At 65.8% G+C, this 57,143-nt stretch carries 57 protein-coding genes and 1 riboswitch (2 of these 58 only partly in view); of the genes, 24 read left to right on the top strand and 33 right to left on the bottom strand.

Annotated features, from left to right (window positions below; genetic code table 11):
* The 15 genes from pks13 to cobM form a co-directional block, all read right to left on the bottom strand.
* Positions 1-2,277: the 5' end (the start) of a polyketide synthase Pks13 gene (pks13, locus tag AB0O58_RS18745; RefSeq protein ID WP_032374173.1), read on the bottom strand. Its footprint begins 2,763 nt before the window's first position; 2,277 of the gene's 5,040 nt are visible here — the first part of the coding sequence; the start codon lies at positions 2,275-2,277; its stop codon lies beyond the left edge, outside the window.
* Between the two features lie 42 nt (positions 2,278-2,319).
* Complete coding sequence (gene fadD32 / locus AB0O58_RS18740) at positions 2,320-4,218, bottom strand: long-chain-fatty-acid--AMP ligase FadD32 (RefSeq protein ID WP_032382997.1); 1,899 nt, start codon at positions 4,216-4,218, stop codon at positions 2,320-2,322.
* Between the two features lie 179 nt (positions 4,219-4,397).
* Positions 4,398-5,396, bottom strand: coding sequence for an LLM class F420-dependent oxidoreductase (locus AB0O58_RS18735; RefSeq protein WP_027494807.1), 999 nt, complete (start codon positions 5,394-5,396; stop codon positions 4,398-4,400).
* Positions 5,397-5,684: 288 nt separating this feature from the next.
* The gene (locus tag AB0O58_RS18730) at positions 5,685-6,638 is read right to left on the bottom strand and encodes a cutinase family protein (RefSeq protein ID WP_027494808.1); all 954 of its coding nucleotides are present in this window, start codon (positions 6,636-6,638) and stop codon (positions 5,685-5,687) included.
* Positions 6,639-6,647: 9 nt separating this feature from the next.
* The gene (locus tag AB0O58_RS18725) at positions 6,648-7,199 is read right to left on the bottom strand and encodes a DUF732 domain-containing protein (protein ID WP_032366756.1); all 552 of its coding nucleotides are present in this window, start codon (positions 7,197-7,199) and stop codon (positions 6,648-6,650) included.
* A gap of 83 nt (positions 7,200-7,282) precedes the next feature.
* The gene (locus AB0O58_RS18720; protein ID WP_366238588.1) at positions 7,283-9,184 is read right to left on the bottom strand and encodes an alpha/beta hydrolase-fold protein; all 1,902 of its coding nucleotides are present in this window, start codon (positions 9,182-9,184) and stop codon (positions 7,283-7,285) included.
* Positions 9,185-9,403: 219 nt separating this feature from the next.
* Positions 9,404-10,417, bottom strand: a complete 1,014-nt coding sequence (locus tag AB0O58_RS18715) for an alpha/beta hydrolase family protein (RefSeq protein ID WP_027494811.1) — start codon at positions 10,415-10,417, stop codon at positions 9,404-9,406.
* 331 nt (positions 10,418-10,748) lie between these two features.
* A complete protein-coding gene (locus AB0O58_RS18710; protein WP_174557192.1) occupies positions 10,749-11,759 on the bottom strand; it encodes an alpha/beta hydrolase family protein in 1,011 nt (336 codons plus the stop codon).
* 213 nt (positions 11,760-11,972) lie between these two features.
* Positions 11,973-13,838, bottom strand: coding sequence for a flagellar motor control protein ZomB (gene zomB, locus AB0O58_RS18705; protein ID WP_366238587.1), 1,866 nt, complete (start codon positions 13,836-13,838; stop codon positions 11,973-11,975).
* The gene (locus AB0O58_RS18700; RefSeq protein WP_027494814.1) at positions 13,816-14,721 is read right to left on the bottom strand and encodes a decaprenyl-phosphate phosphoribosyltransferase; all 906 of its coding nucleotides are present in this window, start codon (positions 14,719-14,721) and stop codon (positions 13,816-13,818) included. Before AB0O58_RS18700 ends, zomB begins: the two co-directional genes overlap by 23 nt.
* On the bottom strand, positions 14,718-15,254 hold the full coding sequence (locus AB0O58_RS18695; RefSeq protein ID WP_174557191.1) for a phosphatase PAP2 family protein: 537 nt from the start codon (positions 15,252-15,254) through the stop codon (positions 14,718-14,720). The genes AB0O58_RS18700 and AB0O58_RS18695 overlap by 4 nt, the downstream gene beginning before the upstream one ends.
* Positions 15,232-17,139: a glycosyltransferase gene (locus AB0O58_RS18690; RefSeq protein WP_366238586.1), complete on the bottom strand. Its 1,908-nt coding sequence runs from the start codon at positions 17,137-17,139 to the stop codon at positions 15,232-15,234. The genes AB0O58_RS18695 and AB0O58_RS18690 overlap by 23 nt, the downstream gene beginning before the upstream one ends.
* On the bottom strand, positions 17,136-18,365 hold the full coding sequence (gene glf / locus AB0O58_RS18685; protein ID WP_027494817.1) for a UDP-galactopyranose mutase: 1,230 nt from the start codon (positions 18,363-18,365) through the stop codon (positions 17,136-17,138). Before glf ends, AB0O58_RS18690 begins: the two co-directional genes overlap by 4 nt.
* Positions 18,366-18,432: 67 nt before the next feature.
* Positions 18,433-19,182, bottom strand: coding sequence for a precorrin-6A synthase (deacetylating) (gene cobF, locus AB0O58_RS18680; RefSeq protein WP_176457102.1), 750 nt, complete (start codon positions 19,180-19,182; stop codon positions 18,433-18,435).
* On the bottom strand, positions 19,179-19,922 hold the full coding sequence (gene cobM / locus AB0O58_RS18675; RefSeq protein WP_032401109.1) for a precorrin-4 C(11)-methyltransferase: 744 nt from the start codon (positions 19,920-19,922) through the stop codon (positions 19,179-19,181). The genes cobF and cobM overlap by 4 nt, the downstream gene beginning before the upstream one ends.
* Before the next feature lie 249 nt (positions 19,923-20,171).
* Between cobM and AB0O58_RS18670 the strand changes: the two genes are divergently transcribed.
* Positions 20,172-22,346, top strand: a complete 2,175-nt coding sequence (locus AB0O58_RS18670; RefSeq protein ID WP_366238595.1) for an N-acetylmuramoyl-L-alanine amidase — start codon at positions 20,172-20,174, stop codon at positions 22,344-22,346.
* Between the two features lie 78 nt (positions 22,347-22,424).
* Here the strand turns inward: AB0O58_RS18670 and AB0O58_RS18665 are convergent, their stop codons facing one another.
* Positions 22,425-23,261, bottom strand: coding sequence for a Cof-type HAD-IIB family hydrolase (locus tag AB0O58_RS18665; protein ID WP_027494821.1), 837 nt, complete (start codon positions 23,259-23,261; stop codon positions 22,425-22,427).
* Between the two features lie 75 nt (positions 23,262-23,336).
* On the opposite strand from AB0O58_RS18665, the gene AB0O58_RS18660 reads away from it, so the two are divergent.
* The 7 genes from AB0O58_RS18660 (at position 23,337) to AB0O58_RS18630 (ending at position 29,491) form a co-directional block, all read left to right on the top strand.
* On the top strand, positions 23,337-24,368 hold the full coding sequence (locus AB0O58_RS18660) for an NADP-dependent oxidoreductase (RefSeq protein WP_032374181.1): 1,032 nt from the start codon (positions 23,337-23,339) through the stop codon (positions 24,366-24,368).
* Between the two features lie 55 nt (positions 24,369-24,423).
* A complete protein-coding gene (gene msrA, locus AB0O58_RS18655) occupies positions 24,424-24,936 on the top strand; it encodes a peptide-methionine (S)-S-oxide reductase MsrA (RefSeq protein ID WP_032374182.1) in 513 nt (170 codons plus the stop codon).
* 174 nt (positions 24,937-25,110) lie between these two features.
* Positions 25,111-26,382 carry a DUF3533 domain-containing protein gene (locus tag AB0O58_RS18650; protein ID WP_363797336.1) on the top strand — a complete coding sequence of 424 codons (1,272 nt, stop codon included), beginning with the start codon at positions 25,111-25,113 and terminating at the stop codon, positions 26,380-26,382.
* Positions 26,383-26,401: 19 nt separating this feature from the next.
* Entirely contained in the window at positions 26,402-27,145 is a 744-nt protein-coding gene (locus tag AB0O58_RS18645) for a CPBP family intramembrane glutamic endopeptidase (RefSeq protein WP_027494825.1), read from the top strand.
* On the top strand, positions 27,142-27,744 hold the full coding sequence (locus AB0O58_RS18640; protein ID WP_366238594.1) for a DinB family protein: 603 nt from the start codon (positions 27,142-27,144) through the stop codon (positions 27,742-27,744). The genes AB0O58_RS18645 and AB0O58_RS18640 overlap by 4 nt, the downstream gene beginning before the upstream one ends.
* Before the next feature lie 393 nt (positions 27,745-28,137).
* Positions 28,138-28,596 (top strand): nitroreductase family deazaflavin-dependent oxidoreductase, encoded by a 459-nt coding sequence (locus tag AB0O58_RS18635; RefSeq protein ID WP_052061658.1) that lies wholly within the window; start codon positions 28,138-28,140, stop codon positions 28,594-28,596.
* A 61-nt stretch (positions 28,597-28,657) separates the two neighbouring features.
* Positions 28,658-29,491, top strand: coding sequence for an LLM class F420-dependent oxidoreductase (locus AB0O58_RS18630; protein ID WP_032366743.1), 834 nt, complete (start codon positions 28,658-28,660; stop codon positions 29,489-29,491).
* A gap of 83 nt (positions 29,492-29,574) precedes the next feature.
* Here AB0O58_RS18630 and AB0O58_RS18625 read toward each other — a convergent pair whose 3' ends face one another.
* On the bottom strand, positions 29,575-30,213 hold the full coding sequence (locus AB0O58_RS18625) for a hypothetical protein (protein ID WP_366238585.1): 639 nt from the start codon (positions 30,211-30,213) through the stop codon (positions 29,575-29,577).
* Positions 30,214-30,340: 127 nt separating this feature from the next.
* On the opposite strand from AB0O58_RS18625, the gene AB0O58_RS18620 reads away from it, so the two are divergent.
* Positions 30,341-31,024, top strand: a complete 684-nt coding sequence (locus AB0O58_RS18620; protein ID WP_080731811.1) for a response regulator transcription factor — start codon at positions 30,341-30,343, stop codon at positions 31,022-31,024.
* On the top strand, positions 31,021-32,436 hold the full coding sequence (locus AB0O58_RS18615; protein WP_230593542.1) for a HAMP domain-containing sensor histidine kinase: 1,416 nt from the start codon (positions 31,021-31,023) through the stop codon (positions 32,434-32,436). Before AB0O58_RS18620 ends, AB0O58_RS18615 begins: the two co-directional genes overlap by 4 nt.
* Positions 32,437-32,493: 57 nt before the next feature.
* Here AB0O58_RS18615 and AB0O58_RS18610 read toward each other — a convergent pair whose 3' ends face one another.
* Positions 32,494-32,979 (bottom strand): GNAT family protein, encoded by a 486-nt coding sequence (locus AB0O58_RS18610; RefSeq protein WP_032401107.1) that lies wholly within the window; start codon positions 32,977-32,979, stop codon positions 32,494-32,496.
* A 9-nt stretch (positions 32,980-32,988) separates the two neighbouring features.
* Positions 32,989-33,729, bottom strand: coding sequence for a lysophospholipid acyltransferase family protein (locus AB0O58_RS18605; RefSeq protein ID WP_027494833.1), 741 nt, complete (start codon positions 33,727-33,729; stop codon positions 32,989-32,991).
* A 100-nt stretch (positions 33,730-33,829) separates the two neighbouring features.
* Between AB0O58_RS18605 and AB0O58_RS18600 the strand changes: the two genes are divergently transcribed.
* Complete coding sequence (locus tag AB0O58_RS18600) at positions 33,830-34,714, top strand: hypothetical protein (RefSeq protein ID WP_032401106.1); 885 nt, start codon at positions 33,830-33,832, stop codon at positions 34,712-34,714.
* A gap of 7 nt (positions 34,715-34,721) precedes the next feature.
* Here the strand turns inward: AB0O58_RS18600 and serS are convergent, their stop codons facing one another.
* Positions 34,722-35,975, bottom strand: a complete 1,254-nt coding sequence (gene serS, locus AB0O58_RS18595; RefSeq protein ID WP_032371704.1) for a serine--tRNA ligase — start codon at positions 35,973-35,975, stop codon at positions 34,722-34,724.
* Between the two features lie 11 nt (positions 35,976-35,986).
* Positions 35,987-36,379, bottom strand: a complete 393-nt coding sequence (locus AB0O58_RS18590; RefSeq protein WP_032366735.1) for an ankyrin repeat domain-containing protein — start codon at positions 36,377-36,379, stop codon at positions 35,987-35,989.
* A gap of 34 nt (positions 36,380-36,413) precedes the next feature.
* Between AB0O58_RS18590 and AB0O58_RS18585 the strand changes: the two genes are divergently transcribed.
* Complete coding sequence (locus AB0O58_RS18585) at positions 36,414-37,496, top strand: septum formation family protein (RefSeq protein WP_032366734.1); 1,083 nt, start codon at positions 36,414-36,416, stop codon at positions 37,494-37,496.
* A gap of 13 nt (positions 37,497-37,509) precedes the next feature.
* Positions 37,510-37,842: a metallopeptidase family protein gene (locus AB0O58_RS18580; protein WP_027494838.1), complete on the top strand. Its 333-nt coding sequence runs from the start codon at positions 37,510-37,512 to the stop codon at positions 37,840-37,842.
* Positions 37,843-37,971: 129 nt separating this feature from the next.
* Here the strand turns inward: AB0O58_RS18580 and AB0O58_RS18575 are convergent, their stop codons facing one another.
* Both AB0O58_RS18575 and AB0O58_RS18570 read right to left on the bottom strand, forming a co-directional pair.
* Entirely contained in the window at positions 37,972-38,742 is a 771-nt protein-coding gene (locus AB0O58_RS18575) for a CbtA family protein (RefSeq protein WP_032366733.1), read from the bottom strand.
* Complete coding sequence (locus AB0O58_RS18570) at positions 38,733-38,927, bottom strand: CbtB domain-containing protein (protein WP_027494840.1); 195 nt, start codon at positions 38,925-38,927, stop codon at positions 38,733-38,735. The genes AB0O58_RS18575 and AB0O58_RS18570 overlap by 10 nt, the downstream gene beginning before the upstream one ends.
* Positions 38,928-38,977: 50 nt before the next feature.
* Positions 38,978-39,112: riboswitch (cobalamin riboswitch) on the bottom strand.
* 64 nt (positions 39,113-39,176) lie between these two features.
* On the opposite strand from AB0O58_RS18570, the gene AB0O58_RS18565 reads away from it, so the two are divergent.
* The 4 genes from AB0O58_RS18565 (at position 39,177) to AB0O58_RS18550 (ending at position 42,245) form a co-directional block, all read left to right on the top strand.
* Positions 39,177-39,743, top strand: coding sequence for a histidine phosphatase family protein (locus AB0O58_RS18565; RefSeq protein ID WP_032366732.1), 567 nt, complete (start codon positions 39,177-39,179; stop codon positions 39,741-39,743).
* 88 nt (positions 39,744-39,831) lie between these two features.
* Positions 39,832-40,143: a PE family protein gene (locus AB0O58_RS18560; RefSeq protein ID WP_027494842.1), complete on the top strand. Its 312-nt coding sequence runs from the start codon at positions 39,832-39,834 to the stop codon at positions 40,141-40,143.
* A 66-nt stretch (positions 40,144-40,209) separates the two neighbouring features.
* Positions 40,210-41,400, top strand: a complete 1,191-nt coding sequence (locus tag AB0O58_RS18555; protein WP_045841513.1) for a PPE domain-containing protein — start codon at positions 40,210-40,212, stop codon at positions 41,398-41,400.
* A complete protein-coding gene (locus tag AB0O58_RS18550; RefSeq protein ID WP_052061654.1) occupies positions 41,397-42,245 on the top strand; it encodes an ESX secretion-associated protein EspG in 849 nt (282 codons plus the stop codon). The genes AB0O58_RS18555 and AB0O58_RS18550 overlap by 4 nt, the downstream gene beginning before the upstream one ends.
* Here AB0O58_RS18550 and AB0O58_RS18545 read toward each other — a convergent pair.
* The 3 genes from AB0O58_RS18545 to AB0O58_RS18535 are packed head-to-tail and all read right to left on the bottom strand — an operon-like array spanning position 42,238 to position 44,564.
* Entirely contained in the window at positions 42,238-42,903 is a 666-nt protein-coding gene (locus AB0O58_RS18545; RefSeq protein WP_032374193.1) for a histidine phosphatase family protein, read from the bottom strand. The genes AB0O58_RS18550 and AB0O58_RS18545 overlap by 8 nt on opposite strands.
* On the bottom strand, positions 42,900-43,832 hold the full coding sequence (gene pheA, locus AB0O58_RS18540; RefSeq protein ID WP_032374194.1) for a prephenate dehydratase: 933 nt from the start codon (positions 43,830-43,832) through the stop codon (positions 42,900-42,902). Before pheA ends, AB0O58_RS18545 begins: the two co-directional genes overlap by 4 nt.
* A 9-nt stretch (positions 43,833-43,841) precedes the next feature.
* Entirely contained in the window at positions 43,842-44,564 is a 723-nt protein-coding gene (locus AB0O58_RS18535) for a hypothetical protein (protein WP_032401104.1), read from the bottom strand.
* A gap of 124 nt (positions 44,565-44,688) precedes the next feature.
* Here AB0O58_RS18535 and AB0O58_RS18530 point away from each other — a divergent pair, with 124 nt between their 5' ends.
* The 5 genes from AB0O58_RS18530 to AB0O58_RS18510 all read left to right on the top strand — a co-directional run bounded on the left by AB0O58_RS18530 (position 44,689) and on the right by AB0O58_RS18510 (position 49,087).
* Positions 44,689-45,459, top strand: a complete 771-nt coding sequence (locus AB0O58_RS18530) for a DUF2470 domain-containing protein (RefSeq protein WP_032383014.1) — start codon at positions 44,689-44,691, stop codon at positions 45,457-45,459.
* Between the two features lie 38 nt (positions 45,460-45,497).
* Entirely contained in the window at positions 45,498-46,295 is a 798-nt protein-coding gene (locus tag AB0O58_RS18525) for a type II CAAX endopeptidase family protein (RefSeq protein ID WP_366238593.1), read from the top strand.
* A gap of 343 nt (positions 46,296-46,638) precedes the next feature.
* The gene (locus tag AB0O58_RS18520) at positions 46,639-47,844 is read left to right on the top strand and encodes an LCP family protein (protein WP_230593541.1); all 1,206 of its coding nucleotides are present in this window, start codon (positions 46,639-46,641) and stop codon (positions 47,842-47,844) included.
* Between the two features lie 30 nt (positions 47,845-47,874).
* Positions 47,875-48,420 (top strand): ferritin, encoded by a 546-nt coding sequence (locus AB0O58_RS18515; RefSeq protein ID WP_283549530.1) that lies wholly within the window; start codon positions 47,875-47,877, stop codon positions 48,418-48,420.
* A 112-nt stretch (positions 48,421-48,532) separates the two neighbouring features.
* Positions 48,533-49,087 carry a ferritin gene (locus tag AB0O58_RS18510; RefSeq protein ID WP_027494851.1) on the top strand — a complete coding sequence of 185 codons (555 nt, stop codon included), beginning with the start codon at positions 48,533-48,535 and terminating at the stop codon, positions 49,085-49,087.
* A gap of 157 nt (positions 49,088-49,244) precedes the next feature.
* Here AB0O58_RS18510 and AB0O58_RS18505 read toward each other — a convergent pair whose 3' ends face one another.
* The 4 genes from AB0O58_RS18505 to AB0O58_RS18490 are packed head-to-tail and all read right to left on the bottom strand — an operon-like array spanning position 49,245 to position 52,367.
* On the bottom strand, positions 49,245-50,156 hold the full coding sequence (locus tag AB0O58_RS18505; protein WP_032401101.1) for a DUF5926 family protein: 912 nt from the start codon (positions 50,154-50,156) through the stop codon (positions 49,245-49,247).
* A 10-nt stretch (positions 50,157-50,166) separates the two neighbouring features.
* On the bottom strand, positions 50,167-50,940 hold the full coding sequence (locus AB0O58_RS18500; protein ID WP_032388116.1) for a glycerophosphodiester phosphodiesterase: 774 nt from the start codon (positions 50,938-50,940) through the stop codon (positions 50,167-50,169).
* A complete protein-coding gene (locus tag AB0O58_RS18495; protein WP_052061653.1) occupies positions 50,937-52,064 on the bottom strand; it encodes a DUF4328 domain-containing protein in 1,128 nt (375 codons plus the stop codon). Before AB0O58_RS18495 ends, AB0O58_RS18500 begins: the two co-directional genes overlap by 4 nt.
* Positions 52,065-52,367: a rhodanese-like domain-containing protein gene (locus AB0O58_RS18490; RefSeq protein ID WP_230074781.1), complete on the bottom strand. Its 303-nt coding sequence runs from the start codon at positions 52,365-52,367 to the stop codon at positions 52,065-52,067.
* A 326-nt stretch (positions 52,368-52,693) separates the two neighbouring features.
* On the opposite strand from AB0O58_RS18490, the gene AB0O58_RS18485 reads away from it, so the two are divergent.
* Positions 52,694-53,638, top strand: coding sequence for an LLM class F420-dependent oxidoreductase (locus AB0O58_RS18485; RefSeq protein WP_032374199.1), 945 nt, complete (start codon positions 52,694-52,696; stop codon positions 53,636-53,638).
* Between the two features lie 268 nt (positions 53,639-53,906).
* Here AB0O58_RS18485 and AB0O58_RS18480 read toward each other — a convergent pair whose 3' ends face one another.
* Positions 53,907-54,968, bottom strand: a complete 1,062-nt coding sequence (locus AB0O58_RS18480; RefSeq protein WP_080736574.1) for an acyltransferase — start codon at positions 54,966-54,968, stop codon at positions 53,907-53,909.
* A gap of 337 nt (positions 54,969-55,305) precedes the next feature.
* Here AB0O58_RS18480 and AB0O58_RS18475 point away from each other — a divergent pair, with 337 nt between their 5' ends.
* Positions 55,306-55,929: a superoxide dismutase gene (locus AB0O58_RS18475; protein ID WP_019667073.1), complete on the top strand. Its 624-nt coding sequence runs from the start codon at positions 55,306-55,308 to the stop codon at positions 55,927-55,929.
* A 79-nt stretch (positions 55,930-56,008) separates the two neighbouring features.
* Here AB0O58_RS18475 and AB0O58_RS18470 read toward each other — a convergent pair whose 3' ends face one another.
* Both AB0O58_RS18470 and AB0O58_RS18465 read right to left on the bottom strand, forming a co-directional pair.
* Entirely contained in the window at positions 56,009-56,959 is a 951-nt protein-coding gene (locus AB0O58_RS18470; RefSeq protein ID WP_052061652.1) for a sucrase ferredoxin, read from the bottom strand.
* A 1-nt stretch (position 56,960) separates the two neighbouring features.
* Positions 56,961-57,143, bottom strand: partial view of an ABC transporter substrate-binding protein gene (locus tag AB0O58_RS18465; protein ID WP_283541716.1) — the 3' end only. 765 nt of this gene lie beyond the right edge of the window; the window shows 183 of its 948 coding nt (coding positions 766-948); its start codon lies beyond the right edge, outside the window — the gene reads right to left on this strand; the stop codon is at positions 56,961-56,963.

The following is a 57,143-nucleotide window of genomic DNA, read 5'->3' as shown; positions in this document are numbered from 1 at the left end:
GTGTGCGCGAAGCGTTGCGGCCAAGGCGATCTGGATGACGAAGATAGCGACCTGGGAGTTCTCGAACTCGTAGGTCTGCGAGTCGTCGAGGATGATCTCGCGGATGGAGTAGCCGGCTTCGTCGACGAGCAGCTCGTCCACCTTGTCCACCTCGGCGGCGAACACGGCGTTGGTTCGGTACAGCCGCGATGCCATCTTGCGGTGCTGCGAGCCGAATCCGGAGAACACCCACACTGCGCCGTTGGACGCAGGCGAGTCCGCGGAGAACACGCCCGGTCCGGGCTTGCCTGCCGCGATGGCGCGCAATCCGGCGATGGCCTCGGCCGTGGTGGACGCGAGAACCACTGCGCGCGAACGCCCGTGGTTACGCCGAGCCAATGTACGGCCGACATCGACGAGAGGCGTCGTGCTGCCTTCTTCGGTCTCGAGCCAGTCGGCCAGTTCCGACGCCGCGCGCTTACGACGCGACGGCAACGCGGCCGATACCGCGAGAATCACTGTCTCCGGCGCACTGTCGGACTCCGCCAGGATGGTCTCGGCCTCGGCGACCGGGCTGGTCGTCTCGGCGTCGAGCTGCTCCTCGTAGACGCCCTCCACCACCGCGGCTTCGGGATCCACGGCAGCGGGGTCGAATTCGGCCGAGGTCTCACCCGGTACGTACTCGCGTACGACGACGTGGGCGTTGGTGCCGCCGAAGCCGAAACCGGAGATGCCGGCGACGGCCTTGCCGGTGTACCGCGGCCAGTCGGTGGCCTCCGGGATGACCTTCAGGTGTGCTTTGTCGAAGTCGATGTACGGGTTGGGGCCCACGTAGTTCAGTGACGCCGGGAGTTTGTTCTCCTGCATCGCCAGCACGACCTTGATCAAACCTGCTGCGCCTGCGGCAGATTCGAGGTGTCCGAAGTTGGTCTTCGCCGAGCCGAGCAGTGCCGGCTTGTCCGCGTCGCGGCCACGGCCGACCACGCGGCCGAGCGCGTCGGCCTCGATGGGATCGCCCAGGATGGTTCCGGTGCCGTGCGCTTCGATGTAGTCCACGCCCGACGGGTTGATGCCGGCGTCGCGGTACGCGAATCGCAGTGCGTCGGCCTGTGCATCGGGGTTCGGCGCGAGGAGTCCGTTGGAGCGGCCGTCCTGGTTGATGGCGGATCCGGCGATGACAGCGAGCACCTGATCGCCGTCTCGCTCGGCGTCCTCGAGTCGCTTGAGCACGACGAGGCCGCCGCCCTCGGAGCGAATCATGCCGTTGGCGTCGGAGGAGAAGGCCTTGATCCGGCCGTCGGGAGCGAGGACACCGGTCTGACCGAAGCCCACGGTGATCGGCGGGGCGAGCAGCATGTTGACCCCGCCTGCGACGGCGAGATCGGATTCGCCGGTGCGCAGGCTGCGCACTGCCTGGTGGACGGCCACGAGGGACGACGAGCAGGCAGTGTCGACGGCGATCGACGGCCCGCGGAAGTCGTAGAAGTACGACACGCGGTTGGCGACGATGGCGGTGGAGGTGCCGGTGAGTGCGTAGGGGTGCACGGCCGGATCGCTGACGGCGATGAGCTGGTAGTCGTTGGACGAGCTGCCGATGAAGACGCCGACCTGGCGGCCCTTGACCGAGCTGGCCGGGATGTGCGCGTGCTCGAGCGCTTCCCAGGTCAGTTCCAGCGCGAGGCGCTGCTGCGGGTCGACATTGACGACCTCGTTGGGCGACATCGCGAAGAACTCGGCGTCGAAGGTCTTGACGTCGTCGAGGTAGCCACCCTTGGTGACCGTCGCATCGACGGCTGCGGCGATGACGGGATCGGAGGTGAATTCCTTCCACCGGCCCTCGGGCAGGTCGGTGATGCCGTCGCGGCCCTCGATGAGCAGCGACCACATCTCCTCGGGGGTGTGACCGGTGCCGGGGAAGCGCGACGACAGTCCGACGATCGCGATGTCGTGGGCGTCGCCCGACTGCACTCCGCTGGTGTAGAACGCGTCGTCGACGGTACCCACCGGCTCGTCGGGTTCGCCCTCGATGATGATCTTGGCCAGAGACGCGATGGTGGGGTGCTGGTAGACGACGGTCGCGGTCAGCGTGACCCCCACCAGCTCCTCGATCTCACCGCTCAGTGCGACGGCATCGCGAGAGGACAGACCGAATTCCTCCATCGGACGGTCGTCGGAGATGGCCGACGCGGGTTGACCCGTCGCGTCCGCAACCCAGTTGCGTAGCCAATCCCGCAGTTGGGCGACCGTGAGGTCCGTCCCGTCGGCACTCTGAATCTTGTCTGTCTCTTGTTCAGCCATTACTCACCAAGCTATGTATCGAAGGAACGGGAGGCCCAGAGATCAGTCGGGTAGTTCGGCGTCCGGGAATGCCGTCTGCTGGTAACCGCCGCGCAGGGTGCCCTCGATGTAGGCGGCCTTGCACGCGCGTCGGGCGATCTTGCCGCTCGACGTGCGCGGGATGGAACCGGCCGGGACGAGCAGGACGTCGCGGACCGTGACGCCGTGCCGCGCCGAGACTGCGGTGCGCACCTCGTCGGCGATCGGAGCCGGGTCTGCCTTGCCCGAGCCGGGAGCGCGCTCGGCAACGATGACGAGCTGTTCGGAGCTGTCGTCCGAATCCTTGGTCAACGCGGCACCACTGAACTCGAACACGACGTCGGGCAGCTGGTTGAGCGGCACCGCGAACGCCGCCACGAAGCCCGGCCGCAAAGCCTTGCTTGCTTCCTGCGCCGAGAACTCGATGTCCTGGGGGTAGTGATTGCGGCCGTCGACGATGACGAGGTCCTTCACGCGGCCGGTGATGTAGAGCTCGCCGTCGTGATAGACGCCGAAGTCTCCGGTGCGCATCCAGTTGGCACCCTCGGGGGCACCCGTGGCGTGCGACCCGTCGGCGACGCGGTGGACGAGCTTGTTGTGGAAGGTTTCGCTGGTCTCGGTCTCGCGACCCCAGTAGCCCTTGCCGATGTTCTCGCCGTGCAGCCAGATCTCGCCGACGTGTTCGTCGGGCACCTCGGTGGCGGTTTCGGAGTCGACGATCGCGGCCCACTGACTCCGGGCGACGGTTCCGGTCGATACCTGCGGGATGGCTCCGGGAGCGTCGGGTGCGACGACGACGAAATTGCCTGCGTTCAGCTCGACACGGTCGACGTAGACGACCTTGGCCTCGTCGGCGTGCTTGCTCGTCGAGACGAACAGCGTGGCCTCGGCCATGCCGTACGACGGTTTGATCGCGGACTTCGGCAAACCGTACGGGCCGAAGGCCTCGTTGAACTTCTTCATCGACGACGTGGTGACGGGCTCGCTGCCGTTGATCAGGCCGATGACGTTCGACAGGTCGAGACTTTCACCGTTCTTGGGCAGTCCGCGCTGGGCGGCGTGCTCGAACGCGAAGTTCGGTGCCGCGGCGAACGTGCCTGCTCCGTCGGAGACCGCGGCGAGTTCCTTGATCCAGCGCCACGGCCGCTGCACGAACGCGCGCGGGCTCATGATCGTGATGTATTTGCCACCGAGGGCCGGGAGGATGACGGTGAGCAGACCCATGTCGTGGAACATCGGCAGCCAGGTGACGCCGCGCGAGTCGTAGTTGATCTCCATGCTGTCGACCATCTGCAGCGCGTTGACGCCGACCGCGCGGTGCGTGATCTCGACGCCGGCCGGGGTTCGCGTCGAACCGGACGTGTACTGCAGGTAGGCGATGTCGTCCAACCCTGCATTGGGCTCGACCCACGTCTCGCCGACGCTGTCGGGAACGGCGTCGACGGCGATGATGCGGGGCCGCTCGGCAGCGGGGAGCGCGCGGAAGAACGCCCGAACGCCCGCCGCGGAGTTGCTGGCGGTGAGGATCGCGCTGGGCTTGCAGTCGCCGAGGACGGCATGCAGGCGGTCGGTGTGGCCGGGCTCGTCGGGATCGAACAACGGCACCGCGATGGTGCCCGCGTAGATCGCACCGAAGAACGCGATGACGTACTCGAGGCCCTGGGGAGCGAGGATCGCCACGCGGTCACCGGGCTCGGTGACCTGCTGCAGACGGGCGGCGACAGCGCGCAGCCGCTTGCCGAACTGTGACCAGGTCAACTCGTGCGCTTCACCGTCCCGTTCCCGGGAGTAGTCCATGAACCGGTACGCGAGCGTGTCGGCGTTCTCTTCGACATTCGCCTCGACGTGGCGGACGAGTGTCTGCCCTTCACCGATGGTGATGTGGCCGTTCTCATCGATGAAATCATCGAACGTGTGGCTCATTTGCTTCAATCTCCTCCGACACGAATCGCTGCCACACATCGTGCGTGACCTGGCCTTGCATTGACGACGTTCATCGATGCAGACCCCGAACAGCGTTTTATGTTACTAAGTGGTAACTCCAGCGGTGGCGGTTTCGGTCGACCTCGAGGCCGACTCCATGCTACCGACACGCGCCTGCGTCACTCGCCTTTCAGCAAGTCGACAACCGGAGCGAATGCTTCCATTTGTGTGGGGAAAACCCCGACATAGGACATCGTCGTCCGCGCGCGAACGTTACGGATCTGATCGGCGATTTCCTCGTACGTTCCGAAGGCGAGGTACGGCGACGACAGAATGTCCTCGACCGTGAGCTTGACGTCGACGTCCACGTTGGGCGGATAACCGTTGTCCAGCGCGGCCAACGCCATCTCGGCCATCTGCTCGCGATCGTCGGTGACCACGATGGTGGTGATCGCCCAGTTCAGCTCGATGTCGTCGAACCGATCCCCTGCGGCAGCCCGGATGAGCTCGACGCGCTCGAGAGTCTTCTCGATGGTCATGCCCGACAGCAGCAACTTGCCTTCCTTCGAGGTGCTCGGCACCACGGAGATGATGTCGGCGTGCTTGGCCGCCAGCGCGAGCATCTTGGGGCCGCCGCCGCCGATGCAGATCGGCGGACGCGGTCCCTGACGCGGACGAGGGCTGCCCTTGAGACCGGTGATCGTGTAGTGCTTGCCCTCGTAGTTGCATTCCTGACCGCGCAGCAACACGTCGAGAATGTCGAGGGTCTCTGCGAGCTTTTCGATGCGGACGCCGGGACGGTCGTAGGTGATGCCGGCCTTGTCGTATTCCTCGCGCATCCAGCCCGCGCCGAGTCCGAGTTCGAGCCGTCCGCCGGAGAGCACATCGATGGTTGCCGCGTCCTTGGCGAGCACCGCGGGATGGCGGAAGCCGTTGGCGAGCACCGCCGTGCCGAGCCGAATCTTGTCGGTGGCAACGGCGAGAGCTCCGAGCGCGGCGATCGGCCCGACCTGATTACCGAGATGATCGGGAATCATGAAGCTGTCGTAACCCAGTTCCTCGGCCTGCTGAGCCAGCTTGATGAACTTCCGAGCCCCGCCCTCCTCCGCGTTTCCCTCTCCGCCTGCAGCGAAGCGGAATTTGCGCGGCCCGGGGGTCGCGGCCTCGGCGGAACTCATCTATTGCTCTCCTCTGGGGTCTGGAGCGGCCGGCACCTGGGGTCTGAGGTGGTCGGCACCGGGGGTCTGGGCACACCGTGCGGGCAGTCGGCCGGGGCCGATCCGCGCAGGTCCAAGGCGTCACTCTAGCCGCTCGCGGGAGCGGATCCCACCGACTGGGGGTCGCAGACCACAGGTTTGTGCCCTGCACCAGTTGGCGACACGCCGCGTTGTGACCTGTCCGTTATCCATGACACCGGTCACTGCGCTACCCACGACCCCGATCACGCCGTCGTCCACACCACCCGATCACGAGTGCGGAGGCGTCGGCGCATTCTCGATCAGATCGGCCGCCCACGCCGCCGTCCACTGGGTGGCCGTCGTGCCGGAACCGTCGACGACGAAACTGTTGTACGACGCGTGCACCGGATTGCCCGCCGCCCCGATCAGAATTTGGATGCTCTGCGGAATGTTGCGCAGCGACAGTCCATCCGACGGGGACGCACAGATCAGGTCGCCGGGTGCACAGATCTGATTGGTCCGGTCGTCGAGCGCGCCGAATCCGCCGTCCCGACGCCCCGTCATGGTGATGCCGGGGAGGTCGAGTCCCCCCAGGGCGACCTCGGCTCCGACACCGTCGAGCGGTCCCGGCACGTCGGTACCCGACACTCCGTCGCGGCGGCCGTCGGCGATGAGGGTGACGCCGAGGACACGATCGGCGGAGATGGGTCCGTTACCCGCGCCGATGTCGGCCGCGATGTCGCCGGAGATGACTGCTCCCTGAGAGAAGCCGGCCATGACGAAGTTGGTCAGTGGGCATCGCGCTGCGACGTCCGACATCTTCTGCACCGCAACGTTTTTGCCCTCGGTACGGCTGTTGTTGTACGACTGTTGGCCGTCCGGCGGCAGCGCGATGGGGTTCGAGAACTGTGCGACGTAGGGAACCGTGTAGACGTCCGCGCGAGATCCGGGGAACTGCTCCTGCAGCGGCCGGGTGACGTTGAGCATCAGCGACACCGGATTGGCGGTCGGGTTGTACGGGTCGTCGGTCGACGACGACTCCCACGTACCGGGGATGGCAATGACCTGGACGTCCGGGCAGTCCGCCGGTTGCGAGGTCGGCTGCTCGGGCCCCGGCGGCGGTACCGGTCCCGGTCCGGGTCCGAGACGCCCGGCGAGGAGGTACCACAGGGCCACGATGACGAGCCCGATGATCACCGCGAAGGCGATCACCGGCAGAACTCTGCGTTTACGTTTGGCCATCAGCGCGAACTACGGCGTGCAGTACGTCGCCTGCGCGGCGGCGATGTAGGTCTGGGCAGCCTGCTGGGCCTGCGTCTCGTTCATCTGCGTTCCGGCTGCACTCGCCTCGACGCCGACGTTCGCGGTGACGTAGGTCGTGATTTCGTCGGCTGCGACGCCCTGCGCCTGCGCGGCACAGATGTAGTTGGCCGTCGACACCGCGATGTCGCCGTTGCCCGCCGGGGTGACGCCCTTGCTCTTCAGCTCGTCGAGGAAACGCTGGCCACGGTTGTCGATCTGGCTCTCCGTCGGCCCCGGGAAGTCGTCCGGCACGGCCTGGGGTTGCTCCGGCGGTGCCGTCGCCGCCTCGCCCGGGCTGGTGGTCGGAGCGACAGTAGTGGTGGTGCTCTCGGCCGCCGACGTCGACGAACTCGCCTCGGTCGTCGTCGCAGCTGCCGTGGTGGTGCTGGTCGGCGCGCCGGTGGCCGTCGAGTCGTCACTTCCACACGCCGCCAGCATCGAGCTCGCCGCCACGGCGAGCACGCCGAGTGACAGAGTTCTGGCCAGAGAATTACGCGTCATCGATCGAAATCCTTCGGTCGTCGGGTCGCAGGCGAGAGTACAGCCACGCTCTGAGAGAACTCTGAAGCCGTGACTGCCTCCGGTCACGGAGCGATCGTGGCCTTGCCGTCCTTGACGGTGATGATGCCGAACTGGAAGTTCTGTTGCTTACCGCCACCGTCGATGTCGAACTGATCGCTGGTGGGGTAGCCGAGGCGGCCACCTTCGTAGCCCACCGATCCCCAGGCGTCGAAGATCGGGCCGTACGGCAAGGACCAGGCTCCGCTGACCGGGCTCCAGTAGATGTTGCCGGTCTCGAACTGATTGAACCGTCCGCCGTCCCGGATGGGGCCGATCTCGTTGGACTTGGGGAACCCGAGAGGTCCACTCTCCCAACCCAATTCACCGTACTTACCGAGAATCATGCCCTGCACAGAATGCACGCCCGCGTCGGGCGAGGTGTAGATCGCGCCGATCTCGAAGCCCTGCACCGAGCCGGGCTTGTTGGGTGTTGCCACCTCGTCGAGCACCGGGTATCCCAGAGGACCGCCCTCGTACCCCTGGGCTGCCCACTCGTCGAGCACGGCACCCTTGACCACATGGGCTCCGGTCTGCGGCGTGAAGTAGACCATGCCGTTCTGGAAGGCGTTGAAGCGGCCGCGGCCGTCGGGAGTGGCGATCTCGCCGGTCTTCGGGAAGCCGAGCGCACCCTCGGGGCCCTTGTTGCCCTGGTAGATGCCGCCGATAGCGCCGGCAACCACCTGCGCCCCGGTGTCGGGAGTGAAGAAGACCCGACCGAACGTGAAGTCCTGAGCTCGTCCGCCTGCCACGTTGTACTCCGCGGTGAGGCAGGGACCCAACCACGAGTTCGCGCCGCTCGCATTGCCGATCATGCCCGCGACACTGCAGGTGGGCTTGTCGACCTCGACGCCGAGTGCCGTGGCGAGCTGCGGCCACAGCTGGTGCAACTCGAACTGCCAGTACGGCCACGAGTGCGTGCCCGACGGGCGGTAGTTGACCTGCGCGGGGATTCCGAGCTGGTTGAGCTTGGTGGCGAAGGTCTGGGAAGTGAGTCGCGAGAGGATCTCGAGCCCCATGCCCGCGTAGTTGGTGCTGACGCCCGGAATCGGCGACGGCTGATCGTACGGGCCGGTCGAGCCGTTGCCACTCGAGATGTAGAGGCTGACGCCCTTGAGCTTGTCGGCCAGCAGGTACGGATCGTGCTGAGCCCACAGCGAGTTGGACGGTGCGCCCCACATGGCCTTGGAGTTGTAGCCGCCGGCGTCGGTCATCGCGTACTGGATGGCCTGCGGCATGCCGAGCGAGGTGGTGGTCAGGATGCCCGACAGCGAACCGGCGAACTTGAAGAAGCCGGGGTTGCGGGCCGCGAGGAACATTGCCGACGTGCCACCCATCGACAACCCGACGACGCCGCGGTTGTCGGTGCTGCGCCAGTCCTTGGCCAGGATGGGCGGCAGCTCCTTGGTCAGGAACGTCTCCCACTGGTAGTTCTTGCCGTTGTCCTGATCGACCCAGTCGGAGTAGAAGCTGGACTGTCCGCCGATCGGCAGCACGACGTTGACGTTCTTGTCGGCGAAGTAGGCCTCGGCGTCTGTCTCGGCCGTCCAGCCGTTCTCCTGGTCGGTCGCCCGGAGTCCGTCCAACATGTACACCTGCGGGAACGTGGCCTGCGGGTTGATGTTCCAGTCACGCGCGAGCAGCAGCTGCACCTGGATGGGCGTTCCCATCGACGGCGACTGGATCCACAGCGCGACGCGGCGATCGGAGAGCCAGTCCACCGAGGTGACGGTCGCACCACCGGTCTGGGTGTAGGCGGGGCCGGTCTGCGCCATCGGGGCGGCATGAGCAACCGGGGCTGCAGTGGCCAACGTCGTCGTCGCGAAGGGAATCATCAGCGCGGAGGCGACAGTCACTGCTGCTGCCGCTCGCCGAGCCCGTGTGCCGGCCGATGGGGTACGACCGAACCGAACAAGCCCAGTGCGCATGATGGTGACTCTCTTTCCTGTGACGACCGAAGGTCTCGTCTCGAGACATGCTTCGTATGTCTTTCTACACGTGCCCGAAGGCCACGAACAGCAGACTCGCTGTGACTGGTGGTGCGAATGTGAATTGGGGAGGCTCGGAGAGCCGGCGCTCGAACCGACAATGCCGCCCGACGCGAGAGCGTGGGGCGGCATTGTCGGAGAGCACGTTACGGAACCGAATCAGGCGTTCAGCGCGTCCAGGATCTGGGTGCGTGCCTTCCACAGCTCGGCACCCCAGTACGGCCAGGCGTGGATTCCGTTGGCCGGGAAGCTGTAGGTCGCCGGGATACCGAGGGTGCCCATGCGGATCTGGAATGCACGGGTGTTGGCGAGCGAGAGTGCCTCGAGCGCCATGCCGTTGGCGGTGTTGTAGAAATCGATCGGCGCGGCCGGGCGGTCGAACTGGCCGGGCAGGCCACTGGCTGCAGAGATGTACAGCGACAGACCCTGCAACCTGGGTGCGAAGACGAACGGGTCGTTGCGCAGCCACGCCGGGTTCCAGGGCGGTCCCCACATGGAGTCGACGTTGAAGCGGCCGGCATCGAGCATCGCGATACGAATCGCCTCACGCATGCCCGGGGCCGAGATGTTCAGGTAACCCGAGAGCGAGCCGGCGAACTTGAACTGGTCGCGGTGGTACGCGGCGAGCGTCAGGGCAGCCGAACCACCCATCGACAGTCCGAGAACACCGTTGTTGTTGCGCGAGACGCCGTAGTTCTCCAGGAACGCCGGGAGCTCCTGCGTCAGGAACGTCTCCCACTTGTAGGTCACTTCCTGGCCGTTGAAGTTCGACGAGGTGTACCAGTCGCTGTAGAAGCTGGACTGTCCGCCGACGGGCATGACCAGCGTCACGTCGTCGTTGGCGAACTGATCCTGCGCGTTGGTCTCGAAGGTCCAGGCGTTGCGATCGTCGCGGGCACGCAGGCCGTCGAGTAGGTAGAGAGCAGCGTTTCCGCCGCGTGCCGCCCACTGGACCTGGACCTTGATCGGACCCATCTCGGACGGGACGATCAGGTCCTCGCGGCCACCGGCCGGGGTCTGATGGACGACGGCAGTGGGGGCAGCGACTGCGACTGCGCCGCCGACGACACCGGCTGCGATCGGCAGAACGAGTGCGGCAGCACCCACGCCGAGCAGGCGCTGACGCCAGCGTGATGACGCCTTCGGGTTACTGCTGAGGCCGGCAAATCGCATGAATCGTGCTCTCTCTCATCTACGCGGTCTCCGCTGTCGTAGCGGCCCCCGGCAATCGAACAGGGCTGACTGACGGCCCATGAGGCCGGGGTGAAGCTGTGGTGTGTCGAAACGTCGAGGTTCTGCTGCATAACAGGCGAACCGCTCGATGGAGGTTATTCCATCGAGCGGTTCCAAGGCAAAACTGTGATCAGCGTCCCAGTTTCGCCTCTGCGAGTTTCTGAAACAGGAGACTATCCTGCGCGGTCCCCGCTGAACAGCCCTGAAAAGTCGTGAAATATCACTACAGGGCCGAAAGCGGGGACTGCGACAGCAAACGCTGCCGGGTGGATCAGTTACCGATGTTGGCGCTCAGGTCCGGTGCCATGACGCGGATCTGCTCGCCCCAGTAGCCCCACTGGTGGGTACCGACGGCCGGGAACGCATACGTGACGTTGTTGGCACCGATGCTCGCCATGCGGATCTGGAACGCACGGCTGTTCGCCAAGGCGATGGCTTCGAGGCCCATACCGTTCGCGGTGTTGTAGTAATCGATGAAGCTCTGCGGGCGATCGAGACCGCCGGGCAGACCGCTGCCTGCGAAGACCCACACGCGCGTGCCGTTGTCACGCAAGCGAGGCGCGAAGACGAACGGGTCGTTGCGCAGCCACGCCGGATCCCACGGCGGGCCCCACATCGCGTCGATGTTGTAGCGGCCGGAGTCCAGCAGGGCCAGGCGCATCGCCTCACGCATGCCGGGTGCGGAGATGTTCAGGTAGCCCGACAGCGAACCGGCATAGCTGAACTGGTCCGGGTGGTACGCAGCCAGCGTGAGGGCTGCGGAGCCGCCCATCGAGATGCCGATGACACCGTTGCGGTTCGGGTTGAAGCCGTAGTTCGCGCGCAGGTTCTCGCGGAGGTTCTGCGTCAGGAAGGTTTCCCACTTGTAGGTGGTCTTCTGACCGTTGAAGTTGGACGGTGCGTACCAGTCGGAGTAGAAGCTCGACTGTCCACCGACCGGCTCGACGACGTTGATGTTCCACGAGGCGAGAACTGCTCCGGCGTCGGTCTCGTGCTCCCAGCCCGAGATGTCGGTCGTGGCGCGCAGGCCGTCGAGCAGGTAGACGACGCGGTTGGTGTTACCGTCCGCTGCCCGCCACACCCGGCTCTTGATCGGGCCCATGCTCGAGTCCGTCCAGACGTCGATGGCGTTGCCGTCGAACGCTGCGTTGGCAGTTGCGCCACCGCCCGCCACGGCCAAGCCCAGTGGTAGCACCACTGCCATCAGCATGGATGTTGCGGCGCGGCGTCCCCAGGAGCCCGCTCGCTTGTCCCCGGACCGGCTCTTCCATCTACCCAGCATGCACTCGACCTCTCAGCAGCTTCGTCACATCGGTTACGCAATCAACGATTGATCTCGCAAGTTCATCATGTATGCGCCCGACCCAGGGTCTGGCGCATACATATCCTCCGCACTTATCGCACGAAGTACGTCGCCCGTTACAGGATCGAGACAGCTCATCTTCGCGTCGAGACCGAATCGGCGCAACCCGGTGATCTTCTCGTGTTCTGTCGGCTAATTATCGGCCTTCAATACAGGTGCCGGAAGATCACATCGCTGTATTTCGTATTTCGGCACCCGGTCGAATCGATAACCGGCATAGAACAACGAACGTTTCACATTCCGGACGAACAGATCCTTCGTCAACGGTGCTCGGTAGGACGTCAGCATTTCCTGGGTGTCCGGGCAGGTCAACGCCACCTGAGCTTCGGTCACCCAGTCCTCGTCCATGTACCAGGGCAGGTACGGATGGATGCCGACCAGTCCCAGATCTGCGACGACCCAGTCCGGGTAGAGGTTCTTGTCGTGACCGATGCGGCCGTTCTCGAGGCGTTCGGTGTGCGATGCCAACGGGTACGCCAGCCCCATCTGATCGATGACCCGCACGTCGAGGCCGACGTTCATGCTCGTCATCCCCAGGTTGAGGAAGTAGACGGTGTGACCGAATCCACCCTCGGGGATCGGGAGGGGCGGCGGGACGACATCCCAGTAGGTGAATTGCGCGGACGGCAGCAGCAATCCGCCGTCCGGGGTGTCGTCGATCGCCTGAACCATCGCCCGCATCCGCGGATAGTCGAGATAGTCCGACGCCAGGATCGGATGAGCGTGCCCGGTGTTGAGCGAATAGAACGCTCGTTCGTCGACGATTCCGCTTCGTCCGACGATCGAGCCCTGGGGCATTCCCGTCGTGTTCGCCGCAATCACAGCCCAGACGACGATCCCACCCCAGACGAATACATCTGCGACGAAAACAGCAGTCGCACGATTACCGGACCATCGTTGCGGGAGCGCGACGGGCAATATCGAAATGGGCAACAGCAGCGTGAACAGGGCGGGCAACAATGTTCGCCCGTGCATGAAATCGCCACCGACTCGAATTGCGTAGACCGCGAGCAACAATCCACTGACGAGCACGAATACGACGACAGCGGTCGGCGTGCGCAACGCGGCGAGCAGGCCGCCCACTGTTCTGGGCAGCGTCGGGCGCACTCGTGTCACCGACAGGGCGGCACCGAGCAGGAGCAGCACCAGCGGGAGCCACAGTAGGTACGGTCCCATCAGGTTGGTCAGATACGCCCACCCTTGCGACCACTTGGCACCGCCGGCGTCCTTGGACACTGCGGTGTTGGGATACGGAAGGCCGTAGTAGCCCATGCGCCAAATTTGGTACAGCACGGGAACCGCGCCCGCGAATGCGAACACGCGCAGCCTCGACAACCACGTCTGTGGGGCGAGGAAAATCATCGCCAGTGCCAGAACCGACACGATGGACAGCTCGGGGCGAACCAGCGGGCCCAGGCCGGCGAAGAAGGCCAGCAGCAGCAGCTCGACGCCACCGCCGCGGCGTTGCCCCCAGCGAACCATCAGCAGCCACAAAACCGCCAGCCAGAAGATGACCAGGCACGTCTCGAGTCCGGACGTGGCGAAGTCGCGGGCCGGCGGTACCGCGATGTACACGAGTACACCGGCGGGGAGGAAGAGAGTGCGTGACGCGGTGCGACCACGCAGGGCGAACGTGCCGATCATCGCGATGACGACGGCTGCTGTGGACAGCACGAGCGCGATCGTCAGCACCACGTACTCGAGCCGGCCGTCGCTGAGCCAGCCGCCCGCGTAGACGAGGTAGGTCCAGATGGTGCTGGTGTTGGTCTCGACCCGCTCGCCCGCGTTGAACACCGGGCCGTTGCCGGCCAACAGGTTGCGGACGGTGCGCAGGACGATCAGGCCGTCGTCGGCGATCCAGCGACGTTCCCAGGCACCCCACAGAAACAGGGCACCGGTGACGACGGTCCCGACCCAGAAGACCGCCCTGGTCGAGACCGCCGGTGCCGGGGTGTCTTCTCGCGTGTCTCGCTGGTCAGGCGAGGTAGACAGCGACACCAACCACTCCGATCCACGCTATGGCGAGTAGCTGGAGAACCCTGTCTCCCAACGCGATCTCTTCGGGTTCGCCTGCCTCGCCGCCGTCTACGTCCACTGCGTATCGCAGGATTGCGATAGTAAACGGAATCATCGAGATGGCGAACCAGTTGGAGTCCGTTTCGGCGTCCTGTTGAAAAGCCCACAGGCCGTAGCAGATGACGACGGCCGTCGCGGACAGCGTCCACACGAAGCGCAGATATGTCGTGGTGTAGTTCTCGAGCGACTTACGGATCTTCGCCCCGGTGCGTTCGGCCAGTTGCAGCTCGGCGTAGCGCTTGCCCGCCGCCATGAACAGCGAGCCGAACGCCATGATCAGCAGGAACCACTGCGAGAGCGGGATCGAGGCAGCGACGCCACCGGCGATCGCGCGGAGCAGGAAGCCAGAGGAGACGATGCAGATGTCGAGCACGGCCTGGTGCTTGAGGCCGAAGCAGTACGCCAGCTGGATGACGATGTAGACGCCGATGACCAGCGCGAGCTTCCAGTTCGCGAAGAACGACAGGCCGACCGCGAGTCCGAGCGACACCACGGCCATCGCGTAGGCGATCGTGACGGGCAGGACTCCTGCAGCGATCGGCCGGAACCGCTTGGTGGGGTGCGCGCGGTCGGCCTCGACGTCCATGGCGTCGTTGACCAGGTAGACACCGGAGGCGGCGAAGCAGAACACGATGAACGCGAGCGCGACGGACAGCAGCACGTCGCGATCGGTGACCGAGCCTGCCGCCAACGGCGCGGCCAGGACCAGCACGTTCTTGACCCACTGACGCGGGCGAAGCGCCTTGACGATGCCGTCCGCCAGATTCTTCGGCGGTGCGCCTACGGGTGCGGCATCCTCGCTCATTTGTCTCCTTCGAACTTCACGACGGCAGCAGCCGTCAACGCGCCGAGTGCAGATCCGGCCAGCACGTCGGTGGGGTAATGGACTCCGAGCACCAAGCGCGAGAGCAACATGGGTGGGACGAGGACCGCCGGTAACGGTAGCCCGGTCACGCGGCCGAGGAGAACCGCAGCCGCTGTGGTGGATGTCGCATGTGACGACGGGAAACTCAGCTTGCTCGGCGTCGAGACATTGATCCGGACGGCCGGATCGTGGGGACGTGGCCTGCGCACGATGCGCTTGATGACGATGGACGCGGCATGCGATCCGACGGCACCGACGGCCACCGACGCCCACTGGCGTCGCCGCGGCGCGTCCAGAGCAGCGCCGATACCTGCGATCGCCACCCAGCCGAGGGCATGTTCGCCGAAGTGCGACATCCCGCGCGCAACGGTGATCGCACCGGGGGCGCTACCGACCGTGGCCTGCACCTTCTCGAGGATGCGCACTTCGGTCGGCACCTCGGTCTGGCCTTTACGCCTGGTAACGAAAGACACGTTCCCACGTTTCCTTACTGGTCAGGTGCGGCACGGCATCACGGTAGCGGGCCTTGAGAGCAGGGAATTCGGCTGCCAACTGTTTGCGCAACGACAGCGCTTCCTTCAGCAACGCCGCGGCCTGCGCGCGGTCGCGCTTGCGGTAGACGACGCCCCGACCGTCCGCGGTGGTGACGGTGACGCCGTCGACCTGGGACAGCAGGAACCAGCGTGCGTCGAGAGTCGGCACGTTGAGCTGCGGACGCTCGTGGTGCTGCTCGTGCGCAGGCTTGACGTTGTGCAGCAAGCCCTTGGCCAGACGACGGACCTTGGAGATCGGGTTGGTCGGCAGGCCGACGGCTCCGACTTCCTCACCCGATGCGAGCGGCAACTCCGTGGAACTGCCGACAACGACGGCGTCCGGGAATTCCTTGCGCAGTGCATGCACCGTCGGCAGCGCCGTGGGCAGAATCTCGAGGATGTGCTCGGGACCGGCCAGGAAGTCACGGATCGCAAGGTTCTGGATGGCGACCGTCGAGTACTCGAGGCACAGCAGGTGTTTGACGGTGGCCTTGATGGTGTCGAGCACCAGGCCCTTGCCGTCGCCGGGCATGTGCAGCGACGCGACAACGAGACGGTTGCGCAGGTGGAAGTACGCCTGCCAGTCGATGGCGTCGTCCTTGTCGCTCCACGCCATGTGCCAGATCGCGGCACCCGGCAGCGTCACCGTCGGGTAGCCGGCTTCGCGTGCGCGCAAGCCGTATTCGGCGTCGTCCCACTTGATGAACAGGGGCAACGGCTGCCCGAGTTCCTCGGCGACGACGCGCGGGATCATGCACATCCACCAGCCGTTGTAATCGACGTCGATGCGGCGGTGCAGCAGCTTGCTGGTGCGCAGCGGGTCCTCGGAGAAGTCGTGGTCGTATTCGACGTTCTGCGCGCCGGTCCACATGAAGTTCCCGCGGTCGATCACTTCACCCATGACGTGCAGGTGACTACGCGCCTGCAGATTCAGCATCTGGCCGCCGACGAGCGTGGGCACCTTGGCGAAACGCGACATCGCCAACGCCCGCAGAATCGAGTCGGGCTCGATCTCGATGTCGTCGTCCATGAACAGAATGTGTTGGCAAGCAGTGTTGTTCAGCGCCTCGTACATGATCCGGCTGTAGCCGCCGGACCCACCGAGGTTCGCCTGATCGTGGATCGCGAGACGGCCACCGAGCGCAGCAGCGGCCTCGTCGAAGCCGGGTTCGTCCTTTGCCTTGCGGGTGCCCTGATCCGGCATGATCACGGCCTGGATCACGTCGAGCACCAACGGGTCCGAGCCAAGGGCGACAAGCGCTTTGACGGCGTCGGTGGGTCGATTGAACGTGGGGATGCCGACGGCGACGGTCGCCTCACCGGGAGCGTCGATCGGCGCGTACCAACCGGCGCTTTCGAGGACCACCTCGGAATCGGAGGTGATGTCGAACCAGATCCACCCGCCGTCCTCGAACGGGCCGAGGTCGATCAGAAACTCTTGCGCCGCATCGCCGTCCACAGCCTCGCGGCCCTCGACGTGGATGCGCGACGCATCGGCCTTGGACCGGTAGACGTCGATTCGGCAGTGACCGGACACCTCGACGCGCAGCACCACGGACTTCAGGACGCTGTAGCGCCGCCAGTAGCTCGCCGGGAATGCGTTGAAGTAGGTGCAGAACGACACCTCGGACTCGCCGCCGATGGTGAGCGAGGTACGCGAGAGCGAGTGCGCGCGTTTGGCATTGGTGGTCGCTTCTTCGAGGTACAGCGTGCGCACGTCGAGCGGCTCACCCGAACGGGGCAGCAGAACACGCTGCAACAGCGATATTCCGAGGACCGGCGCGACGTCTGCCACCCCGTCCTCGAGCAGATGCTTGGCGGTCATTTGTCCCCCGCCAGGGCGGTGCCGGTCTCGAAGTGCGGGGCCAGGGTGTTGTCGTACATGTTCAGTGCGCTCGCGATGGCCATGTGCATGTCGAGGTACTGGTACGTGCCGAGTCGACCACCGAACAGCACACCGTTGGAGGCCGTCTCGGCCTTCGCGCGGTTGCGGTACGCCTCGAGCTTCTGCCGGTCGTCGGGGGTGTTGATCGGGTAGTACGGCTCGTCGCCGCTCTCGGCGAAACGTGAGAACTCGCGCATGATGACCGTCTTGTCGGTCGGGTACTCACGCTCGGGATGGAAATGGCGGAACTCGTGGATCCGAATGAACGGCACGTCGCCGTCGTTGTAATTCATCACCGGCGTTCCCTGGAAATCGCCGACCGGGAGCACCTCGGTCTCGAAATCGATGGTGCGCCAGCCCAGTTCGCCCTCGGAGTAGTCGAAGTATCGATCCAGCGGCCCGGTGTAGACGATCGGGGCGTCAGGGCTCTCGGCGACCAACTCGTCGCGTACATCGAACCAGTCGGTGTTCAGGCGGACGTCGATCTTCTCGTCGCGTGTCATGTTCTCGAGCCACGCGGTGTAGCCGTCGACCGGCAGCCCCTCGTAGGTGTCGTTGAAGTAGCGGTTGTCGAAGGTGTAGCGCACCGGCAACCGGGTGATGTTGCCCGCGGGCAGTTCCTTCGGATCGGTCTGCCACTGCTTGGCCGTGTAGTCCCGGATGAACGCCTCGTAGAGCGGACGTCCGATCAGCGAGATCGCCTTCTCCTCGAAGTTCTGCGCGTCCTTGGAGTCGAACTCACTGGACTGATCCTCGATCAGGGCCCGCGCCTCGGCCGGGGAGAAGAACTTTCCGAAGAACTGCGAGATCAGCCCCAGGCCCATCGGGAACTGGTACGACTGACCGTTGTGCAGCGCGAAGACGCGGTGCTGGTAGCCCGTGAAGTCGGTGAACTGGTTGACGTAGTCCCACACGCGCTTGTTGGACGTGTGGAACAGGTGCGCACCGTACTTGTGGATCTCGATACCCGTCTCGGGCTCGGCTTCCGAGTACGCGTTGCCGCCCAGGTGGTGCCGGCGGTCGAGAACGAGAACACGCTTGCCCAGCTGGGACGCCGCCCGTTCTGCCACGGTCAGACCGAAGAACCCGGATCCGACGACGATGAGGTCGTAGCGGCCGGTCGCGGTGGCGTCGGAAGAGGTGGTCTCGGGGCTTACAGCAGTCACGGGCAACCAGGGTATCCGACGATCGTGACGGCTCCACCCCGCCAGGCACCGCCCGGCCGGTCCGGTGTCAACCTGGCAGGCGTCGGAGCAGGTAGGTATCCATCACCCAGCCGTGCGCCTCTTTGACCTCGGCGCGGGCGCGGCGAATGTCGTCGAGCACGTCGTCGAGCGGCCCGGCCACCAGCTTCTCGTCGGTCGTACCCAGGTTGGCTCCCCAGTGGATGCCCCACCCTGCGCCGGTCAACGCACTGCAGGCAAGGTTGCCGTCGAGCATGACGACGAGGTTGTCCAGCCCTGCTGCGACGTCGCCGGCCAGGTTCCTGCCGGTGGTGATGACGATCGGGCCCCCGATGCGATTGAGCACGAGTCGATGACTCGCCGCCAGCATGGACACGCTGGAGATGCCGGGTGTGACATCGAACTCGATGTCGCCGCGCAGTGCAGCCAACCGCTCGACGACGCGGATGGTGCTGTCGTAGAGCGCCGGGTCGCCCCAGACGAGAAACCCGACGACGGTGCCGTCGGCGAGACCGTCGAGCACGTCGGCGTACGCCCGGGCGCGGGCGTCGTGCCAATCGAGGACGGCGGTCTCGTACTGCCGAGGTGACCGGTCGCGTGGGGGGTCGGGCACCTCGATGACCCGGTAGCTGCCACCGTGGTGGCGCTCGAGGATCTCCTGCCTGGCTGCTGCCAGATCCCCGACGGACGCGCCCTTGTCGGCCACGATGAACACGTCCACGGCCCGCAGCTTCTCGACGGCCTGGACGGTCACCTGGTCCGGATGTCCACCGCCGATGCCGATCAGATGGATTTTCACGAGCGGTCCCGGCAGGCGTCGTACAGGTGGGATTCGGCGACGACGCGACGAGCGAGAGCAGGACCGACGAGGATCACTGCGGCCTGACGCAGGCCGGCGGCCTCGACCTGGTCGGCGATGTCGGCCAGAGTGCCGCGCAGAACCATCTCGTCGGGCTTGCTGGCATGGAAGACGACCGCGGCGGGGCAGTCCGAGCCGTAGAACTGCGCCAACTCGTCGGCGATGATGCGGGTGCGAGTGATGGCCAGATGCAAAGCCAACGTCGCGCGAGTGGCCGCGAAATTGGCCAGCGCCTCGGTGTCCGGCATCGCCGTCGAGCGGGCCTGCGCGCGAGTGAGGACCACCGATTGCGTCACCTCGGGAACGGTCAGCTCGACGCCCAACGTGGCCGCAGCGGCCGCGTAGGCGGGCACTCCCGGGGTGACGTCCCACGGCACACCCGCGGCGTCGAGTCGAGCCGACTGTTCTGCGATCGCGGAGTAGAGGGAAGGGTCACCCGAGCACAGGCGTGCGACGTCGTCCCCGCGCTGGTCGGCCGCGACGAGTTCGGCGGTGATGGCATCGAGATCGAGCTTCGCGGTGTCGACCAGGCGAGTACCGGCCGAGCAATGTTCGAGGATCGCGTCGTCGATGTAGGTACCGGCGTAGACACACACCGGACTGGATCGCAGGAACCCGACGGCCCGCAGCGTGAGCAGGTCTGCCGCTCCGGGTCCGGCTCCGATGAAGTGCACAGTCACAGGTGGAAAGCGTAGGGGGCGGGAGTGGAGCCTGCGGAATGACCCATGAAGGCGGGAGTGGAGCCTGCGGAATGACCCAGGAATGCAAGCCCCGACGCGCCGCGCCATTGGAACTTCCCGGCTGTGGCTAACTGTCAAGCTAAGGTTTAGCCTTGTGTCTGATGGGACTCATGTTGCTGATGTGATTCATATTGTTCAGCAGTGGGAGATCCTACGACGCGTACCTACCACCAACCAGGGAGTACCGCCTTGCCGAACCGTCGAACGAAGCCGTCGATCGTTCTCGGTGCTGTCGCACTACTCGCCGTCGCGACCCCGTTTGCGGTCGCTGGGCTGACAGACAGCACGACCACCGGAGTTCGACCGGCCAACGAGACAACCCCGGTCACCGTGCCGACGAAGATCGTCGAGACCGCGCTGAGCGCAGCACCGGACATCGTCATTCCGCTGCAGGAGCTCACCGGCCTGCCGCTGCCCGATCTGCGGCTCTCCGATCTGAAATACCTGCCGCTGCCGGACTCCATCGTGATCCCGCCGATCGAGATTCCCGACATCCCGGGTCTCACGACGCCGGCTCCGGGTGGCGCAACCGCGCAGGCCCCGATCCCCAGGGTGGACGCCTCGGCACCGGTCAATCCTGAAGCTGCCGACCCCACCGGGCCGCCGCTCGGAGCGGCAGTCAAGGAGATCTCGCAGGACACCCCGTTCAGCATGGTGGCGTTGACCTCCGAGCAGCTGAACGGCGCGAGCGCACAGGTTCGACGTCAGCTCGAGGACGGATCCTGGGGCCCGTGGCTGCAGACCGCACCGGTGGATACCACTGCGAGCGACGCCGTTCCCGCTGCGGAAAAGCAGGGCACCGAACCGATCTTCGTGGGGCTCACCAAGGCCGTGCAGGTGCTGTTGACTCCGCTGACGAGCAGCGCTGCTCCCGAAAGCTTTGCAACGCCGCCGGTTCCGGAGGTCCCGGTTGTTCCGCTGCCTTCCGATGCCACTGCACCTGCTCCCGCCGTTGCGGAGCAGCCTTTGGGCTACACACCCGCGTCGTCGAGCAAGCCGCTGCGCCAACAGGATCCGGCACCGACAGAGCCTGCTGCGCCCGAAGCCGCTCCTGAGGTGTCGGCCGAGCAGTTGGCGTCGGCAGTGAGCGACATCAGCGCCGTGCTCATCACCCCCGGCACGTCCCCCGCCGATTCGGCGTTGAGCGACCTCGCTACTCCGGTGGCGGGCGATGCAGGTCCCAACGTCATCACCCGCGCCCAGTGGGGTGCCGACGAGTCGATCCGTTGCGCCAACCCGACAATCGACGATTTCATCGGCGGTGCCACCGTGCACCACACCGCGGGCAGCAACGACTACTCGAAGTCCGAGTCGGCCGAGATCGTCCGCGCCATCTACGCGTACCACGCGCAGACTCTGGGCTGGTGCGACATCGGCTACAACGCACTCGTCGACAAGTACGGCCAGATCTTCGAGGGTCGCGCCGGCGGCTTGGACAAGCCGGTCCAGGGTGCGCACGCCGGTGGATTCAACGAGAACACCGTCGGAGTGGCCATGATGGGCGACTACTCCACTCAGGATCCGTCGCAGGAGACCGTCGATTCGGTCGGCAAGTTCCTCGGCTGGCGACTCGGCAAGGCCGGTCTGGATCCCAAGGGGACCACGACGATGACCTCCGAGGGAACGGATTTCACGTTCATCGGCAAAGGCAAGACCGTCGACCTGCCGGTGATCTTCGGTCACCGCGACGTCGGCAACACCGAATGCCCCGGTGACGCCGGATACGCCAGGCTCGGGGAGATCCGCGACATCGCGGCCGCGAACCTCGGCGGTGGCGGCGATGTCACACCGGCAGCACCCGAGACCGCGCCCGATGCCACCGCACCGGATACCGCGGTGACCGACCCGGCACCGTCACGCCCGGGCACGGACGTCAGTTCGACTCTGGGCGAGAACATCCCGGCCCTGGTCGCAGAATTGCAGCGCCTGGCGTCGACGAGCCCCGTCGCGCAGAAGTGGTTGTCCTCGGGCGGCGAAACCGGCGCTCTCGGCGTACCGGTCAGCGGCCTGGTTCAGGTCAGCGGCGGCCGCGAGAAGGCGCAGTTCCAGAACGGCGAGATCATCACCAACATGGCCGGCCAGGCCGTGGCCGTCATCGGCAAGATCTTCCAGCAGTACCTGCAGCAGGGCGGTGTCGACGGCGTCCTCGGTCTGCCGCTCACCGACGAGTTCAAGGTGCCGGAGGGCTTCCGAACGGACTTCGAGAACGGTTCGCTCATCTTCAACGAGCTCACCGGCATCGTGACCACGGTCATCAAGACGTACAACGACACCTACAACGCAGAAATGCAGAAGCCGGTCGCCGCGCCGGTGGAGCCGGCACCTGTTGCCGAGCCCGCTCCGGAGCCCGCACCCGCGGGCTGAGTTCAGACAGTCGACAAGGGCCGAGTCACCGTGGTGACTCGGCCCTTGTCGTGTTCGATGCGCCGCTCTATCAGCGAATCACCACCAGCGTTCGAGTACCTGCGCCACTCCGTCGTCTGCGTTGGTGACGGTCACTTCGTCCGCGGCGGCGACGGCGGCCGGATGCGCGTTGCCCATGGCGACGCCCAGGCCGACCATCGACAGCATCGGGACGTCGTTGGGCATGTCCCCGAAGGCGACGATATCGGCGACGTCCACGGACAGCGTCTCGGCGACCTTCGCCAGGCCCGACGCCTTCGTGACGCCCGGCGCCGACAGTTCGATGAGCCCGTTGTCGGTGGAGAAGGTCAGGTCGGCGCGGCCGGAGATCAGCGGCGAGAGAATGTTTGCCATATGGCCGCTGGTCGATCCCGACAGACGTATCAGCAGCTTCACCGCGGGGACGTCGACGACGTCGTCCTCGGACATCTCGACGTTGTCGGGATTGAGCCACGCGTGCTCGTAGCCGGGCGAGCTGACGAACTGCGGCGTCGCCGCGTCGTGCGCCGATCGACCGACGCGCTCGGCCGCGAGACCGCAGCCGGGTAGCGCGCGGTACGCGACGTCGGCCAGCCACTGCAACGTCTCGACATCGAGGGTCTCCGCACTGAGCACGCGATCGGTGGCCGCGTCGTAGATGACCGCACCGTTGGCGCACACCGACATCGGCGCGTATCCGAGACCGTCGACGACGGGGTGGATCCACCGCGGCGGCCTGCCGGTGGACAGCACGAACGGCACTCCGTCCGCTACGACGGCTGCGACAGCTCGCTTGGTGCGTTCACTGACACGTTCGTGCTGGTCGAGCAGGGTCCCGTCGACATCGCTGGCGACGAGGCGAGGGGCGAGGCGGGTGGTGTTCGGCGCGTTGGTCATCGTGACGTCATTCTGCCCTAGTGTCGAAGGACCCTGTTTTCGACATGCACGTCTTCGATGTGGAAGGAACGGTAGATGACATCCGTGAACCGTCAGATCCGCTTGGCTCAGCGGCCCGTGGGGCGTCCCGACGAGTCGACGTGGGATCTCACCGAGGAACCCATCCCCACCCCGGGCGACGGGGAATTCGTCGTCACCGTCGACTACGTCTCCCTCGATCCCGCCATGCGCGGTTGGCTCAACGATGCGCGCTCGTACGTGCCTCCCGTCGGCATCGGTGAGGTGATGCGTGCTCATGCCGTCGGCCGCGTCCTCGAGTCCCGGCATCCGGATTACGCTGTCGGCGAAGTCGTTTCGGGCTCGTTCGGCGTCACCGAGCATGCGATCTCGGACGGGTCGGGAGTGCAGAAGGTCGACGAATCGATCGCACCGGCACCCACCTGGCTCGGTGCCCTCGGCTTCCCGGGATTGACGGCCTACTTCGGGTTGATGGACGTCGGCAAGCTGGCCGAGGGCGACACCGTCGTCATCTCCGGGGCGGCTGGCGCCGTCGGCAGCATCGCGGGTCAGATCGCGAAAGCCAAGGGAGCCACCGTGATCGGGATTGCCGGCGGACCCGAGAAGTGCGCCTGGCTCACCGAGGAGCTGGGCTTCGACGCGGCGATCGACTACAAGAACGAGTCGGTGTACAAGGCCCTGAAGGCCGCCGCACCGAAGGGCATCGACGTCTATTTCGACAACGTCGGCGGCGAGATTCTCGATGCGGCGCTCTCGCGCCTGCGTAAGGGTGCGCGAGTGGTGTTGTGCGGGGCCATCTCCGGCTACAACGCCACCGAACCGCAGCCCGGACCCGCGCACTACCTGTCCCTGCTGATCAACCGTGCGTCGATGACCGGGTTCATCATCTTCGACTATCTCGACCGCTACCAGGAAGGCGTCGACGCTCTGTCGGAGCTGCTCACCAGCGGCAAGATGACCGCGCGCGAGCAGATCGAGATCGGCGGAATCACGGCGTTCGGATCGACGCTCAACCTGTTGTTCGACGGTGCCAATACCGGCAAACTCGTCCTCGAGGTCGGCGAACGTACCCACGATTCGGAATTATGAGGACGACTCGTTCGTTGAACCCCACGTATCGCTCGATAGAGAACTAGGAGAGCACATGTCTGCAGCCACCGAAACCGCCATTCTCGCCGGAGGATGCTTCTGGGGAGCCGAAGAGCTCGTCCGCAAGCTGCCCGGGGTGGTCTCCACTCGCGTCGGCTACACCGGCGGTGAAATCCCCAACGCGACGTACCGCAACCACGGCAACCATGCCGAAGGCCTCGAAGTGGTCTACGACCCCACCCAGACGTCGTACCGGGATCTGCTGGAGTTCTTCTTCCAGATCCACGATCCCACCACGAAGAATCGTCAGGGCAACGACATCGGAGCCAGCTACCGCTCGGCCATCTTCTACCTGAACGACGAGCAGAAGCGCCTGGCCGAGGACACGATCGCCGATGTCGACGCGTCTGGCCTGTGGCCGGGCAAGGTCGTCACCGAGGTGACCCCGGCAGGAGATTTCTGGGAAGCCGAGCCCGAGCACCAGGACTACCTGCAGAAGTACCCCGAGGGCTACACCTGCCACTGGGTTCGCCCGGACTGGAAGCTGCCGCGTCGCGCAACCGCCTAGGAGCGGCTGCGCCGCATGTGCATGGAACTTCGTAGCCTGCTACGAAGTTCCGTGCACATGGGTAGGCGTAACGCCCATTCCGGACGGCCGACGGTCCACAGGTAGAACTACCGCGCACATGGAAGCCGAACTTGCGACACTGATCCGGTGACACCCGACAGAACCCCACGGTCGATGGCCGACGTCCTTCGTTCGCCGCGCTTCTGGCTCGCTCCGATCCTTGTCGTCTCGACCCTCATGTCGTTTCTCGCGGCCCTGTATCTGGGCGGCGTTCTCGATCCACGGGGCAACTTGCACGATCTGCCCATTGCGATCGTCAACCAGGACGAGGGCGACACCCTTGCGGGTGAGCAACGCAATATCGGCAACGACATCGTCGACGGATTGATTCAGAACGTCGATTCCGAGAAGGTCGCGTTCCGCGAGGTCGGCCCTGCGCAGGCCGAATCGTTGTTGTCCACGGCCGAGGTCTACGGCTCCATCGTCATCCCCAGTGATTTCACCAAGAGAATGGGAATCCTGGCCGAGGGCAGCATCATTCCCGGTGATATCGAGAAGCCGATCATCACCGTCTACACCAATCCGCGGGCGGGTAGCTTCGGGATGTCGCTCGTGACCGGAGTGGCCACTCCTGCCTTCGAATCGGTGAATCAGACCGTGGGCCAACAGATCACCGATCAGGTTCGCCAGCAGCTCGGCGACACTCCACTGGCCGGCGCGAGCGCACTGACGTTGGCGCAGCCGATCAATGTGATTGTTGCCCAGCACGATCCACTGCCCGACGGTACCGGCGGTGGCCTGTCTGCGTTCTACTACGCGCTACTGCTCGTCTTGGCGGGATTCACCGGTGCGACCATCGTCAGCACCCTCGTCGACGGCTTGTTGGGGTTCACTCCCACCGAAATCGGCCCGAAGTACATCCACCGCGGACCCACCCGGATCAGCCGGTTCCAGACGCTGTTGGTCAAGTGGCTGGTGATGTTCGTTCTGGCCATGCTCGTATCCGCCCTGTACCTACTGATCAGCCACTTGCTGAGCATGCCCATCACCCATGCGTGGACCCTGTGGATGTACGGCGCGTTCGCGATCACCGCCGTCGGATTCACGGCGCTGGCGGTGATGTCCGCATTCGGCACAGCAGGGTTGCTGGTCAACTTGGCCGTCTTCATCATCCTGGCCCTGCCGTCCTCGGGTGGCACGATTCCTCTCGAGGCGAGCCCGCCGATTTTCACGTGGCTGGCCCAGTTCGAGCCGATGCATCAGATCTTCCTCGGCACCCGATCGATCCTGTACTTCAACGCCTCGCCCGACGCCGGCCTGCTGCATTCGGTGGGTATGACGTCCCTCGGACTGCTCATCGGGCTCGTGTTCGGCCTGGTATTCACCCTTCTCTACGACCGCAAGGGCCTCGACAGAAGCCTCGATTCTCCGGGTGTCATCAGCTGACGCCGGTACACTCGATCCAATGCTTGCTGTCAACCCAGCCGGGAGCGTCGCACCTCGACGGGCCGTCCGCGCTTACCTCGACGTCGCCATCGTCGTTCTCGTGCTCGTGGGCACCAACCTCATCGCACACTTCACCACGGTGTGGGCGAGTATCGCGACGGTTCCGATCGCCGCCGTTCTCCTGGTGATCCTGTCGAACCGTCGCGGACTCGGATGGGCCGAGCTGGGACTGTCGCCCAAGCAATGGAAGACGGGTTCGCTCTACGCACTCGGTGCCGTCGGCATCGTCCTGACCGTCATCGCCATCGGTGCATTGCTGCCGATGACGCGGCCCTTCTTCATGGCCGATCGCTATGCCACCATCTCCGCGGCGCTGGTCGCCTCGATGATCGTCATCCCGCTGCAAACGGTCATCCCGGAAGAACTCGCGTTCCGTGGAGTGCTGCACGGCACGTTGGGCCGCATCTACGGTGCACGCGGAGTCTTCGCGGCAGGGTCCCTGCTCTTCGGTCTGTGGCACATCGCGTCCTCGCTCGGCCTGACCGCAGGGAACGTGGGACTCAGCGGATTTCTCGGCGGCGGGCTGTTCGGGCAAATCGTCGGGATCGCGCTCGCAGTCGTCGCGACCGCAGCAGCCGGGGTCGTCTTCACCTGGCTGCGCAGCCGAAGCGGGAGTCTCATCGCACCCATCGCCCTGCACTGGTCGTTGAACGGACTCGGCGCACTGGCCGCAGCCCTCGTGTGGCACGCATCGACGAGCTGAGCGACATAAAAGACGAGCTGCACCAATACCTTCGGATCGCTCGCCAGAACATGCTGTGGAAGCTCGACGGCCTCACCGAATACCAGAAGCGACGACCGATGACGCCGACGGGAACCAACCTCTTGGGGTTGGTCAAACACCTCGCCATCGTCGAATACGGCTACTTCGGCCTCACGTTCGGTCGTGAGTTTCCAGCTCGTTTCGCGGAATTGGAAGCAGAGGGCATGGCCCGGCTGAATTCCGACATGTGGGCCACCGCCGAAGAATCGTCGGAATCCATTGTCGCCCTGTACCGCGAGGCGTGGACGTATGCCGACAAGACCATCGATTCACTCGACCTGGATGCAGCGGGACGCGTCCTGCACTGGCCTGCGGACAAACAAGAAGTGACGTTGCATCGCGTACTGGTGCATCTGTGCATCGAAACGAATCGACATGCCGGACACGCAGACATACTGCGCGAATTGATCGACAACTCCGTCGGACTGCGCCTCGGCAACGAGAACATGGCCGACGGCGACGCAGCATGGTGGGCACAGTACCGATCCGAGTTGGAAACCGTTGCTCTAGAGGCTGATCAAGCCCGTCCCGCCGACTGAGCTATTTTCGGCTCGACGGCTATTTTCGCGGTGTACCTGTCCAACCGCGATCGATGACCCGATTCAGCGCGACGACAGCCTGCGCGGAAATCCCGGGCAGTGATCACTGTCCGTCTACCGTTCTTTTTCTCGATTCTCACGGCCTTCCCGGAGCGCAGCTTCGATACCGGTGTCGCCCCTGCTATCGAAGCGAAGACCCCAGCCTGCCCGATCGCGCATCGGATGCACGTCCGACACGGATGTACCCCAAAATGTCTTCGGCAATAATCTGCGCCCGCGGCCAACCACGCGTTGCCCACGCATCGATGCCACGATCCCCGGTGTGGAAGGGGGTGGAATTACCAGGAGAGGGGCAAAGTTTCGGTGAGCGAGACGTGTCAGGAATTTCCGGCCATGGCGATTGTCGGCGCCCACGTGCTTAACAACGAGACCGCCACCGAAACCGAGCTGAGCCCCAAGTCCCGGGTCCGCGAGCTGACCGAGCAGATTCTCGAGCAGGGCACCACCGAGGGGGCCGAGTATCAGGGTCTGCCTGTCGTGCTGTTCACGATCACCGGGGCGAAGTCCGGCAAGAAGCGGTACGTGCCCTTGATGCGCGTCGAAGCCGACGGCAAGTACGCCATGGTCGGTTCCAACGGTGCCGGTGCCACGAACCCGTCGTGGTACTACAACATCAAGGCAAACCCCACCGTCACGGTGCAAGACGGGACGAAGGTTCTCACCCTCCAGGCCCGCGAGCTCGACGGGGCCGAGCGCGAGAAATGGTGGACGCTAGCCGTCGAGTCCTTCGCTCAGTACGCCGAATTCCAGTCCCAGACAGACCGGCAACTCCCCGTCTTCATCCTGGAGTAACCCCGGCTGTGATCCCACTTCACGCCCCGTGCACGGGCGACACCCGACGTTAGGAACAGCCTTGAAGATCGGAATCTCCACCTTTGTCACCGACGACGGGATCGACCCGGTGTCGCTGGCTCGCGCCATCGAGGAGCGTGGATTCGACTCGCTGGTTGTTGCCGAGCACACTCACATCCCAGCCAGTAGGGAGACGGCGTTTCCCACCGGCGAAGAGATGCCCGACTTCTACTATCGGACGCTCGACCCCTTCGTCACTCTGGCAGCGGCCGCAGCGGTGACATCGAAGATCGAGCTGGTCACCGGTATCACCTTGCTCATCCAGCGTGATCCCATCACCACTGCAAAAGAATCCGCCAGTATCGACCTGATCTCACGGGGCCGGTTCGTATTCGGCGTGGGAGCGGGTTGGATCCTCGAGGAGATCCGCAACCACGGCACCGACCCGAAGACACGGGGTGCACTGTTGGACGAGCAGATCGAAGCAATCAAAGCCCTGTGGACGAACGAGCCGGCCGAGTATCACGGCAAGCACGTCGATATCGAACCCTCCTACCTCCGTCCCAAGCCGGTGCAGACACCGCACCCCCCGATATTCATCGGCGGTGCCTCCGATGCGACGGTGAAGCGCGTCATCCGGCACGACGCCGGGTGGATAGCCAACCCACAGCCCGTCGATGTCATGTCCGCGCGCATCGATGCGATGCGCGAAGGACTCGGGCACGACGTTCCGTTGCTACAGTTCGGCACCCCCGCGGATCCCGAGTACTGGCAAGCCTGCGAAGAGTTGGGATTCGGGCAGCTTGCGCTCATGCTGCCCACCGCGCCGCACGACGAATCGTTGAAAATCCTCGACGAGTACGCCGCGCTGGCGTCCGCGTACCGCGGGAGATAAGACCCTGGGCGCGTTCGGAAGTCGCGCCTCCACCCACACCGATCCCCGCACCGATCCGGTGCGGGGACCGACCGAGCTTGCGTTCAGGAACCGGACGGCGCTGCCGGCGGTGCGGGAGGCGTCGCACCGTCAGCGGGTGCCGGCGGCGCGGGCGGAGTTGCGCCATCGGCCGGTGCCGGCGGCGCGGGCGGAGTTGCGTCATCGGCCGGTGCCGGCGGCGCGGGCGGCGTCGCTCCGTCTTCTGGTGCGCACACCGCTCCCGGGCCACCTGCGCCCGGCCCACCCTTACCCGGACCACCATCGGCCGGTCCGCCCTTGCCCGGACCACCCGCGGGCGGGGCAGGCGGAGTTGCGCCGTTATCCGGCACGGCCGGAGTTGTTCCGTCCGCGGGTCCCGGTGGCGTCGGAACCGCGGGGACCGTAGATCCGTCGCCGGAATCCGTCGCCTCGGGGCTTGCCGGAACAGCAGGCACGTCCGACCCGCCGCCGCCATCGGTTCGCTGTCCGAGGGCAGACGACGACGCCACGGTCGACACGCCAGGCGAGGCGTCGGGTCCGGTGGCTGCGAACACAGCCGCGGTCACCAGGGCTCCGATGGCAAGTCCCGCTGCTGCGGTCGCGGCCAGCGGCACACGTCCCTTCCACCGCTTGGGCTTGTTCTCCCGAGCGGTGCCGGGCTCGGGGTTCGATGCGGCGGGAATCGGTTTGGTCTGATCGTTCACGTTCACTCCTTGTTCGGACTGCGTCGTTCGTTTCGGTCTGTCTCCGACACTGCCGCCGTTAGCTGAAGTCACCCTGAAGCCGAGCGCATCTTCAGGATCACTTCAGCTGGTGGGTGACAATCGAGGCATGACATACAGTTCTGCTCCCCGGGTGATGGTGGTGGAGGATTCGTTACCCATCAGGGAAGCGCTGGTGGCGGCGTTCGAGGACGCGGGGTTCACCGCCGTGTCCCTGCCCGACGGCGACGACTTCGAGCCCACGATGGCAGGCTTTCGTCCCGATGTGGTGATCCTCGACGTCATGCTGCCCGGTGCGCGGGACGGGTTCGATCTCATCGACGTCGTCCGGCAGAGCAGCGACGCGGGCATCATCATGGTCACCGCGAAAGATCAGCTGGCCGACCGATTGCGTGGACTCGGCGACGGTGCCGACGACTACGTGGTCAAGCCGTTCCAGCTCGACGAGGTGGTCGCCCGCGCAAAATCCGTGCTGCGGCGTCGCGGTCGTTCGTCCGACGCGGTCCAGGTCGGTGATCTACTGGTCGACGAGCCCGCCGGAGTGGTCACTCGGGCAGGTCAAGTTCTCGATCTGACGGCGACGGAGCTCCGTTTGGCCACGTTCCTCGTCGCACAGCGCGGACGTACCGTCTCCAAAACCTCTATCCTGGAATCGGTCTGGGGCTACGGCGCGTACGACGGTAACCTGGTGGAAGTTCACATCAGTGCGTTGCGTCGCAAGATGGAAGCGCATGGGCCGCGGTTGATCCATACCGTCCGCGGCTTGGGTTATGCATTGCGGGCTCCGCAGTGAAGCGGACGCCGACCCCGTCGCTTCGGATGCGGGTGGTCGCCACCGTCGTCGTGTTGTTCGCGGCACTGCTGGTGATTGTCGGATCGTCGGTGGATGTCGTTCTGGGTCAACAGCTTCGGCGTGATCTGGAGGCGCGGTTGTCGGACCGGGCAACTCGGGCTGTCGAGCTCGTGGAGAGCGGCGTCGGGCCCGGGGATCTGGTGCAGGCCCTGCAGGGCGACGCCATCCGAGTTCGGGTCACGGCTGCGGACGGCACGGTGTACGGCGCTCCCGGCAGCGGACCGCCTGGCCCGGACATCCGGCCTGCCACCCCGGCTCCGCCTGCGGGCCAGTCGCGAACTCCGAGTCCCCCTGGTCCGCCGGATCCTCCTGCGCCCCCGTCCGATTCGTTCGAGATCACCGAACCGTTGCCCGACGGTTCGACGCTGTCTCTCCTCGGCGATACCACCGCCATCGCCGATGTTCGGCGACAACTGCGCATCCTCATGCTGGGAGCGGGTGCTGTGACGCTGCTACTGGCCGCCGCTGCACTCACCTTTGCCGTGCGGCGAGCACTGTCCCCGCTGGACTCGATGACATCGGTCGCGCGCCGAATAACCAACGGCGACAGGGGTAGACGGCTACTTCCCACCAAACCGAACACCGACCTCGGCCGTACTGCCTCGGCCGTGGACGAGATGCTCGACGCCCTCGAGGACGCCGAACGACGCGAGGCCTCGGCCGCACGGGCAGCCCGCCTCGCCGAGGAGGACATGCGGCGCTTTCTGGCCGATGCCGCACACGAGCTGCGCACTCCCGTCGCCGGGATCTCGGCGTTGGCGCAGTCGCTGCAGCGCGACGCCGAGCATCGCCCCGATCGAGTCGCACGCTGGAGCGAGCTGCTGGTCGGGGAATCGAGCAGGGCCTCACGATTGGTGGGCGACATGCTCGATTCCGTCCGTGCGGAGAACACGTCGGATCTCGACGCAACCGATACCGACCTTGCCGACATCACCCGCCGCACAGTGGAGCGAGCAGCTCTGGTCATGCCGGATAGTCGGTTCGATGTCGATGCTGCGCAACCGATTCCGGTTCACATCGACGTCGGACGCATCGAACAGATCCTGTCGAACGTGCTCGACAATGCCGGTCGTTTCACCCCGTCCGGCGGCACGATTCGGGTAGCGGTCGGCAGGGACACCCACGCCTTCGTCACCGTGGACGACGAAGGACCGGGTGTCGCGGAGGCAGACCGTGAGCGCATCTTCGAGCGACTCGTCAGGCTGAACTCCGCCCGTGACCGAGCATCCGGTGGCGTCGGACTGGGGCTGTCGATCGCTCGGACACTGGCGCGCGCCCACGGCGGCGAACTCGTCTGCCTCGCAGGGCCTTCGGGGGCGCGATTCCGGCTGACTCTCCCCCTGAACGCGTGAACCCCTGAACCCCTGAAACCCCGCAACCCCGCAACCCCGCAACCCCGAACATGTCAGCTATTCGACGATCAAGTCCATCAGCAGACTGTCGTGCCAGCCGTCCGGTCCCTTCTCGTACTTGCGCATGATCCCGACCGGCTCGAAACCGACTGCGCTGTAACAGGCTATCGCTACCGCGTTGTCGGCGGCGGGATCGATCACCAGGCGGTGATGACCGAGATCGACTGTCAGGTAGCGCACCAGTGTGCCTACCGCGTCCTTTCCGACGCCGCGGCCGTGTACAGCCGGATCGAGGAAGATGTCGATCGACGCGTGCCGGTACATCGGGTCGGTCTCTTCGCCGTACTGGATGAAACCGACTGTCGCGGAGTCTAATTCGACAACCAGGCGGGTCTCTTCAGGGTTGTCGAACGGCCAGTTCTCGTCGGCGTCCTCGTCACCCCAGCGCGCATGCACCTCGGGGGTGTGCAGTATTCGGCGTAGCTCCGGCACGTCCTCGGCGGTGATCGGCCGCAACACGACCCGTTCACCGCGGAGGTTCATGCCCGCCGACTACTCGACGCGCTTGGCTGCGCGTGCCGCCAGATCCTGGGCGTCGAGCTTGTCGGCTTCCTCCAGGGTCGGGGCACTGCCACCGAGTCGGGCCGGAACCCAGTACGCGCCGGGCTCGTGGTGGTAGCCCTCCTGAAGCTCGAGCAGCATCTTCTGCATGACCGACCGCAGCTTGTCGGTCAGTTCGTTCGGCGGCCCGACCGGCGCGATCGGTTCACCGACGGCAATGGAGATCGGAGTGTTGGTGCGGCCCAATCGCTTCGGGTAGCCCTTGGTCCACACTCGCTGCGCACCCCAGATGACCGTCGGGATGATGGGGACGCCGGCCTCGATGGCCATACGCGCTGCACCGGACTTGAATTCCTTGATCTCGAAGCTCCGGCTGATGGTGGCCTCGGGGTAGACGCCCACGAGTTCGCCGTTGCGCAGACTCTGCACGGCCGACTTGTAGGACTCCGCACCTGCACCACGATCTACGGGGATGTGCTTGAGCGCGCGCATGATGGGTCCGGAGATCTTGTTGTCGAAGACTTCCTTCTTGGCCATGAAGCGGATGTAGCGCTTCACTCGCCGCGGCGGCAACCCGGCGTAGGTGAAGTCCATGTATCCGGTGTGGTTGACGGCGATGACCGCTCCACCGGTAGCAGGGATGTGGTCCTCGCCCTCGACCTCGAACTTCAGGCCCTCGAACGCGAACACTGTGCGAGCGATGCCGATGACTGATCGGTAGACGGGTTCCACAGTCGGTTAGCGTAGTCGGTGGACGGGGTCGGAGAAAGGTCCGGCCAGGAGCGCGGTCGGGTCGTGCGCAGTTCGAGAAGCTACGGGGGAGAGAATTCACGTGAAGAACAGAGCGGCTTCACCGCGGCGCAGCCGAGTCTGCCGAACCGCGCTGCCGCTGATGGCGATGATTGCGCTGGTCGGTGCCTGCGATTCCGCGGTCGGGATCCCATCCGAGCAGGCCGCAGCCCCGTCCAGCAGCAGTGCAGGGTCCACCGCCAAGTCCGCGAATGCCGCCGGGTCGAGCACCCCAGAGCCCACCACCACCCCGGCACCGCCGCCCATCCCACCGGGTCCGCCCGTCGGCGAAGCCCCCGGAAATCCTGCGGCCGCCGCGGCACTACGGCCGTTCGTCAACGATCTCACCGGCGGCGGAATAGGTGTCGTCACCGCGAGGTGCTGGACTGTGCCGCCGACCGACATTCCGACGATGTACTTCGACACCGGCGCCATCCTCGCTGCGGTGGCGGCTCCCGCGGTCGACGGTCAGTACGCGGTAACGTGGACCGGACCCACGGCAACGGTCGCCATCAAACGCAGCGAGATCGCGTCGGGTTACGCCTGCCCGACCGTCTATCCCACCGGCACGACGCCGGTGTTCGACGCGACGGACGCGGTCTATACCGTCGATCGCTATCTGGGACGCATCGCCGGTATCCCGGTCAATCGGGGCGACGTCGAAGAGAGCTACCCGCTGGTGTGCGACAGCCGCGGTACATGGGATCCGAACGGCACCGGGTCTCCCACTGCCCCACCTCTGGCCGAGAACCCGGCAATTCTGCCGAGCATCACCTCGTTCGATCCCGACAGCGTGTTCGTGACGGCGCAGAACGGCGTCTACACGCAGGTCAATGCAGACATCATCGACGCCTCGGGGGTGTACCAGAACCGCACGTTCCTGCTGGCGATCGGCGGCGAGGGCTACTGCATCGGCGACATCGCCTGATCCTGAATTACTTCAGGACATCGGTCCCGACGAAAGGCACGAGGGCCTCGGGAACTCGGACGGTGCCGTCGGCCTGCTGGTGGTTTTCGAGGATCGCCACGATCCACCGCGTGGTGGCGAGGGTGCCGTTGAGGGTGGCGGCGGTCTGAGGCTTGCCGTTCTCGTCGCGGTATCGCACGCCGAGGCGTCGGGCCTGGAAGGTCGTGCAGTTCGAGGTCGAGGTGAGCTCGCGGTATGCCTTCTGCGTGGGGACCCATGCTTCGCAGTCGAACTTGCGCGCGGCAGAGGACCCGAGGTCTCCGCCTGCGGTATCGATGACGCGGTAGGGCAATTCGACTGCGGCGAGCATTTCCTTCTCGTACTGCAGCAGCTTCCGGTGCTCGGCCGCCGCGTCCTCGGGCTTGATGTACGAGAACATCTCGATCTTGTCGAACTGATGGACGCGGATGATGCCGCGGGTGTCCTTGCCGTAGCTGCCCGCTTCACGACGGAAGCACGACGACCAACCGGCGTAGCGCTTGGGGCCGTCGGCGAGGTCGATGATCTCGCCCGAGTGGTAGCCCGCGAGAGCAACTTCGGAGGTTCCGACGAGGTAGAGGTCGTCGGCTTCGAGGCGGTAGATCTCGTCTGCGTGTGCGCCGAGGAAGCCGGTTCCCGACATGATCTCCGGCCGCACGAGAACCGGCGGGATCATCATGGTGAACCCGTTCTTGACGGCCTTCTGCGCGGCGAGCTGAAGCAGCCCCTGCTGCAGCAACGCGCCGTAGCCGGTCATGAAGTAGAAGCGTGAGCCCGACACCTTGGCTCCGCGTTCCATGTCGATCAGGTTCAACGACTCGCCGAGTTCCAGGTGGTCTTTCGGTTCGAAGTCGAACTCGGGGACGTCGCCGACGGTCTCGAGCAGCACGAAGTCGTCCTCGCCGCCCGCGGGCGTTCCCTCCTCGACGATGTTGGAGATCGCCCGGTGTGCCGTGTCGAGAGCTGCGTCGGCCTCGGCCTCGGCTGCCTGTGCCGCCTTGACCTTCGCGGCCAGTTCCGATGCCCCGGCCAGCAGCGCGGGACGGTCCTCGGCCGAAGCCTTGCCGACCTTCTTGCCCAGCGCCTTCTGCTCGGCACGCAGCTGATCCCCGGCCAACACAGCGGCGCGGCGGGAGGCGTCGGCGTCCAGAAGAGCGTCGACGAGAGCGGGGTCCTCGCCTCGGGTGCGCTGCGAGGCGCGCACTGCGTCGGGGTTCTCGCGAAGCAATTTCAGGTCGATCACGAGAGCAAACCTTACTTGCCGAGCAAGCCCAGGTAGTCCTCGCGTCCGAACATCGTGGCTGCGTCGATCGCAGACGGGTGGCCGCCGTGTGGGTCGGCTCCGCCGTCGACGAGCAGCCGCACCACCTCGTCCTCGCCTTTGAACACAGCGCCCGCGAGTGGGCTCTGGCCCTTGTCGTTGGCCTTGTTCACATCGGCACCGCGTTCGACCAGCACCCGTACCGCATCGGCATGACCGTGATAGGCGGCCAACATGAGCAGGGTGTCCCCCGACTCGTTGTGCAGATTCACCGGAACTCCGGCGTCGACGTAACTCGCCAGACCGACGGCGTCACCGGTACGTGCCATTGCGAACAGTCGACCGGCCAGCTCACTGAGGTCGTCGTCACCCGTTGGGTCGCTCATGTCGACCGAACATACTCGGGCATGATGGAGGGCGATGTCCGCTACAGAACCAGACCCCACGACGAGCGAGAGTCGGAGAACTCTCTCGGCCACCACTGCTCGACGCGGCCTCGCCATGGTGGCCGTCGGTGCAGTCCTGGCCGCGGGGGCAACAGTGTTCCTGTCCGGCGGATTCTCGACTCCCGAGAAGATCACCACGCATTCGACGGCCAGTGGCCCCGCCACCGCAGGCCCGGTGTCCGCGAAGTCCTTCGGTGCCGCCGACCCGGGCGTATGCCTGCAGTGGACGCCCACCGACGATCCCGAGACCGATCGTCAGGACCTCAGCGAAGTGCCGTGCGCCGACGCCCACCGCTTCGAGGTGGCCCGCGACATCGACATGAGCGTCTACCCCGGTATCGAATTCGGCCCCGGCGCGCCGTACCCGGGAGCGCTGCGCTTCGGTGAACTGCGCGACGAGCACTGCACCGCCGCCGTCGACGGCTACGTCGGTGCCAAGTTCGACCCCAACGGCCGCTACGGCGTCGGCCTGATGTTCCCCAGCCAGGCCGGATGGGCAAAGGGCGAGCGCACGCTGCGGTGCGGTGTGCAGATGCCGTCGAACACCGGTGCGCTGCTCGAGATGACCGGCTCGATCCTCGACCAGGACCAGTCCAAGGTGTGGCCGACGGGCACGTGCATCGGAATCAACCAGAACGTGCCTGCCGACCCGGTGGAATGCTCGACTCCCCACGCGTTCGAGGTGGCCTCGGTGATCAACCTCACGCAGCAGTTCCCCGGCGGGCATCCGTCGGAAGGCGACCAGGACGCATATCTGGAGAAGACCTGCACCGACGCCGTCAACGGATACCTCGGCTCGGAGAACGCGCTGCGGGACAAAACTCTGACGTTGTTCTGGGACACCATCGACGTCTCGAGCTGGCTCGCCGGCAGCCGTCAGGTGACCTGCTCGGTGGGCAAGGAACTCGACTCCGGTGGATTCGCGACCATCGTCGGCAGCGCGAAGGGCGACATCCTCATCAACGGTGCCGCACCAGTGCCGCCGCCCGCAGCCCCCGACGGCCGCGCCCTCCCGACCCCACTGCCCGGTGCTGCTCCGATCACCACCGGAGGCTGACATCCCCACGCACATGACCCGCGTCGACTTCGAGGAAGCGGTGTCCGACGCTCTCGACACACTGCCGCGAGAACTCACCGACTTCATGAACAACGTCGTCGTCCTCGTCGAGGAAGAACACCCCACCGAGGACATCCTCGGGTTGTACGAGGGAATCGCGTTGACCGAACGCTACGAATACAGCGGCCACTTGCCCGACGTCATCACGATCTACCGCAAACCAATCCTCGACATGGTCGACGACGAACACGAGGCTCGACGCGAAATCGCCATCACCGTCGCCCACGAAATCGGCCATCACTTCGGCATCGACGACGAACGCCTGCATCAACTGGGATTCGGCTGATCGCGCTCGCCCCCGATCGCCACCCCCACCCCCGTAATGCCACCCCCGGTTGGGATCAATGTGGGTTTCAGTCGGTCAGACTGCAACAAAGGCGCATTGATCCCAACCTGGGGGGCGGGCAAAACAGGGTTAAGCCGAGACAGCCTCTCGACGAACCGGCCGCACCGCGCGGTCGGTCAGGAACGCGAATCCCAGTCCCAGAGCCAGCCACAGGGTTGCCTGCGTGGCCAGTGACGAGAGTCGGAATTCCCACAGCAGGGTCGCCGGGAAGTCCGAACCCACTTCGTTCACACCCGGTAGAAGTGCATAACCCACACCGACGATCACGAGGAACGCCACTGTCGGAGCACCGACGCGAACCGCCACCGACGACTGCGACGCCACCGCCTTCGCCACGTAGATCGCGACTCCCACGGCCAGCAGACCGAGAATCACCGACGCCAACCACAGCCAGGTGCGCTGGGTGATCGTCTCCGGGTCCCCGACGGCCGGTGGGTTGGCCGGATACTTGAAGAACGGCACCGCTTCGATTGCCAGCCATCCGGCCCCGGCTCCGAGGAGCGCGAGGATCGAGCCCGGAAGCGAGCTGAACCGTCGGGCATAGTGCAGTACCGAGGCGAAGATCGCGCCGAGTGCGAGTCCGGCGAGTCCGGTGGCGAGGAACAGTCCGACGCGTTGCCCGTCGCGACTGACGAGGGCGTCCTCGTCTCCGTGCGAGTGCGCAGCAGTCGCATCGGAGTCGGCGTGGTGTGCCTCGCCTGCTGCTTCTTCGATGGAGATGGCCGAATCGACGTGCGGCTCACCGATGACGAAGGCAACTCCGCCGGCGAGCAGTCCCGCGACGAGACCGGCGAGCAGACCTCGCACCAGCAGTTGAACGAACGTCCCGGTCAGTGGCATGGCAGGCCCAGCAGGTGGCGGCCGTCGTGCATCAGTTCGTGCATGTACATGCCACTACGCGAGATCGCGCCCTGGTCGAATCCGACGAGGTAGAGCACAACGAATGCGAGCAGTATCGTCGCGGCGACGATGACGGCGAGGGCCGCCGATTCCGTCGTGTTGCTGGGTGCATGAAGTATTGCCATGGGGGTGTCCTCCTGGGATTGTGCGTCCCGTAGTCCCTTCGGAGATGAAGGGACGGCCATGCGATGTACGAGTTTTCTGGCTCTCGAATTCGGACATCTGCCCGACGTCGATCACAGTGGCGCAACCGTTCCGGATTTTCACCGGATTACCTGCGTACATCGCGTCTTACCTGCGCACTGTGGCACCGCGTTCGACTCTCTGTCAATCACTGTCCTCGAGAGAACACAGTCCGATGCCACAATGACGCGGTGACTGCGCCTACGACCCGCCTGACGTTGGTGAGCCACGCAAGGACCGATGCGATGCGCTCGGGCCGCTTTCCTGCCGACGAGCCACTCGACGAGGCGGGTGTGCGCGCACTCGCCGAGGTGACCGACTTTCCGCGTGCCGACCGAGTGGTGTGCGGCCCGGAGCTGCGGTCCCGATCCACTGCCGACATCTTCGGCAGCGACGTCGCCGTCGAACCCGCGTTGGCCGACGTCGCGTACGGCCGGTGGTCCGGTCTCGAGATGACCGATCTGCCCGACGCCGACGCGATGGCCTGGCTCGGCGACCCGGCATTCACACCGCCGGGCGGTGAATCTCTGGAGGCGTTGTTCGCTCGCGTCCGGACGTGGCTCGACGAGGTCGGTTCGACGCCGGGCCGCACGCTGGCCGTGACCGCACCCGCGGTGATCAGGGCCGCGGTCGTGCTGGTGCTGGCGGCACCGGTCAGCTCGTTCTGGCGGGTCGACGTCGCACCGTTGACGCGCACCTCGATCCATCGCCGAGGCTCGCTGTGGACGACGGATTCGGTGGCACAAAAGTCTCTCTGAATTCTTTCCGGCATCGATGGAACCGATCCGGGCACGGCGGCGTCCTACCTACCGACAGCCCAGTTCGTCGATCGCAGGGAGCGTGCTCATGACCGTCATCAAAGTCGATCCGGTGGCTCTGCAGCTCGCTGCCTCGGAACTCGATGCGGTCGCTGCCCGATTGCAGGCCGCCGTCACTGCGACGGCTCTTCCTGTTCGGCCGCTACCGCCGGGCACCGACGAGGTGTCGCTCTTGACCGATCGCTTCTTCGCCACCGCGGCCGATACCTTCGGCCCTGCTGCAGCACAAGGCATTTCGGAGCTACACCGGGCCGCCGAGGAACTGCGCAAACAGGCCGCGGACTACCTGGCGACCGACGACGACACCGCCGGAGGCCTGCCGGGGCTCGCCGGCATCTGACGCACTCATCGACCGGCAACGGTTTCGAAAACGACACGGGGGCTCGAACATCATGGGGGCTGGACAATGACGCTCGGTGTGACAGGTGTGGTGTGGCTACCACGAACTGCGACAGGGAATTCGACGCGACTGTTGGGGCCCGGACCGGTGCCTCTACATGTCGCCGGCGGGGCCTGGGGTTCGGTGGCCGCGGCCTTCACCGAGGCCTCGGTGAGCATCGCCGCCATCACGACAGCCCTGACCGCGGGCTGGGAGGGTGAGTCGGCCCTCCTCGCGCAGGCCGCCCTCGCCCGGTTCACCACGTGGACCGGAGCCACCGCACTGAAGGCAGCGGCACTGTCGATCGAAGCCCCCGCCGCGGGAACCTCGTACGGCGTCGCACTGGCCACCATGCCGTCGCTCGTCGAGATCGGTGCCGTGCAAGCTGCCAAGGTGACGGCTGCGTCGACCGGCGGCGCACTGAACGGAAGTTACGAGGCAGCCGAGGTCGCAGATCGATTGCTCGACATCCGCGCAGCCATGGTCATGGAGGGATTCGAGCTGGTCTCCTCGCACCTGATCGCGAAGACGACGTTCGATCATGCACCCGCCATCGTGTCCGAATCCGGCAGTGGTCTCGGCAAATTCGCCAACGGTGCGCTGATGACGTCACCTGTTCAGGCTGCGGTCGGCAGTTTGATGGCCGCGACGCAGAACCCCGGCGTCGCAGCCGCAGCCGGGCAGCTCGGCAGTGCCGCCACCTCGATCGCCGGAACGGGCGTGTCCACGGTGGCCACCGCGGCATCCAACCTGGTCTCGACGCCGCCGCCGAGTGGACCCGGTACCGGCATCGGCCACTCCTTCGCAGCCGGCGGTTCGGCATCTCCCGCCGTCGGGCCGGCATCCACCCGTCCAGTGGCGTACGGCGGACTGGGCGGAAGCAGCGGCAGCATCGGCGGCGGACCGGGAATGCCCGGTTCGGCGTCGAGTCCCCTCGGCGCTGGATCGGCACTCACGGGTGCAGTACAGAGCAGTCCTGCTTCCACGGTCGGCGCACCGACCGCAGCCGAGGGTGGTCTCGCTCAGCGCGGAACCGGAACTGGTGCTGCGCCCGCGTCGGGAACACGGGCGCAGGACGACGACGAACACGACACCCCGGAATACCTCAAACAGTTCGAGCACTTCGCCGACGGCCGCACGGTGGCACCGTCGGTCATCGGAGCAGACCCAGCCCTCGACAACCCAGCCCTCGACAACATCAGTGAGAACGGCCGGTGATCGACTTGGGAACCGTGCCGGTGGGCCACACACTGCCGAGTGCCGCACTCGGTATCGACGAGATGGATTTCCTGGTCGACGAACTCTCGATTGCCGAACTACCCGTCGTGCTCGACGTCTTCCCACGCTTCGACGACGCGAAAGCCCGCGACCGTGCTGTCGACCGCGGCCGTCAGGCCCTCGCGGCGGCAGGACTGTGGGACGGCACCGCGGTCCACGAGGACGTTCGCCACTGGCTGCGGGTCCTGGAACAACCCCGCTGGTACGTCTCGGCGCGACAGTTCGAGGGCGACACCGTTCCCGTGACTCGGATCTGCATCGCATCCGACGACACCATCGCGGTGTCGGCGGTACGGCGAGAGAACGTCATCACTCTGCGCGTCATCGCCGGGGATACGGCTCGCGATCTCGTCTCGTCGCTGGGATCGGCACCGCCGTTCGATCCCGGCAGCGTCAACGCGCCCACCGACCTACTGGCCGAGGCACTGGACGCGGCACCGTCCGACGTGGGCGGCACCGCTTCCCGTCTGCGTAGCATCGGAATCGCCGACGACCGGGCCCTCACTCTGGCCTCGGCGATGGCCACGTGCGCGGGCAGGACCGAGATCACGGCCGTGACCCGCAGGCATGGGACTCGGCGCGGGGCCGGGCGTCCGGTGGCCCTGTTCGACACCCGCGCCGGACGGATCGTCGCCACCTCCACTGTCGCCGCGGACGGTCGTTCGTGGAGCTCGTTGACCGGCGCGTCGGATCACCGGGTGACCGCGGCTCTGACAGAGCTGATCTCGTCGGCCAAGGACCCAGCGACCACGAACCCAGCGATCGGCAATCCAGCGATCAGCTGATCGGGTTGTCTGCCTTGTCGCTGCCCTTGCCCTCGAACGGCGGCAGGAACGTGCCCCACTTGGCGCATGCCCAGCCACCGTCGGGTAGCGGCAACAGCTCGATTGTCTGGGTGTTGTCGAGATGGTTGTCGGCGGCGAAGGTGCCGTCGACACCGGTGAGGGCCGCCGCGACCAGTCGAATTGCGGCTCCGTGGCTCACGACGACGACGTCTCCGGCGGTGTCGTCACCCAGGTACTGTCCACGCAGCTCGTCGAGCACCGGGACGTAGCGCGCCAACACTGCGCGCCCGCTCTCGCCACCCGGCGCGGCCGCATCCAGATCTCCGGTATGCCACCGGTAGAAGATTTCGGTGAACAGTCGGTGCGCCTCGGGATCGTCTCGATCTTCCAGCTCTCCGGCGGACGTCTCCTGGATACCGTCGGTCACGACGAGGGGCACTCCGGTGCCGCGCTCGACGTAGCCCGCAGTCTGCTTGGCGCGCAACGCAATCGACGAGACCAACACGGCGGGGGGATTACCCAGCCGCGTCTGCGCGTACGCCTCGGCTTGCCGGTGCCCGAGCTCGGTGAGTTCGGCTCCCGGCGGCGCTGTGTCCAGCTTCTTCGCGACGTTGGAGACGGTCTGCCCGTGCCGAACGAGAATGAGCTTGCCCATCACAGATCACCCCGACCGGAACGAATTTCGGACAACCACTGCACGTGCTCGTCGATCGGTTGCGGCACCGAACCTCCCGATGTCGTTGCTGTGGGCCATGATCCGAGGAACCGTAGCGGCATCTTCCGGTGGAACGCGGTCAGCGCCTCGGCGACGAGGGGATCGTCCACATGCCCGGCGCAATCGACGAAGAACATGTAGGTGCCCAATTGCGAACGGGTAGGGCGTGATTCGATGAACGTCAGATCGATGTTGCGAATTCCGAACTCCGCCAACGCTGCCGGCAGCGTACCCGGGTCGTTCGGCGGCTTCAGCACCACCGAGGTGCGGTCGGCACCGGTGCGGGCGGGCACCGGCTGCGGCGGAGTCACCAGCACGAAGCGGGTGCGCGCACCCTCGACGTCGATGATGCCGTCGGCCAGCGTCGGCAGAGACAATCGCTCCCCGGCCAACCGTGTCGAGACAGCGGCGTCGACCACGCCGGCGGCAACATCTTCTGCTGCACCGGCATTCGAGGTCGCAGACTGCACGACGGCGTCGGGCATCGTGGCCTGCAACCACTGCCGGACCTGGCTGAGGGCGATGGGGTACGCGCTGATCGTGCGGGCCGAGTCGAGCGTGACACCGGGCCCGCCGACGATGGTGAACGCGACCTCGATCTCGGTCTCGGCGACGATCTGCAATCGCCGTCCTTCGGACAATGCGTCGAGCGTCGGCGGCACGGCCCCCTCGATGGAACTTTCGATGGGAACCACTGCGGCGTCGGCGGCACCGGATCGAACGGCCTCGAGCGCCGCGGGCGGGCTCGCGGCCGACACCCTCTGGACGTCCCCAACCAGGCCGACCCCATCGAATGCGCCGAGCGTTTCGAACTGCGCCAGCGCCATCTCCGTGAACGTTCCCGATGGGCCGAAGTAAGCGATGCGAGGCACGTCTCGAGGTTACGTTGTCGACGTCCCCGAAGCGATCAAACCGACATCGACCAGCCGGGCGCGGGCGGCGACGACGTCGGCGATCTCGACCCCCAGCAGTACCTCCCGCACGGCCTCGGCGGCCTCGGGTACGAGCTTGCGCAGAGCGTCGACATTCGGCGCGGCCAGAGCCGACGCGATGTCGTCTCCGCGCAGCGACGCCACCGTCGCCGCGAGGATCGCGATCACCTCGTCTCCGGTGTCGGCGCGGGCGACCAGACCGACATCGGCATGCGAGACGACGGCGAGCACGTCGGCGATACGCCTCGCCGTGTCGCCGACACCGATGCCGGGGGTTCGATGAGCGGTAACGATGGTCACTGCGGTCTCGGCCACGTCGATCGCGTCGAACACCGGGAAGACGACGAGGGGCGAGGGCAGTCGCAACCCGAGCGCGTCGGCGAGATGCTCGGAGACTGCGTCGACCTCGAATCTGACGGCTTCGTAGTTGCCTGCGCTCGAGGCGCGGAGCTTGTCCGGGTCGATGTCGAGTCGCACGACGATGCGCCCGAGGTTCTCGGTGGGCGGCAGCGTCAGCAGGGTCGAGGCCAGCACGACGGGCGGGCCGTACTCGGCGGCGCGTGGAGCGGCCTGCACGGCCGGGGCATCGGCGCAGAACGGCTGCAGCAGTCCGGCGACGAGCGCGTTCGGGTCTGGTCGGTGCGGCACACCGAGGGTCAACGGAATCGGCACGTCTTCACGGTAGTCCCAGCTTGCCCTTGCGATACCCGCCACATCCGGCTAACTTAGGGGCACATTACTTAGGTATGCCTCACCTACTGGCCATTCAACTGTACCGATCGCATCGGAGGAGCCCATGCTCGGCGCAACCACCACCACCGGACCGTCCACCGCCGAGCGCGTACGCAGCGCCTGCATGCGCGCCGAGGGCGCAGCTCTCGTGATCGACGGCAGCGACCCCGTCGTGACGTCCCTGCACCACCTGCGACCCAACGGCGAGATGATTCTGGCCGTCCCCACCGATTCCATCGACGACGCGATCAGGTGGCAGTCCTCCCGCGCCGGCGTTCCTGCCGTCGTCGAACTCACCGATCACGCACCTCTCGCACTGCGCGAACCGGTGCGGTCACTGGTGTGGCTGCGCGGAGAATTGCGCCCGGTGCCGGAATCGCTGATGCGCCCGATGGCCGGCGCGGTGGCCGCCGAGCATCCCCACGCGGCCCTGCTCGACGTCGGCCACACCACCTCCCTGGTACGTCTGATCGTCGGCTCCGCAGTGGTGGCGGACAGCACCGGAGCCGAGCCGGTCGACGTCGACTCGCTGCTGGCAGCCGAGCCCGATCCGTTCTGGGAGATGGAAACGAGCTGGCTCGAGCACCTCGACTCCGATCATCCCGACCTCCTCGCACAACTGTCCCGACGCCTCCCACCGTCGCTGCGGCAGGGACGCGTGCGTCCGCTGGGCATCGACCGCTACGGCATTCGTCTGCGTATCGAGGGCGAGTGCGGCGACAACGACGTCCGGTTGGGCTTCGCCGCGCCCGTCGACGACACGATCTCCCTGAGCCGGGCCCTCCGGGTCCTCGCCGGTTGCCCGTTCCTCAACGGTCTGCGCGCCCGGGGCTGACGCCGCCGCGAGGCACAACAGGGCACACTCGTGCCGTGATCGACTTCAGGAACTGGTTGACGCCACCGCCGCCGGAGAGCGCCGCTCCACCGCCCGATGCTCGCGAACGCACGACCATCAAGGTCGAGATCGCGATCGTGCTGCTGGCGACGTTCGGCCTCAGTGGCATGAGCAGCATTCTCTCGCTGGTCGAGGATGCCCTGCAGACCGCAGCGCTGTCCGATCAGACGGTCGCCCTGAACTCCTCGCGATCGAGCTTCAGCGTCATCGACCTGCTGTTCCAGCTGCTGAGCATCCTGCGCCTGTGCGCATGGGGAGCATTGGGGCTGTACCTGCTGTGGCGAGCAGATCTGGCACCGCGTGCGATCGGACTGGCGAAACCGCGCCTGAAGATCGATCTCGGCCACGGCGTCGGGCTGGCGGCACTCATCGGGCTGCCGGGTCTCGCGCTCTACCTGGTCGGCAACGCCCTGGGATTCAATCTGAACGTCGTACCCAGCGCGCTCGACGACCACTGGTGGCGAGTGCCCGCCCTGATTCTGTATGCGCTGGCCAACTCCGGTGCCGAGGAGATCATCGTCGTCGCCTACCTGATCTCTCGACTGCGCCGACTCGGCTTGAGCGAGAACAAGTCCTTGCTGTGCTCCTCGCTGCTGCGCGGGAGCTACCACTTCTATCAGGGGGTGGGCGGCGGCGTCGGCAACTTCCTGATGGGCCTGGTGTTCGGCCGATACTGGCAGCGCACCGGGAGGCTGTGGCCACTACTGATCGCGCACGCGCTCATCGACATCGTCGCGTTCGTCGGTTACGCCCTGCTGCGCGAACACCTGGCGTGATTGCCCTGATGGGTACAGTCGATTCGTGAACGACGACGATCGCTACGGACGGCACGGCGCGCCGAATCGGCGTACCCCGCCGCCGAGCCAGCCGCCGCCACCGCGTCGACCACCCGGCCAGCAGCCCCCTCCCCCGCCTCGGCGCGCCGGTGGGGCCCCTGGACAGCCACCGCCGCCACCACGTCAGTACCGACCCGGTCCGCCGCCGGTTCCGAACCCCCGTCGGTACAACCCGGAACCTCCCGCGGAGCGAGGGACCCCTCGCCGTCCGGGGCCCGCACCCGAGGGCACCGAATTCATCAGGCGCGACGGTCGCCCGGCCGCACCTCGTCACGGTGCCCCGGTGCCACCGCAACAGGCGTGGTCGCAGGCACCCGAACCCGGCCCTGCCGGTTCCGTTCCGCCGAACTCGACGCGCCAGTACTCCCGCGCTGCCGAGGACGAGGCCGGGCGCACCGGGTACGCACCGCGCCAACAGCCGGAACCGTACGTCGACGAGCGCAGGCAGCCACCGGCTTCTCCGCAGCGCGCCTTACGCCGACCGGAACCAGCTCGGCCACAACGTGATTCACGTCCCCCCAAGGTTGCGAAGCCGCGCAAGCGTCGGCGCTGGGGCCGTCGCTTCATGATCGTCCTGCTCGTCCTCGTTCTGGGCATCGGCGGCATCGTCTACTACGTCGACAGTTCGCTCACGCGAGTCGACGCTCTGACCTCGTACCCCGGCAGGATCGGCGACACCCCGGGCACCAATTGGCTTCTCGTCGGATCGGATTCACGAGCCGGCCTGACGCCGGAGCAGGAAGCATCTCTCGCGACCGGCGGCGAGGTGGGCCCCAGCCGCACCGACACCATCATCATGATCCACATCCCCGAGGGCGGCGGGGCGACGACGATGGTCAGCCTGCCCCGCGATTCGTACGTGCCGATTCCGGGTAACGGCGAGGACAAGCTCAACGCGGCGTTCGCATTCGGCGGGCCGTCCCTGCTGGTGCAAACGGTCGAAGGCGCGACGGGAGTGCACATCGATCACTACGCCGAGATCGGCTTCGGTGGGTTCGCCGGAATCGTCGACGCTGTCGGCGGAGTCAACGTGTGTGTGCAGAACGCGATCGACGATCCGTTGGCGGGCATCAACATTCCCGCGGGCTGTCAGGATCTCGACGGTTCCGAGGCACTCGGCTTCGTGCGATCCCGCGCGACCGCATTGGCCGACCTCGACCGGATGAACAACCAGCGGGCCTTCATGTCCGCTCTGCTCGACAAGGCAACCAGCGCTTCCACTTTCCTCAATCCTTTGAAACTGTGGCCGTTGGTGTCCGATACCGCGTCGTCGTTGAGTGTCGACGACGGAGACCACATCTGGAACCTGGCCGGGTTGGCCTGGGCGATGCGCGGTGGGCCGGTGACGACGACCGTGCCGGTCGGCGGCTTCCAGGACTCCGATGTCGGCAACGTCCTCGTGTGGGACGACACCAGGGCACCGGCATTCTTCGACGCCATCGCTCAGGATCGGGAAATTCCGGCAGATCTGCTGACCGGCGGCCCCTGACGGGGGCGTGCGGCCGGTACGTTGTGGATCATGACATTGCCGTCGCATGAGCCCGCCACCTCGTTTCACGATCTACTGCGCGCCCAGGTTCGGTACGAGTTCACCGCCTCGCAGCAGTACCTCGCCATCGCGATCTGGTTCGACCGCAACGATCTTCCGCAGTTGGCGCACCGCTTCTACGCCCAGTCGGCCGAAGAGCGTCGGCACGCCATGATGATGATCCGATTCCTCATCGACAACCGACTCGAGGTGGACGCGTCGGGTATCGACGACGTGGTGACCGCGTTCGATTCGGTCGCCGAACCGGTGGAGTTGGCGTTGGCGCAGGAGGTGGCGGTCACCGATCGGATCACCGCGCTCGCACAGGCGGCCAGAGCCGAGGGCGATTACATCGGGGAGCAATTCATGCACTGGTTCCTCACCGAACAGGTCGAGGAAGTAGCTGCGATGCAGAGCCTGCTCAACATCGTGCGGCGAGCAGGTTCGGATCTGTTCGACATCGAGCAGTACGTGGCACGCGAGCTCGGCTCGGTGACCCGCGCCACCAATGCACCCAAAGAGGCCGGAAGCGCGTAACTTACGCCCTGCTCAGAGCCGACATTTAGGATTGACTGTATTAGGCTACGTTCGCCTCAATAAGGCTCGACTTGGATGACAATGCCCTCTGACCAGGCATATTGTCCTCACCATGAGCGCAGACATCAAAGAAACGAACCACACCAAGTTCCACGCACTTCTTCGCGACCAGATCCGCAACGAGTTCAACGCCTCGCAGCAGTACATCGCCACCGCCGTCTACTTCGCCAATGTCGACCTGCCGCAGCTGGCCAAGCACTTCTACGCGCAGTCGGTCGAAGAGCGTAACCACGCGATGATGATCGTCCAGTACTTCCTCGATCGCGACATCACCGTCGAACTGACCGGTGTCGACGCGTCGAAGTCCGTGTTCACGGACCCGCGTGAGGCCATCGCCCTCGCACTGGCACAGGAAGAGACGGTCACCGAGCAGATCATCGCTCTGGCGAGCACCGCCCGCGAAGAGGGCGACTACCTCGGCGAGCAGTTCATGCAGTGGTTCCTCAAGGAGCAGGTCGAGGAAGTTGCCAGCATGAAGACCTTGCTCAACATCGCAGACCGCGCCGGCCACAACCTGTTCGACCTCGAGCAGTTCGTTGCCCGCGAGATGAACACCAGCGTCGTCGCCGATGCAGGCGCACCCACCGTCGCCGGCGGATCGCTGTAATTTCGCTTCACGCGACACGCATCGACGAGTAACGCGAGAGATCTCGCGCTCATACGGGTGGTCGTCGGACAAGCAGCCCCTTGTCCGACGGCCACCCGACGTGCGTTTCGGTGCACCGACTTTCGGGCCGCCGCACCTCTCGGTTGAGCTCGACTGCTCAGCGCAGGGTGACCTGACGGCCACGAAGGCCGTCCCGCGAGCGCAGCTGCGCTCCCGTCAGCGGGGCGTCGACGGCAAGAGCCTCGTTCAGCTTCTCCCCGAATTCCTTTGTCGGAGCAGCCCATTCGGTGGGATGCATCTCCGGATCGAGATCGAACACCGGCACCAGCAACCCGTGCGTACGGAACGAGCCTGCATACCGCGAGCCCTCACCGAGATTCAAGTCTCCGGCAGCGTGCAACCGTGCGAGGGCGAGCATGACGTCGTCCTCGCTCTCCGGGCGAACCCACCGGATGTGCGCCTTGTCGCCGGCATCGACCCACCATGCTGCAACGACGCCGTCCGCCTCGATCCGCGCCGAGGGCATGATCGCCTGATTCGCGCGCTCCACGGTTGCGGCCACATCGGCTGCGGGAGTGGCACTTTCCGGGATCCACCAATTGAAATCCTGATGCACGGTGATCTCGAGGAGTGCGGACGGGTCGAGGACATCGGTCAATGCGGGGGTGTTCTCGTCCACCTTCGAAGCTTCGAGCGACTCACCTGCGGGAGCGGCGGCGACCCAGCCCAACGCGCTACTGATATCTGCTGCAACGTCTTTCGACTGCAACTGCACCTGCAGGCCGACGAATCCTTCTACAGTGCCCGCCTCTTCGCGTACCAGAGCGGCGACGGCTCCCGGCAATACCGTTGCCAGAGTGACGGTGCGGCCGCCGGACGTGATCGGCGCGGTGGCGGTGGCCGACGGCACGAATTCGCGCAGCGCCACCAGGTCGCATTCTGCGGCCAGGCCCTCGAACGGCCGCGTCGTCCCCGACTCGAGGCTTGCACGCTCGGCCTCACGCTGTGCGAGCTTGGCCGCCCGGTTGCTGTCCTGCTTCGGTCCGCTGTTTCTTTTGCTCTTACCCACGCCAGAAAACCTACACGTTCTTCGATTCCAGCCAGGCGCGCGTTCGTCCGGGATGGTTGGTCGCGATCCACCCGACACCGAGTTCGCGGCACAGGTCCACGTCCTCTTTCTCGTCGACCGTCCACACGTAACTGGCACGGCCCGACGCGGCTGCTCGATCGACGAGCGTCGGGTGCTCACGCAACGCCCGGATCGACGGACCGACCGCGGTGGCACCGACGGTCGTCGCTGCTCCGCCGCCCAGATAGTGCGAGCTGTCGCCGAGGAGGACCGTCGGAAGCATCGGTGCCGAGCGGCGCACTCGCCACACGGCCGAGGGCGCGAAAGACATGATGACCGCCCGCGAATGATCCGCCGAGGCAGGCGCTCCGATGCCGAAGTGGTGCAGCTCGGCCAGCACCGAGGCCTCGATCAGCGAGCCGAAGCGCACCGGATGCTTGGTTTCGATGAAGAGCTTGACCGGCTTGCTGGTCCAATCCAGAATCAGCGCGATCAGGTCGTGCAGCGTCAGAAGTTCGGCGGGTTCGTCAGCATCGCCGTAGTTCAACCGGGCGAGCTCGTCGAAGGTCATCTCGCTGACGATTCCGGTGCCGTTCGAGGTTCGGTCGACGCGGCGGTCGTGCACGCACACGATGCGGCCGTCCTTCGTGAGCCGGACGTCGCATTCGACGCCGTCCGCTCCCTCCCGCAACGCGAGATCGTAGGCGGCGAGCGTGTGTTCCTTCTTCGCCGCAGATGCACCTCGGTGCGCGACGACCAAAGGGCCGCGTCGGTCCGGGCTCACGAGACCGTCACCGCCCGGTCGTCCTTCTCGGCCCCGGAGTCCGCACGAGCTGCGTCGGCCGGCTCGGTCCCGGTCTGCTCGGTATCGGTCTCGTTCTGCTCGGTCTCGGCCTCGGCCTGCTTGGTCTCGGACTGCGTGGCCTCGGACTGCGTGGTCTTTCGCTCGACGCTGGGTGCGATGACCCAGCGGGTGGGACGAGACAGCGCCGAACCGCGCAGGGTGCGGCCCTCGAGTCGGCGCATGACGGCCAGCGTCAGCACCGCGGAAACTGCAGCCACGAGCGCCACGACGGCGGCGAGCAGAACGCCGTCGGCGCGGGCTTGCAGTGTGTTGCGCAGACTCCACAGCACCTGCACGACGACCAGCGCGTTGCTCGTCGCCCAGACGGCCCACCAGATCCGGATCAAGGTGAGCTCGCGGTACACGTCGCCGTCGGCTTCGGCTCGGAGGCGCACGATCTCCGTCAGGTACACCCCGGGCATGACGATCCGAACCAAAGGCAGCATCGAGAGCAGCAGCATCCATCGCACCGACCGCGGTTCGGTCGCCCCGACCGATGCGTAGGCCAGCCGGCGTTGCCGAATCAGCCAGCAGGACGTCGTGATCAGCGCGAGCAGACCGACGATGAGCGCGCCGACCTGTGCGAAATAGACCAGCGCATCGGAAATTGCCAGTGTGATCGGCGACAGCAGTCGGGTGCGGTTGTACAGCAGAATTCCGTAGCGAAACAGCTCGGCGAACGCCGCCAGCCCGAGCAGCAGCGCCGTGATCCAGACGAACGTCTGCGCGTTGGCTGCGTACTGCTCGACGCGGCCGGCGGGCGTGTGTGCTGAGGGGTCGCGTGGGGTGTCGCGCAGCCCCCACGTGGGCGTCGAGTCGTACCGCGGAGTGGGGGTCGGTGCCGCGACCCGGGCGGGACCGACGGCTTTGCCCTTCGACGACGCAGGCCGCGCAACCCACCGAAAATTGCGGCGGCCCTGTGCCGGTGCCCGAGCGGACACCGGCGAGAGCAGCACGCCGTGGCAGCGGGGGCACCACGTACCCGGCCGTGCGCCGACCGCCCAGCGAGTGCTGCAGCGGGCGCAGACCTGGAACGCCTGTGCGCGCCCCTGCGGTGCCGACATCTAGATGATTCTCGCTTCGTCCGAATCGTCGTCGCGCTGGATCGGCCTACCGGCGGCATGCCAGTCGAGCATCCCGCCCTCGACGTTGATGGCCTCGTAGCCCACGCGATTGAGGTATTCGACGACCCGAGCCGAGCGCCCGCCGGCTTTGCAGACGACGTAGATCTCGGACTGGTTGTCGATTTCGCCTGCTCTGGACGGAATGTCGCCCATCGGGATATGCACGGCACCGGGTGCGTGTCCGGCCTGCCACTCGTCGTCTTCTCGGACGTCGAGCAGCACTGCCGCTTCCGGGAACGGCACCGGAAGGCGGTCTACGGTGACGGCGGGCGACTGCTCGGGGTGAGACACCTCTCGATCTTGTCACGGGTGCGATCGCGACTGCCACTCGTGCCCACCTGACGATGGACGGCCCCAGCTATGACCTACGTCACTTTGGCTCACGAAAGTTATCCACAGTATCCACAGGTTGATGCACAGAATCGGGGCCCGTGCCGGTTTCTATCCACAGGTCACGGCCTCACAACTGATTGCCGGTGTATCGAGTACCAACGAAGGCTGTGGATCGATCGTGATTTGACACAGCTGTTGTCTGCGGTCGTTTGTCCAAGCTGATTACCCTGGCAAACATGACTTCTCACTCCTCGGTCGAGCTACGCGTCTTCACCGAACCGCAACAGGGCGCCACCTACGACGACCTCCTCCGGGTCGCCACAGCCGCGGAGGAATTCGGCTACGGTGCCTTCTTCCGATCCGACCATTACCTCGCGATGAGCGGCGACGGGTTGCCCGGCCCCACCGACGCGTGGATCACCCTGGCCGGCCTGGCTCGTGAGACGTCGACCATCCGGCTCGGCACGCTCGTCACCTCCGCCACATTCCGCTACCCCGGCCCCCTCGCCATCAGCGTCGCGCAGGTCGACGCCATGAGCGGTGGCCGCGTCGACCTGGGGTTGGGTGCCGGCTGGTTCGAGGACGAGCACAAGGCGTACGGCCTGCCGTTCCCGGTGCTCGGTGAGCGCTTCGACCGACTGGAAGAGTCCCTCGCCGTCATCACCGGGTTGTGGGAAACACCGACCGGCGAGACGTTCTCGCACCCGGGAACCCACTACCCTGTCACCGATTCCCCCGCCCTCCCCAAGCCCGTCCAATCGCCGCGTCCACCCATCCTCATCGGCGGCGGAGGCAAGAAGCGCACCCCGGCCCTGGCCGCGAAATACGCGGACGAATTCAACATCCCCTTCGCCTCGCTGGCCGACACCGAAACGCAGTTCGGACGCGTCCGCGCCGCCTGCACTGCCGCCGACCGTGACCCCGATTCCCTCGTCTACTCCAACGCACTCGTCCTGTGCTGTGGTCGCACCGAGGAGGACATCGCCCGACGCGCCGCCGCCATCGGCCGCGACGTCTCCGAACTCCGCGAGAACGGGGCCGCGGGAAGTCCCGCCGAACTGGTCGACAAAATCGGCCGCTTCGGGGCCATCGGCGCGACTCGCGTGTACCTGCAGACCCTCGACCTCACCGATCTCGATCACCTCGAACTGGTCGCCTCCGAGGTCATCCCGCAGCTCTGATCTCCCCCGCCTCCCATCCGCCCTTGTCCACTCAACGTGACATTGACCCCCGAAAAGGCCACCACATGTCACATTGACTACCCAGCAGGGGCGAGTAGCCGGCGAGGCCGACACTCGGGTGATGTCGGTCGACCGGAGAAGTCGGGTCGGCGGGAGATCGAGCGCAGTCGTGCCACCCCAGTCCACTCAACGTGACATTCACCCCCGAAAAGGCCACCAAATGTCACATTGACTACCCAGCGGGGGGTGACTACCCAGCGGGCTGGGGTCAGGGGGCAGATCGGGTGCGAAGTTGTCGGTATCGCGTGCTGATGTGTCGTGCTGCGGGCAGTTCGATCCAGCGGTAGATGATTTCGGCGAGTGCGGCGGTGCCGGTCAGGAAGGCCAGGACGGCGGCGGTGGGTCCGAAGTGCGGTTCCACGGCTGCGTAGATGCGGTAGAGCACGAGTGTGTGGATCAGGTAGATGGCGTAGCTGCGGGTGCCGATCCAGCCGATGATGGGCCAGCGGGTGATGGGTCCGTCGTATCGGGCGAGGATGAGCACGGTGCCGGTGACGACGAGCAGTGACCACAGGTAGGTCTCGCCCATCCAGAAGGTGTGGACGTCGATGGCGAGGCGGATCACTTCGATTTGTGCGACGACGCCGATGACGATCCAGCGCCAGGTGACGAGTTTCGCCCAGCCGAGGTAGAAGATCTGGCCGAGGAACAGGGTGGGCAGTACTCCGGCGACTTTGGTGAGGAACGGGATGGTGTACGGCTGGGGCAGGTAGAGGTTCCAGAGGATCACCAGTGTGCAGAGTGCGGCTCCGATGAGGGGCACGGTGATCGGACTTGCGCGTAGTGCCGAGCGCATTGCGACGCAGTAGAGGTAGAACACGATTTGCACGACGAGTGTCCAGGTGACGCCCAGTACGGCGACCTCGGGTCGGAGGAAGAAGCCGCCGAGGAAGAAGCTGAGTACGGCCTCTCCGTTGCTGATTCCGGGTTGTCCACTGAACATGCCGTTGACGCCGAGTTTGACGAGTACGACGGCCAGGGCGATGGCGAACCAGAGGGCGGGCACGAGTCGGGCGAGCCGCGCGACCATGAAGTCCCGACGCGATTGCCGCATGGCGGATCGGGTGATGAGCAGTCCCGTGAGCAGCATGAACATGCTCACGCCCACGAAGGAGAGGTGGAGGTTGAGGCCTACGTCGTCGATGAGGACGAGGTTGACGATGTCGAGCATCCACCAGTCGCCGCCGACGTCGTCGAGCAGGTAGAACGAGATGTGCGAGTAGAGGACGGCGCAGACGGCGATGACGCGCAGGAGATCGGCACCGTTCATCTGGACGCGGGGCGCGGTCACGGCCGGTGCGGCGGCGGACTCGTCGACCGAATTTCGGTTCGGACGGTCCCCTTTCACACCCTCGAGTTTAGGTTCCGTTCATGGTGTGGACCAATTCGGCGCTGTTACGCAACTATTTCGTGACAATCGCAGGTTTTCGCAGCCCAGGAATTCGACTGTCTTGTTCACGTGGATTTATTCCGAGAAAAGCATCTCGGTTACAACGGTTGCACAAGGGGTAGGAATGAGATTGGGTTGAACCCTACGAAAGATCCGCAGTAGGACGAACGTGCCCGCATCACGCGATGGGCACGGCGTCGTTAGAGAAGGGAACCACGTGTCCGAGTACACCTTGCCCGACCTTGATTTCGATTACTCCGCCCTCGAGCCGCACATCTCGGGCGAGATCAACGAGCTCCACCACTCCAAGCATCACGCCACCTACGTCGCCGGTGCCAACACCGCGCTCGAGAAGCTGGCTGCAGCCCGCGAGGCCGAGGATCACGGCAGCATCTTCCTGCTGGAGAAGAACCTCGCGTTCCACCTCGGTGGCCACGTCAACCACTCCATCTGGTGGAAGAACCTCTCGCCCAACGGTGGCGACAAGCCCGAAGGCGAACTCGGTGCCGCGATCGACGACCAGTTCGGTTCGTTCGACAAGTTCCGCGCACAGTTCACCGCTGCTGCCAACGGCCTGCAGGGCTCCGGCTGGGCAGTGCTCGGCTACGACTCGCTGGGCAAGAAGCTCCTCACCTTCCAGCTCTACGATCAGCAGGCCAACGTGCCGCTGGGCATCATTCCGCTGCTGCAGGTCGACATGTGGGAGCACGCCTTCTACCTGCAGTACAAGAACGTCAAGGCCGATTACGTGAAGGCGTTCTGGAACGTCGTCAACTGGGCCGACGTCCAGGCTCGTTTCGAGGCTGCCACGTCGAAGACCCCGGGCCTGATCTTCCCGTAGGTTTCGAGATTGCCGCACGACGCGCAATCGCAGACAGGGCCACCGCGTTCGACGCGGTGGCCCTGTCGCATTTCGAAGGTCACGCCCTCCCGGCGGCGGGCACCGACCCGATGGTTGCGACGCCGTGGTCCGGTCTCGCGACGTCCTCGGAACGGCAGGTCGTTCGGCGCGGGGGCTCGGGATCGGGTGTCACGTGTACCTGCACGCTTCCCGACGTCGTCACCACCACAACATCCGACGCGACAACATCCGACGCGACAACATCCGACGCGGCATCGGATGACGTGACATCGGACGGGTGGACGTCGTCGATTCCGGTGAGCCCGTATTCGGTTCGTACTGCGTGTTCGGCGATCTGGGCGACGGTGTCGTCGGTGCAGCGGCCTCGGTAGTGGCGCAGCGTGAGGTGCCCGCGGTCGTGGTCGTCCACGACGGCCTGCGCGTTGGTCGGTTCGAGGTTGCCGTAGTAGCTGCCGTCGGGCAGGGCCACCATGCCCGCTGCGTATCGATCGCCGCCCAGGTGCGTCGATTCCCATACCCGCCCGCTGGGTCCGGCGAGGGCCGCCGCCACCGGCCGACCGAGCACCGCGCAGCACGGATCCTTCTTTCCGTGCGTGCAGACGAGGTAGAGCCGCTGGTCGACGCGAGTCCCGATACCAGGTGGGGTGCCCGCCGCAGCGGCTTCGATCGGTAGTTCGAGAATCTGCTCGACGGTGTCGACCGTGTATCTCTCCAGCCACGGGCCGCGGCGACCCGAGTGCGCAAGAAACACCTGTCGCGTCTCGGTGGGTTCACGCCTGCCGTGCGTTTCTCGCACCAGTTGCGGGCGTACCCCGACGGCCTTGCAGCGACGCGAGAGTTCGGTGCCGATTCCACCCAGCGGACCGTCCGGCCCCCACGGTTCGCGCCCCCACGGGCCTCGGTGCTCGATCAACACCCAGCCGTGTGCCCGTGCAGCTGTCCCGCGCAGCGATTCGTCGTTCTCGCGCGCCACTGCAGCGCAGCCGACCCAGCGTTCGGATGCCGGCACGTCAGCCCCCGATTTCGGTCGCGGTCTCGACCAGGGCCTGGGCGGTCAGCACGTTGCCGAAGAGAAAATCCTTGGACGGCAGCTCGGTCACCCGAGCTCCGAGACCGGTGAAGAGCGGGTTCTGTCGCAGTTGCGCCACGGCGTCCTCCGTCCCGGCATCGGTGAGCAGAAGGATGTCGTCGGC

Source organism: Rhodococcus sp. NPDC080181, from assembly GCF_040702225.1.
In the GTDB taxonomy this organism is placed as follows: domain Bacteria; phylum Actinomycetota; class Actinomycetes; order Mycobacteriales; family Mycobacteriaceae; genus Rhodococcoides; species Rhodococcoides fascians.
The sequence above is the reverse complement of the archived record's forward strand: the minus strand, read 5'-3'. Positions and strand labels throughout refer to the sequence as shown.

What these genes read in the sequence shown, in the direction of transcription:
- fadD32 (WP_032382997.1), bottom strand. Translation starts at nt 4,218, where the DNA reads ATGAGCCACACGTTCGATGATTTCATCGATGAGAACGGCCACATCACC.
- AB0O58_RS18715 (WP_027494811.1), bottom strand. Translation starts at nt 10,417, where the DNA reads ATGCGATTTGCCGGCCTCAGCAGTAACCCGAAGGCGTCATCACGCTGG.
- AB0O58_RS18620 (WP_080731811.1), top strand. Translation starts at nt 30,341, where the DNA reads ATGACATACAGTTCTGCTCCCCGGGTGATGGTGGTGGAGGATTCGTTA.
- AB0O58_RS18735 (WP_027494807.1), bottom strand. Translation starts at nt 5,396, where the DNA reads ATGAGTTCCGCCGAGGCCGCGACCCCCGGGCCGCGCAAATTCCGCTTC.
- AB0O58_RS18710 (WP_174557192.1), bottom strand. Translation starts at nt 11,759, where the DNA reads ATGCTGGGTAGATGGAAGAGCCGGTCCGGGGACAAGCGAGCGGGCTCC.
- AB0O58_RS18485 (WP_032374199.1), top strand. Translation starts at nt 52,694, where the DNA reads ATGACTTCTCACTCCTCGGTCGAGCTACGCGTCTTCACCGAACCGCAA.
- AB0O58_RS18730 (WP_027494808.1), bottom strand. Translation starts at nt 6,638, where the DNA reads ATGGCCAAACGTAAACGCAGAGTTCTGCCGGTGATCGCCTTCGCGGTG.
- AB0O58_RS18575 (WP_032366733.1), bottom strand. Translation starts at nt 38,742, where the DNA reads ATGCCACTGACCGGGACGTTCGTTCAACTGCTGGTGCGAGGTCTGCTC.
- AB0O58_RS18510 (WP_027494851.1), top strand. Translation starts at nt 48,533, where the DNA reads ATGAGCGCAGACATCAAAGAAACGAACCACACCAAGTTCCACGCACTT.
- AB0O58_RS18720 (WP_366238588.1), bottom strand. Translation starts at nt 9,184, where the DNA reads ATGCGCACTGGGCTTGTTCGGTTCGGTCGTACCCCATCGGCCGGCACA.
- AB0O58_RS18700 (WP_027494814.1), bottom strand. Translation starts at nt 14,721, where the DNA reads ATGAGCGAGGATGCCGCACCCGTAGGCGCACCGCCGAAGAATCTGGCG.
- AB0O58_RS18690 (WP_366238586.1), bottom strand. Translation starts at nt 17,139, where the DNA reads ATGACCGCCAAGCATCTGCTCGAGGACGGGGTGGCAGACGTCGCGCCG.
- AB0O58_RS18580 (WP_027494838.1), top strand. Translation starts at nt 37,510, where the DNA reads ATGACCCGCGTCGACTTCGAGGAAGCGGTGTCCGACGCTCTCGACACA.
- msrA (WP_032374182.1), top strand. Translation starts at nt 24,424, where the DNA reads ATGTCTGCAGCCACCGAAACCGCCATTCTCGCCGGAGGATGCTTCTGG.
- AB0O58_RS18495 (WP_052061653.1), bottom strand. Translation starts at nt 52,064, where the DNA reads ATGTCGGCACCGCAGGGGCGCGCACAGGCGTTCCAGGTCTGCGCCCGC.
- AB0O58_RS18650 (WP_363797336.1), top strand. Translation starts at nt 25,111, where the DNA reads ATGGCCGACGTCCTTCGTTCGCCGCGCTTCTGGCTCGCTCCGATCCTT.
- AB0O58_RS18530 (WP_032383014.1), top strand. Translation starts at nt 44,689, where the DNA reads ATGCTCGGCGCAACCACCACCACCGGACCGTCCACCGCCGAGCGCGTA.
- AB0O58_RS18610 (WP_032401107.1), bottom strand. Translation starts at nt 32,979, where the DNA reads ATGAACCTCCGCGGTGAACGGGTCGTGTTGCGGCCGATCACCGCCGAG.
- AB0O58_RS18585 (WP_032366734.1), top strand. Translation starts at nt 36,414, where the DNA reads ATGTCCGCTACAGAACCAGACCCCACGACGAGCGAGAGTCGGAGAACT.
- AB0O58_RS18590 (WP_032366735.1), bottom strand. Translation starts at nt 36,379, where the DNA reads ATGAGCGACCCAACGGGTGACGACGACCTCAGTGAGCTGGCCGGTCGA.
- AB0O58_RS18555 (WP_045841513.1), top strand. Translation starts at nt 40,210, where the DNA reads ATGACGCTCGGTGTGACAGGTGTGGTGTGGCTACCACGAACTGCGACA.
- AB0O58_RS18480 (WP_080736574.1), bottom strand. Translation starts at nt 54,968, where the DNA reads ATGAACGGTGCCGATCTCCTGCGCGTCATCGCCGTCTGCGCCGTCCTC.
- AB0O58_RS18635 (WP_052061658.1), top strand. Translation starts at nt 28,138, where the DNA reads ATGGCGATTGTCGGCGCCCACGTGCTTAACAACGAGACCGCCACCGAA.
- AB0O58_RS18570 (WP_027494840.1), bottom strand. Translation starts at nt 38,927, where the DNA reads ATGGCAATACTTCATGCACCCAGCAACACGACGGAATCGGCGGCCCTC.
- AB0O58_RS18645 (WP_027494825.1), top strand. Translation starts at nt 26,402, where the DNA reads ATGCTTGCTGTCAACCCAGCCGGGAGCGTCGCACCTCGACGGGCCGTC.
- AB0O58_RS18660 (WP_032374181.1), top strand. Translation starts at nt 23,337, where the DNA reads ATGACATCCGTGAACCGTCAGATCCGCTTGGCTCAGCGGCCCGTGGGG.
- AB0O58_RS18665 (WP_027494821.1), bottom strand. Translation starts at nt 23,261, where the DNA reads ATGACCAACGCGCCGAACACCACCCGCCTCGCCCCTCGCCTCGTCGCC.
- AB0O58_RS18560 (WP_027494842.1), top strand. Translation starts at nt 39,832, where the DNA reads ATGACCGTCATCAAAGTCGATCCGGTGGCTCTGCAGCTCGCTGCCTCG.
- AB0O58_RS18725 (WP_032366756.1), bottom strand. Translation starts at nt 7,199, where the DNA reads ATGACGCGTAATTCTCTGGCCAGAACTCTGTCACTCGGCGTGCTCGCC.
- AB0O58_RS18515 (WP_283549530.1), top strand. Translation starts at nt 47,875, where the DNA reads ATGACATTGCCGTCGCATGAGCCCGCCACCTCGTTTCACGATCTACTG.